Origin of the sequence: Terrisporobacter petrolearius, assembly GCF_020748185.1 — a bacterium.
Classification (GTDB): Bacteria; Bacillota; Clostridia; order Peptostreptococcales; family Peptostreptococcaceae; genus Terrisporobacter; species Terrisporobacter petrolearius.
On sequence record NZ_JAHZMO010000017.1, the window covers coordinates 1 to 57,671 of the forward strand.

General features: G+C 28.9%; 55 protein-coding genes and 1 other annotated feature (1 of these 56 running past the window's edge). Of the genes, 51 read left to right on the forward strand and 4 right to left on the reverse strand.

Going from position 1 to position 57,671, the window contains the following annotated elements:
* Window positions 1-142: 142 nt before the first annotated feature.
* On the reverse strand, window positions 143-1,411 hold the full coding sequence (locus K0040_RS11200; RefSeq protein ID WP_228108891.1) for a CapA family protein: 1,269 nt from the start codon (window positions 1,409-1,411) through the stop codon (window positions 143-145).
* Between the two features lie 148 nt (window positions 1,412-1,559).
* On the opposite strand from K0040_RS11200, the gene K0040_RS11205 reads away from it, so the two are divergent.
* The 6 genes from K0040_RS11205 (at window position 1,560) to K0040_RS11230 (ending at window position 8,927) form a co-directional block, all read left to right on the forward strand.
* Complete coding sequence (locus K0040_RS11205) at window positions 1,560-1,904, forward strand: YraN family protein (protein WP_228108892.1); 345 nt, start codon at window positions 1,560-1,562, stop codon at window positions 1,902-1,904.
* A 12-nt stretch (window positions 1,905-1,916) separates the two neighbouring features.
* Window positions 1,917-3,455, forward strand: a complete 1,539-nt coding sequence (locus K0040_RS11210) for a YifB family Mg chelatase-like AAA ATPase (RefSeq protein ID WP_228108893.1) — start codon at window positions 1,917-1,919, stop codon at window positions 3,453-3,455.
* Between the two features lie 3 nt (window positions 3,456-3,458).
* Window positions 3,459-4,556 (forward strand): DNA-processing protein DprA, encoded by a 1,098-nt coding sequence (gene dprA, locus K0040_RS11215; protein WP_228108894.1) that lies wholly within the window; start codon window positions 3,459-3,461, stop codon window positions 4,554-4,556.
* A gap of 26 nt (window positions 4,557-4,582) precedes the next feature.
* Window positions 4,583-6,658, forward strand: a complete 2,076-nt coding sequence (gene topA, locus K0040_RS11220) for a type I DNA topoisomerase (RefSeq protein ID WP_228108895.1) — start codon at window positions 4,583-4,585, stop codon at window positions 6,656-6,658.
* A gap of 150 nt (window positions 6,659-6,808) precedes the next feature.
* Window positions 6,809-7,594, forward strand: coding sequence for a GTP-sensing pleiotropic transcriptional regulator CodY (gene codY, locus K0040_RS11225; RefSeq protein WP_228108896.1), 786 nt, complete (start codon window positions 6,809-6,811; stop codon window positions 7,592-7,594).
* Window positions 7,595-7,649: 55 nt separating this feature from the next.
* Window positions 7,650-8,927 (forward strand): replication-associated recombination protein A, encoded by a 1,278-nt coding sequence (locus K0040_RS11230; RefSeq protein WP_228108897.1) that lies wholly within the window; start codon window positions 7,650-7,652, stop codon window positions 8,925-8,927.
* Window positions 8,928-8,980: 53 nt separating this feature from the next.
* Here K0040_RS11230 and K0040_RS11235 read toward each other — a convergent pair whose 3' ends face one another.
* A complete protein-coding gene (locus K0040_RS11235; RefSeq protein WP_228108898.1) occupies window positions 8,981-9,196 on the reverse strand; it encodes a hypothetical protein in 216 nt (71 codons plus the stop codon).
* Between the two features lie 215 nt (window positions 9,197-9,411).
* On the opposite strand from K0040_RS11235, the gene K0040_RS11240 reads away from it, so the two are divergent.
* The 24 genes from K0040_RS11240 (at window position 9,412) to K0040_RS11355 (ending at window position 31,989) form a co-directional block, all read left to right on the forward strand.
* Window positions 9,412-10,185 (forward strand): GNAT family N-acetyltransferase, encoded by a 774-nt coding sequence (locus K0040_RS11240; protein WP_228108899.1) that lies wholly within the window; start codon window positions 9,412-9,414, stop codon window positions 10,183-10,185.
* Window positions 10,186-10,393: 208 nt separating this feature from the next.
* Window positions 10,394-10,855 (forward strand): RrF2 family transcriptional regulator, encoded by a 462-nt coding sequence (locus K0040_RS11245; RefSeq protein WP_228108900.1) that lies wholly within the window; start codon window positions 10,394-10,396, stop codon window positions 10,853-10,855.
* A gap of 14 nt (window positions 10,856-10,869) precedes the next feature.
* Window positions 10,870-12,060: a cysteine desulfurase NifS gene (gene nifS, locus K0040_RS11250; RefSeq protein WP_228108940.1), complete on the forward strand. Its 1,191-nt coding sequence runs from the start codon at window positions 10,870-10,872 to the stop codon at window positions 12,058-12,060.
* 44 nt (window positions 12,061-12,104) lie between these two features.
* Window positions 12,105-12,548, forward strand: coding sequence for a Fe-S cluster assembly scaffold protein NifU (nifU, locus tag K0040_RS11255; protein ID WP_228108901.1), 444 nt, complete (start codon window positions 12,105-12,107; stop codon window positions 12,546-12,548).
* Window positions 12,549-12,689: 141 nt separating this feature from the next.
* Complete coding sequence (mnmA, locus tag K0040_RS11260) at window positions 12,690-13,778, forward strand: tRNA 2-thiouridine(34) synthase MnmA (protein WP_228108902.1); 1,089 nt, start codon at window positions 12,690-12,692, stop codon at window positions 13,776-13,778.
* Between the two features lie 65 nt (window positions 13,779-13,843).
* Window positions 13,844-14,061, forward strand: a binding site (T-box leader).
* Between the two features lie 161 nt (window positions 14,062-14,222).
* A complete protein-coding gene (gene alaS, locus K0040_RS11265; RefSeq protein ID WP_228108903.1) occupies window positions 14,223-16,862 on the forward strand; it encodes an alanine--tRNA ligase in 2,640 nt (879 codons plus the stop codon).
* A gap of 18 nt (window positions 16,863-16,880) precedes the next feature.
* Window positions 16,881-17,138 (forward strand): IreB family regulatory phosphoprotein, encoded by a 258-nt coding sequence (locus K0040_RS11270; protein WP_148556337.1) that lies wholly within the window; start codon window positions 16,881-16,883, stop codon window positions 17,136-17,138.
* A 17-nt stretch (window positions 17,139-17,155) separates the two neighbouring features.
* On the forward strand, window positions 17,156-19,330 hold the full coding sequence (locus K0040_RS11275) for a hypothetical protein (protein WP_228108904.1): 2,175 nt from the start codon (window positions 17,156-17,158) through the stop codon (window positions 19,328-19,330).
* 334 nt (window positions 19,331-19,664) lie between these two features.
* A complete protein-coding gene (locus K0040_RS11280; protein ID WP_228108905.1) occupies window positions 19,665-21,842 on the forward strand; it encodes a hypothetical protein in 2,178 nt (725 codons plus the stop codon).
* A gap of 161 nt (window positions 21,843-22,003) precedes the next feature.
* On the forward strand, window positions 22,004-22,429 hold the full coding sequence (gene ruvX / locus K0040_RS11285) for a Holliday junction resolvase RuvX (RefSeq protein WP_228108906.1): 426 nt from the start codon (window positions 22,004-22,006) through the stop codon (window positions 22,427-22,429).
* 80 nt (window positions 22,430-22,509) lie between these two features.
* Window positions 22,510-22,779, forward strand: coding sequence for a DUF1292 domain-containing protein (locus tag K0040_RS11290; protein WP_074915529.1), 270 nt, complete (start codon window positions 22,510-22,512; stop codon window positions 22,777-22,779).
* 124 nt (window positions 22,780-22,903) lie between these two features.
* A complete protein-coding gene (locus K0040_RS11295) occupies window positions 22,904-23,794 on the forward strand; it encodes an LCP family protein (RefSeq protein ID WP_228108907.1) in 891 nt (296 codons plus the stop codon).
* A gap of 118 nt (window positions 23,795-23,912) precedes the next feature.
* Window positions 23,913-24,368: a Fur family transcriptional regulator gene (locus tag K0040_RS11300; RefSeq protein ID WP_206923986.1), complete on the forward strand. Its 456-nt coding sequence runs from the start codon at window positions 23,913-23,915 to the stop codon at window positions 24,366-24,368.
* 196 nt (window positions 24,369-24,564) lie between these two features.
* Window positions 24,565-26,241, forward strand: coding sequence for a ribonuclease J (locus K0040_RS11305; RefSeq protein ID WP_228108908.1), 1,677 nt, complete (start codon window positions 24,565-24,567; stop codon window positions 26,239-26,241).
* Between the two features lie 127 nt (window positions 26,242-26,368).
* Entirely contained in the window at window positions 26,369-26,704 is a 336-nt protein-coding gene (locus K0040_RS11310) for a YlbF/YmcA family competence regulator (RefSeq protein WP_228108909.1), read from the forward strand.
* Window positions 26,705-26,719: 15 nt separating this feature from the next.
* Window positions 26,720-27,007, forward strand: coding sequence for a DUF503 domain-containing protein (locus K0040_RS11315; RefSeq protein ID WP_228108910.1), 288 nt, complete (start codon window positions 26,720-26,722; stop codon window positions 27,005-27,007).
* Window positions 27,008-27,125: 118 nt separating this feature from the next.
* A complete protein-coding gene (locus K0040_RS11320; protein ID WP_228108911.1) occupies window positions 27,126-28,277 on the forward strand; it encodes a D-alanyl-D-alanine carboxypeptidase family protein in 1,152 nt (383 codons plus the stop codon).
* Between the two features lie 134 nt (window positions 28,278-28,411).
* On the forward strand, window positions 28,412-29,002 hold the full coding sequence (locus K0040_RS11325) for a site-2 protease family protein (protein WP_228108912.1): 591 nt from the start codon (window positions 28,412-28,414) through the stop codon (window positions 29,000-29,002).
* An 11-nt stretch (window positions 29,003-29,013) separates the two neighbouring features.
* A complete protein-coding gene (locus K0040_RS11330; RefSeq protein ID WP_074915547.1) occupies window positions 29,014-29,742 on the forward strand; it encodes a segregation and condensation protein A in 729 nt (242 codons plus the stop codon).
* Window positions 29,735-30,271 carry an SMC-Scp complex subunit ScpB gene (gene scpB, locus K0040_RS11335; protein WP_228108913.1) on the forward strand — a complete coding sequence of 179 codons (537 nt, stop codon included), beginning with the start codon at window positions 29,735-29,737 and terminating at the stop codon, window positions 30,269-30,271. The genes K0040_RS11330 and scpB overlap by 8 nt, the downstream gene beginning before the upstream one ends.
* Before the next feature lie 71 nt (window positions 30,272-30,342).
* Window positions 30,343-30,588 (forward strand): hypothetical protein, encoded by a 246-nt coding sequence (locus K0040_RS11340; RefSeq protein ID WP_228108914.1) that lies wholly within the window; start codon window positions 30,343-30,345, stop codon window positions 30,586-30,588.
* A 129-nt stretch (window positions 30,589-30,717) separates the two neighbouring features.
* Entirely contained in the window at window positions 30,718-31,293 is a 576-nt protein-coding gene (locus K0040_RS11345; protein ID WP_228108915.1) for a DUF2953 domain-containing protein, read from the forward strand.
* On the forward strand, window positions 31,247-31,678 hold the full coding sequence (gene ytfJ / locus K0040_RS11350) for a GerW family sporulation protein (protein WP_228108916.1): 432 nt from the start codon (window positions 31,247-31,249) through the stop codon (window positions 31,676-31,678). Before K0040_RS11345 ends, ytfJ begins: the two co-directional genes overlap by 47 nt.
* A gap of 167 nt (window positions 31,679-31,845) precedes the next feature.
* A complete protein-coding gene (locus tag K0040_RS11355; RefSeq protein ID WP_175487613.1) occupies window positions 31,846-31,989 on the forward strand; it encodes a hypothetical protein in 144 nt (47 codons plus the stop codon).
* 48 nt (window positions 31,990-32,037) lie between these two features.
* Here the strand turns inward: K0040_RS11355 and K0040_RS11360 are convergent, their stop codons facing one another.
* Window positions 32,038-32,772, reverse strand: coding sequence for an NAD-dependent protein deacylase (locus K0040_RS11360; protein WP_228108917.1), 735 nt, complete (start codon window positions 32,770-32,772; stop codon window positions 32,038-32,040).
* A 199-nt stretch (window positions 32,773-32,971) separates the two neighbouring features.
* Complete coding sequence (locus K0040_RS11365; RefSeq protein ID WP_228108918.1) at window positions 32,972-33,652, reverse strand: hypothetical protein; 681 nt, start codon at window positions 33,650-33,652, stop codon at window positions 32,972-32,974.
* Between the two features lie 164 nt (window positions 33,653-33,816).
* Here K0040_RS11365 and K0040_RS11370 point away from each other — a divergent pair, with 164 nt between their 5' ends.
* The 21 genes from K0040_RS11370 to mnmH all read left to right on the forward strand — a co-directional run.
* Window positions 33,817-38,112 (forward strand): PolC-type DNA polymerase III, encoded by a 4,296-nt coding sequence (locus K0040_RS11370; protein ID WP_228108919.1) that lies wholly within the window; start codon window positions 33,817-33,819, stop codon window positions 38,110-38,112.
* 80 nt (window positions 38,113-38,192) lie between these two features.
* Window positions 38,193-38,438, forward strand: a complete 246-nt coding sequence (locus K0040_RS11375) for a YgjV family protein (protein WP_228108920.1) — start codon at window positions 38,193-38,195, stop codon at window positions 38,436-38,438.
* 181 nt (window positions 38,439-38,619) lie between these two features.
* Window positions 38,620-39,081: a ribosome maturation factor RimP gene (gene rimP, locus K0040_RS11380; RefSeq protein ID WP_228108921.1), complete on the forward strand. Its 462-nt coding sequence runs from the start codon at window positions 38,620-38,622 to the stop codon at window positions 39,079-39,081.
* Window positions 39,082-39,111: 30 nt separating this feature from the next.
* Complete coding sequence (nusA, locus tag K0040_RS11385) at window positions 39,112-40,167, forward strand: transcription termination factor NusA (RefSeq protein WP_228108922.1); 1,056 nt, start codon at window positions 39,112-39,114, stop codon at window positions 40,165-40,167.
* A 12-nt stretch (window positions 40,168-40,179) separates the two neighbouring features.
* Complete coding sequence (gene rnpM, locus K0040_RS11390) at window positions 40,180-40,455, forward strand: RNase P modulator RnpM (RefSeq protein ID WP_228108923.1); 276 nt, start codon at window positions 40,180-40,182, stop codon at window positions 40,453-40,455.
* Window positions 40,445-40,753, forward strand: coding sequence for a L7Ae/L30e/S12e/Gadd45 family ribosomal protein (locus K0040_RS11395; protein WP_228108924.1), 309 nt, complete (start codon window positions 40,445-40,447; stop codon window positions 40,751-40,753). Before rnpM ends, K0040_RS11395 begins: the two co-directional genes overlap by 11 nt.
* Before the next feature lie 24 nt (window positions 40,754-40,777).
* Window positions 40,778-42,706, forward strand: coding sequence for a translation initiation factor IF-2 (infB, locus tag K0040_RS11400; protein WP_228108925.1), 1,929 nt, complete (start codon window positions 40,778-40,780; stop codon window positions 42,704-42,706).
* Between the two features lie 32 nt (window positions 42,707-42,738).
* Window positions 42,739-43,128 (forward strand): 30S ribosome-binding factor RbfA, encoded by a 390-nt coding sequence (gene rbfA, locus K0040_RS11405; RefSeq protein ID WP_228108926.1) that lies wholly within the window; start codon window positions 42,739-42,741, stop codon window positions 43,126-43,128.
* Complete coding sequence (locus tag K0040_RS11410) at window positions 43,121-44,101, forward strand: DHH family phosphoesterase (RefSeq protein ID WP_228108927.1); 981 nt, start codon at window positions 43,121-43,123, stop codon at window positions 44,099-44,101. The genes rbfA and K0040_RS11410 overlap by 8 nt, the downstream gene beginning before the upstream one ends.
* Window positions 44,102-44,113: 12 nt before the next feature.
* A complete protein-coding gene (gene truB / locus K0040_RS11415; protein WP_228108928.1) occupies window positions 44,114-45,022 on the forward strand; it encodes a tRNA pseudouridine(55) synthase TruB in 909 nt (302 codons plus the stop codon).
* Between the two features lie 24 nt (window positions 45,023-45,046).
* Complete coding sequence (locus K0040_RS11420) at window positions 45,047-45,976, forward strand: bifunctional riboflavin kinase/FAD synthetase (RefSeq protein ID WP_228108929.1); 930 nt, start codon at window positions 45,047-45,049, stop codon at window positions 45,974-45,976.
* 101 nt (window positions 45,977-46,077) lie between these two features.
* Window positions 46,078-46,332 carry a 30S ribosomal protein S15 gene (rpsO, locus tag K0040_RS11425; RefSeq protein ID WP_018589639.1) on the forward strand — a complete coding sequence of 85 codons (255 nt, stop codon included), beginning with the start codon at window positions 46,078-46,080 and terminating at the stop codon, window positions 46,330-46,332.
* A 100-nt stretch (window positions 46,333-46,432) separates the two neighbouring features.
* Window positions 46,433-47,275 (forward strand): DegV family protein, encoded by an 843-nt coding sequence (locus K0040_RS11430; RefSeq protein ID WP_228108930.1) that lies wholly within the window; start codon window positions 46,433-46,435, stop codon window positions 47,273-47,275.
* A 129-nt stretch (window positions 47,276-47,404) separates the two neighbouring features.
* The gene (pnp, locus tag K0040_RS11435; RefSeq protein ID WP_228108931.1) at window positions 47,405-49,510 is read left to right on the forward strand and encodes a polyribonucleotide nucleotidyltransferase; all 2,106 of its coding nucleotides are present in this window, start codon (window positions 47,405-47,407) and stop codon (window positions 49,508-49,510) included.
* A gap of 251 nt (window positions 49,511-49,761) precedes the next feature.
* Window positions 49,762-50,511 (forward strand): polysaccharide deacetylase family protein, encoded by a 750-nt coding sequence (locus K0040_RS11440; RefSeq protein WP_228108932.1) that lies wholly within the window; start codon window positions 49,762-49,764, stop codon window positions 50,509-50,511.
* Window positions 50,512-50,604: 93 nt separating this feature from the next.
* Window positions 50,605-51,846, forward strand: coding sequence for a M16 family metallopeptidase (locus K0040_RS11445; RefSeq protein ID WP_228108933.1), 1,242 nt, complete (start codon window positions 50,605-50,607; stop codon window positions 51,844-51,846).
* Window positions 51,847-51,972: 126 nt separating this feature from the next.
* Window positions 51,973-52,218 carry a YlmC/YmxH family sporulation protein gene (locus K0040_RS11450; protein WP_074915591.1) on the forward strand — a complete coding sequence of 82 codons (246 nt, stop codon included), beginning with the start codon at window positions 51,973-51,975 and terminating at the stop codon, window positions 52,216-52,218.
* 9 nt (window positions 52,219-52,227) lie between these two features.
* A complete protein-coding gene (dapG, locus tag K0040_RS11455) occupies window positions 52,228-53,433 on the forward strand; it encodes an aspartate kinase (RefSeq protein ID WP_228108934.1) in 1,206 nt (401 codons plus the stop codon).
* 201 nt (window positions 53,434-53,634) lie between these two features.
* Window positions 53,635-54,408 carry a ClpP family protease gene (locus K0040_RS11460; protein ID WP_228108941.1) on the forward strand — a complete coding sequence of 258 codons (774 nt, stop codon included), beginning with the start codon at window positions 53,635-53,637 and terminating at the stop codon, window positions 54,406-54,408.
* A 163-nt stretch (window positions 54,409-54,571) separates the two neighbouring features.
* Complete coding sequence (locus tag K0040_RS11465) at window positions 54,572-57,004, forward strand: FtsK/SpoIIIE family DNA translocase (protein ID WP_228108935.1); 2,433 nt, start codon at window positions 54,572-54,574, stop codon at window positions 57,002-57,004.
* Window positions 57,005-57,007: 3 nt separating this feature from the next.
* Window positions 57,008-57,671, forward strand: partial view of a tRNA 2-selenouridine(34) synthase MnmH gene (gene mnmH, locus K0040_RS11470; RefSeq protein ID WP_228108936.1) — the 5' portion only. The gene runs 395 nt beyond the window's last position; only the first 664 of its 1,059 coding nucleotides appear in the window; the start codon lies at window positions 57,008-57,010; its stop codon lies off the right edge, out of view.

The following is a 57,671-nucleotide window of genomic DNA, read 5'->3' on the forward strand; positions in this document are numbered from 1 at the left end:
TCTAACCATAGTATCATACCTCATCTTTTTAAGTTCCTTTCCTTAATGGTATCACACTCTATAATCAAAAAAGTGCATAAGCTGACAACAATCTTGTCAACTTACACACTTTATTTTACATTCCCTATTTATAAGCAATAGTTTACTTAAAAGGACTGTCTACTACAGTAACTATATCAGAATCATCTATTAAAGAAGCTGTATTGTTATATGATTGTTTTACATTATGTTTATTTAAAGAGGTAATTGAATTCAAATCACTTTTATCTTCTATTGGAATAATTTCGTATACGTTTTTGTAACCCTTATTATACTTATTAACCCAAGTAGGTATACAAGTGACTTTATTTACTTTAGCTTCTTTTTCATTACTTTTTTTACTTATATCAATATTAACCATCAACCCATCTTCACTATATGAGCCTACAGTTTCTCTTCTTTGATTAGAGATATAATTTCCTAAGGAGTAAATTACAAGTGTTTCGTTTTTCCCATCTGTGGATGTAATTGTTTCTATTGGTTCTACTACATGAGGATGAGAACCTATTATAATATCAACTCCATCATCACAAAGCTTTTGAGCCAATTGTTTTTGGAAATCTGTTTCCTTTCTTGCATATTCTATACCCCAATGTATAATAACCACTTGTAAATCTGAATCTTTCATTTTGTCTGTTGTAGAAGAAATAGTTTTAAATGCCTTATTTACATCTGAGGAATCAAAAACATTCATTTTATCCTCACATTCTTCAGATATTTTGATACCATTTAAATACTTATTATTGTTTTTTACTTCTCCATAAGAATAGGATGTAATACCGACTTTAATATTATTTATATCTTTTATTATGTATTCATTGTCAGAAGACTTTTCTCTTGTACCAACCGTATCGAATCCTTTTTTTCTTAAGGTTGATAAAGTTCTTTTAACCCCTAAATCGCTTTTATCAAAACTATGATTATTTATTGTTGACAATAAATCAAAACCAGCATTTTTTAGTGCATCAGCTAACTCGTCAGGTGAGTTAAACGTAGGATAGGAGCTATATTGATATACATCATTACCAGCTAATGTTGTCTCCAAATTAGCTAAGCTATAATCAGCATCTTCGATATATTTTTTCACATACTTAAAGTTATTATCAAAGTTATAAACCCCAGTGGAATGATCATATTGTGCCTGAAGCTGAGGAGTATGGACCATAACATCTCCAGCAGCTAATATGGAAGCTTCATAAGTCTCAACGTTTTCGTTAAATATAGGAATAGTATTGCCTTTATTGCTCTCTTTTGTATCATTTTTTACGCCTTTATATATGAAAAAAGCTCCCATAATACAAATAACAATTATTATAATCCAAAATAATTTGTTATTACTTTTTCTTTTCTTTCTAGATTTTTTTCTAGACATTAATTATCCCCCTTTTTAATAATTAATTTCACCAACCCCTTCTTAATAATCATATATTTATTGGAATAATTTATCAATTATAAAAAAATTTGTATATATGACAATTACCTTGACAATAATCACATAATAAAAATAGTAAGGTGAAAATATGAATAATATTGAAAAAGGTAAACTAGGTGAAGAAATTGCATTTAAATACATTATTTCAAAAGGTGGAAAAATAATAGAAAAAAATTACAGAACGAAAATGGGCGAAGTTGATATAATAGCAAAATTAAATGGAGAGTTAGTTTTTGTTGAAGTAAAAAGTAGAAGTAACTTAAACTATGGATATCCATCAGAGTCAGTTAACTATAAGAAAAAAAGAAAAATAACTAATGTGGCTAAATATTATATTTTAGACAATTCTTTAGAAAATCTATCTATTAGGTTTGATGTAATTGAAATTTATTTTAATGAAAAGAAAATAAATCATATTGTAAATGCTTTTTAAGAAAGGGGAAATATGTTAAGTATAATAAATTCTAATAATTTGATAGGAATAGACAGCTTTTTAGTAAAGGTAGAGACGGATATAAGTAGAGGAATTCCATCATTTAATGTGGTAGGACTTCCTGGTACAGAAGTAAGGGAAGCAAGAGAAAGAGTAAAATCTGCCATAATCAATAGTGGTTATGATTTTCCAAACTCAAGAATAGTAGTTAATTTATCACCAGCAGATATTAAAAAAGAGGGTTCATTTTTAGATTTACCTATTTCAATTGGTATATTAAGAAAGTATTTAAATAAAGATGATTCTTACTTAAATGAGTGTGTTTTTGTAGGAGAGTTATCTTTAGACGGACACTTGAGAAAAGTAAAGGGAATTTTATCTTTAGTTATTGGGGCAAAAAAAGAAAATTTCAAAAGAATTTTCATCCCCTACGATAACTTAAGTGAAAGTAATTTTATTGATGGAATAGAAATTATACCTGTTAAAACATTAAAAGAGTGTATTAATTATTTTAATGAAAATAAAAGAAGACCTTTTATCTATAAAGACTTAGAAGTAGATAATGTAAAGTTTAATTATACAGAAGATTTTAAAGATGTTAAAGGTAACTATTTTACTAAAAGGGCCGCTGAAATATGTGCTGCAGGAAATCATAATCTTATGATGGTGGGTCCTCCTGGATCAGGCAAAACTATGATAGCAAAACGCATTAGGACCATACTACCTAAATTAGATAAAGAAGAAATGATTGAAATAAGCAAGATCTATAGCATTGCAGGATTAATTAATGAAGAATATGGAATTATTAGAGAGCGACCATTCAGATCTCCTCACCACAGCACAACAAAGCAATCTTTAGTAGGAGGAGGATTTAATTCAAAACCAGGAGAGATTACTTTATCTCATAGAGGAGTATTGTTTTTAGATGAAATAGCAGAATTTGATAGAAGAATACTAGAGTGTTTAAGGCAACCTATGGAAGATAAATATGTGAATATAGCTAGAGTAAGACAAAATGTGAAGTATCCTTGTAATATGCTAGTTATTGGAGCTATGAACCCTTGTCCATGTGGTTTGTATTTATCAAAAACACAATGCCGTTGTCAAAGTTTTGATATTATTCGATATAGAAATAAATTATCAGGACCACTCTTAGATAGATTTGATATATTTGTGGAAGTAACTCAAATACCTTTTAAAAAACTTAATGAACAATCTCATGAAGAAACATCTTCACAAATAAGGGCTAGAGTTGAAAAAGCAAGAGAAATACAAAGACAAAGATTTAAGAATGAATTAATAAGTACAAATAACGAGATGTCTACATCTATGATAGACAAATACTGTGAATTAGATAATAATACAAAAAATATTTTAAATGAAATTTATAATAAGCATGAGTTAAGTAATAGAAGTTATACAAAATTAATTAAGATTGCAAGAACAATAGCGGATTTAGAAGGAGAAGAGGATATAAACTCAAGCCATGTATTAGAGTCTTACTCGTTTAGAAAGGCTTATTATACATATTTTAATTCTAGATTGGAGTAAATTATGAATAAAAAAGATATTTACCTATATATAGAATCCATAAAAGGATTAAGTACTATAACACTTAGAAAAATAATTAGAGAAGTGGGAAGTGTAGAGGAAATTATAAGTCTTAGTGAAAAAGATATATATAATTTGAAAAATATAAGTTTAAATATTAAAGAAAATCTAGTAAAATATATTAGTCGTTTCAATTTAGATGAAATTAAAGAAAAACTATACAAAAACTCTATTCAGTATATTTGTATAGAAGATGATGAATATCCAGAAAAACTTAGAAATATTTATAGTCCACCTTTATTATTATTTTATAAAGGAGATTTGTCTATAATAAATAATAACTTAAATATAGCAATGGTTGGTTCTAGAAAACCTACTCCCTATGGAGTAAATTGTGCACACCGTATAAGTTATGAATTATCTCAAGTAGGTATTAATATAATAAGTGGACTTGCCTTAGGAATAGATTCTTGTTGTCATAGAGGATGTATAAAGGGAAAAAGCAAGACTATAGCAGTCCTAGCATCATCTTTAGATAATATTCGACCATCAACTAATGAAGCTCTTGCTAATGAAATTTTAGAAGACGGAGGATTAATTTTATCTGAATATAATGTAGGTCATATTACCACTAGAGGCAACTTTCCATGTAGAAATAGAATTATTAGTGGAATAAGTGATGGTGTTATTGTTGTAGAAGCAGGAGAAAAAAGTGGTGCTTTAATTACTGCTGATCTAGGGTTAGACCAAGGTAAAAATATATTTGCAGTTCCTGGTTATATAAATTCAGATTTAAGCAAAGGTTGTCACAAAATAATTAAAGAGGGTGCAAAACTAATAGAAAATATTGATGATATTTTAAATGAATATAATAATAGTGGTTTTAATAATAATAAAAATAGTATAGAATATGATATTAAGGATTTAAGTAATGAAGCATTAAAAATTATTCAGGTTATAAAAAGGCAAGGTATGTTGCAAATTAATGAAATTTGTGATACTACTGGTATTGATATAAAAAATGTTAATACTATAATAAATGAATTATTACTAAGAGACTTAGTTGTTGAAATGAATAATAAAATGTTTAGCATAAACTAAAATAATTTAAGGGTGGGGGTGCAAAAATGGCGAAAACATTGGTAATTGTGGAATCGCCTGCAAAAGCTAAAACAATAGAAAAATTCTTAGGAAAAAGCCATTATACTGTAAAGGCTTCAGTTGGTCATGTTAGAGATTTACCTAAAAGTACTTTAGGTGTTGATATAGATAATGATTTTGAACCAAGATATATTAATATCAGAGGTAAAGGTGATTTAATAAAAGAATTAAAAAAAGAAGCTAAAAAAGCTAAGAAAGTATATCTGGCAACTGACCCTGATAGAGAAGGAGAGGCAATCTCTTGGCATTTATCATATATACTTGGTATTGACGAAAATGATAAATGCAGAATAGAGTTTAATGAGATAACAAAAGATGCTATTAAAAAAGCTATAAAAAGTCCTAGGAATATTGATTTAAAACTTGTAGATGCCCAACAAGCGAGAAGAGTATTAGATAGACTTTTAGGATATCAAATAAGTCCTATCCTTTGGGCAAAAGTAAGAAAAGGACTTAGTGCAGGTAGGGTACAATCAGTAACAACAAAATTAATATGTGAAAGAGAAAGAGAAATTAACGAATTTGTACCTAGAGAATATTGGAATTTAGAAATTGAAGGAAAAACTCAAGATGGAGAAATTGTATTATTTAAATTCGTATCATTTAATAATGAAAAAATAGATTTAAATAATGAAGAAGAAGTAAATAAAATTTTAGATGATTTAAAAAATGGAAAATTAATAGTAGAAAAAATTGAATCAAAAACAAGAAGAAAATCTGCTCCAAAGCCATTTACAACTAGTATGCTTCAACAAGATGCAGCTAACAAGTTATCTTTTACAACTAAAAAGACAATGATAATAGCTCAAGAGTTATATGAAGGTGTGGATATTGAAGGAGAAGGAACAGTAGGTCTTATATCATACATAAGAACAGACTCAAAGAGAATATCCGAAGAAGCTAAGGAAAAGTCAAAATCATATATCTTAGAAGAATTAGGAGAAAACTACTATAAAGTTAATACAGATAAAAAAGAGACTAAAGATAAGAAAAAAGTACAAGATGCTCATGAAGCTATTAGGCCAACCTCAGTACTTAGAACACCAAATAGTGTGAAAAGTTCATTAAGTAAAGATCAATTTAAGCTTTATAACTTGATTTGGAGAAGATTTGTAGCTAGTCAGATGGAAGACTCTGTATTCGATGTTATAAATGTAGATTGTAAAATAGGTAATGCATTATTTAGAGCAACAGGATCAGTAATGAAATTTGATGGATATACTAAGATTTATAATTTTACAGAAAGAGAAGATAAAATTTTACCTCCAATAAAAGAAAGTGATGAGCTGGAAGTTAATCAATTTATGCCTTCTCAGCACTTTACTCAGCCACCGGCAAGATTCACTGAGGCTAGTTTAGTTAAAACTTTAGAAGAACTTGGTATAGGTAGACCAAGTACTTACGCTCCTACAATAACAACTGTACTAAATAGAGGTTATGTTGAAAAACAAGGAACTAGTTTACATCCAACAGAGTTAGGAATGATAGTAACTGATATTTTAAATATAAACTTCCAAAAATTCATAGATGTTGACTTTACTGTTCAGATGGAGAGTAAATTAGATGAAATAGAAGAAGGCGACATAAGATGGAAAAGTGTTGTTGGTGAGTTCTATGAGCCTTTAAAGGAAGCTATAGAAGAAGCTAACGAAAAAATAGAAAAAATTAATATGGATGAAGAAACCGACGAAATATGTGAACTATGTGGTTCAAATATGGTTATTAAATACGGTAGATTTGGCAAATTTATGGCATGTAAAAACTATCCGGATTGTAAAAATACAAAACCATTGGTTAATAAAGTAGGAGTAAAATGTCCTAAGTGTAAAGAAGGAGACATTATTCTTAGAAAATCTAAAAAAGGTAAAGCCTTTTATGGATGTTCCAATTATCCGGAATGTGATTTTATAAGTTGGTACAAACCTACAGGAGAAATTTGTAAAGAATGTGGTTCTTACATGATAGAAAAACAAACAAAAAGCGAAACAAAAGAGATATGTTCTAATAAAGAGTGTAAGGCTGAAGGAAGAATTTTGGAATAAAATCATTGAGATGACAGAATATTGGCAAAAATACAAACAATTTATTGTTTAGTGTACATTTTTGTGTTAGAATGAAATAGGTAAAATAAGTAAATGACTAGGGAACTAGAGAATATTAAATTCTTTAAACTTCGTTAAGGAGATGATTAAATGGCAAGTGAAGTATTACAAAAGACAAGAAGAATCAACAAAACTCTTCAAACAAACGGAGGCAGTAGTGTATCATTTGATATATTAGCAGAAACATTAGGGGAAGTATTAGATGCTAATATATATGTGATAAGTGCAAAAGGAAAAGTTATAGGTCTTCATTTAACAGATATTCAAGATAGTTCTGTTATAGAAGATGAAGAAACTAAGTTACAAATTTTCCCTAAAGCTTATACAGATAGAGTTTTAAGAATTGATGAAACACTGGAAAACCTAACAGGAGAGAAAGTATTAGAAGTATTTCCAGATGAACAAGGAAGATTAGAAAAATATCATACAATAGTTCCTATACTAGGAAGTGGACAAAGACTTGGTACACTAGTAATATCAAGATATAATGATATATTTACAGATGATGATTTAGTCATATCTGAGTATAGTGCTACAGTAATAGGTATGGAAATTCTAAGAGGTCTAAGTGAAGAAATGGAAGATGAAATGAGAAAAACTGCAGTAGTTCAAATGGCCATAGGAACATTGTCTTACTCAGAATTAGAAGCAGTAGAACATATCTTCAAAGAGTTAGAAGGAAGTGAAGGCTTACTTGTTGCAAGTAGAATAGCAGATAGAGTAGGAATAACAAGATCAGTAATTGTAAATGCTCTTAGAAAATTTGAAAGTGCAGGTGTAATTGAGTCTAGATCTCTAGGTATGAAGGGGACTCATATAAAAATTCTTAATGATAAGTTAATACCAGAACTTAAAAAAGTAAGAAGTAATTATTAATATAAAAAGGTATCTTTATAAGATACCTTTTTTACATATAAAAGGAGTGAAAGATGTGCAACCTTTGGCAGATAAATTACGTCCTAAAAGTTTAGATGATATGGTAGGACAATCTCATATAATTGGAAAAGGAAAAATTATAAATAAATTATTAGATAACAATACCATCCCTAATATGATATTGTATGGTCCGCCAGGCACAGGAAAAACAACACTTGCAAATATTATAGCAAACTGTACAAATAAAAAGTATGTAAAGTTAAATGCTGTAAATTGTGGAGTGAAAGAAATAAAAGAAGTAATTGATGCAAATAAACAAGATTTGTTTTCATACAATGGTATACTTTTAATGCTTGATGAGATACAAGCTCTTAACCGTAAACAGCAACAATCTTTATTAGAAGTAATAGAGGATGGATCAGTAACATTAATAGCTAGTACTGCTGATAATCCATATTTTGTAGTATATAAGGCTATTTTAAGTAGAAGTACAATATTTGAATTTAAGCCTATTGTAAAAAATGATATAGTAAAAGGACTAAATAGAGCTGTAAAAAAAATGAAAGGTTTGTATTCATATGAAAGAATTAACATAGAAGATAAGGCTTTGGAGTATATTGCAGATACTTGTAATGGTGATATGAGAAGTGCTTTGAATAAACTTGAATTAGCATTTAATGTGGGAATAGATATTCTAAATAATTCAGTAAAAGTAACCCTAGATGATGTTATAAATTGCTCTTCTATAAAGATGTTAAATTATGATAAAGGTGGAGATGATGGATATTCCATATTGTCAGCATTTCATAAATCATTAAGAGGTTCTGATGCTGATGGTGCAGTTCATTATTTGGCAAGATTAGTGAAAGCAGGAGATATTCAATCCATAACAAGAAGATTATTATGTGTTGCAAGTGAAGATGTGGGATTGGCAGTTCCTCAGGCTATAACTATAACGGAGGCTTGTGTTTCTGCTGCTCTTCAATTAGGTTTCCCCGAAGCACGTATACCTCTTGCACAAGCAACTATATATTTGGCCCAATGTCCAAAGTCAAATTCAGTCATAAATGCAATTGATATGGCTTTACATGATTTGGATAATATTGAAACAGGAGAAATTCCAAATCATTTAAAAGATGCTCATTACGCTGGAGCTAAAAAATTAGGTAGAGGTATTGAATACAAATATCCTCATAATTTTGAAAATCATTACGTAGAGCAGCAGTATTTACCAGATGCAATAAAGGATAAAAAATATTACGTTCATGGTAACAATAAAAATGAAAGTTCTTTCGAAAATTATTGGAAATTAATTAAAAATAAATCAAAATAAAAATCAAGTATACCAAGGGTATACTTGATTTTTATTTTGCAAGTAAGATTTAATTATACTTTTTCGTGAGGTGTAGTTTTCATTTGATTATTTAAATTATGTTGTTTTGTAGTAGTTTTACTGCTATATTTTGCTTCATTTTGTGCAGCTATTTTAACATTTACTTGTACGTCATTCATATTAATTGTTCCTAATTCGCTAGCTATTTCTAATTTTTCATTTTCGTAATCCTTCATTTTTTTTGTGCTAGGTCTTTTTTTGTCAGTCATTTTTACACATCCTTTTACATATTTATAAGATTATTATTTGTTTTAAATAATTTAAAATTCTTATAAAAGATTACCAATAAAAATCATAAAAAATTAATTATTTAATTATATATATTAGTAAGTATAATTTTTAATTGCAAGTGAGATTAAATAAACTTATGATTAATATTGAGGAGTTTTTAATAAATGATAATCATATATCAGGGGGAATGTTAATGATTCAAAGACTAAATAGTACTTATCATAAGAAAGTTATTGAATATTTGCATAAAGAAAAAGAAGTGAATATATTTTTATTAAGTGATATTGAAAGATATGGCTATGATAGTTATTTTTTTAGCATTTATGGTGGAATAAATGAAGAAGGAGAAATTGAAGGTATTTTACTAAAATGTTTTGAATTTATTATATTTTATGCTTATGATAAGTTTGATGTAGATGATTTCGCAGAATTTATAAACGACAGTAATTGTGAAGAGGTCTGTGGAAAATCACAAGGACTGGAAAAATTAGAAACAAAGATTTGCTTAGGAAAATATAGAAAAGTTAATATTTTTAAATTAATTAATAAAAACCTGCTACCTCCGTACATAGAAGATAATGTTAAGCTTAGAAAAATTAGATTTGGGAATTTAAGTAAAATAGTAAAATTATATGAAGAAATAGATGAATTTGAAGATACAACAGTAGACAATATTAAATCTAGTTTAAAAACTGGAAGAGGTTACTGTATAGAAAGAGAAGGAAAAGTAGTTTCAATGGCTAAAACAACTTCAGAAAATAGGCACAATGCTATGATTATAGGGGTAGGAACTCACCCTAAATATAGAAATAGAAGTTATGCAACCAGATGCCTAATAAAGATTTGTAATGAGTTGCTAGAAGAAAATAGAATACCTTGTTTATTTTGTGATAATGAAGCAGCAGGTGCTATTTATAAAATGCTGGGATTTGAACAAATTGGGTATTGGAGTATATATCGTAAATAGAAAAAATTGTTAAAGGATAATTTGAATTTTCAAGTTATCTTTTTATATTTGTGGGTATAAATAAATTATCATTAAATGTTAAGCAATTAATTCTGATAAAAATAGTCAGAAATAATCTTGACAAAAACAGTAGGAAATAATACAATGATATCAAAGTAATTCATACAAGTTTACTATGAATTGGAATAGACACAGAGGGTGATAAAAAATGAAATTATCAACTAAAGGTAAATATGGACTTAAGGCAATATTTGAATTATCTTTGCATGTAAATGAAGGGCCTATGCCTTTAAACATGATTGCAAGTAAACAAAAAATACCAGAGCAGTATTTAGAACAAATATTTTCTACATTGAAGAAGTCAAAATTAATAACTAGTGTAAGAGGAGCGCAAGGCGGATATCTTCTTAATAAAGCACCTGATGAAGTTACTGTAGGTGATGTACTTGCTATACTTGAGGGACCTGTAGCACTATCTCAATGCATTATTGATGAAGGAGTCTGTGAAAACTCAAATGATTGTTCTACCAAATTAGTATGGGAAAAGTTAAAAAAAGGAATTGAAGACGTATTAAATTCCATTACACTACAAGATATGGTTGATGACTACAATAAGAAAAATAACATAAAAGAATTTGATATAACAAAGTTAATGAATAATAAAAAATAGGAGATGAATTTATGATGGAAAAAAGAAGACTATACATGGATTATTCAGCTACTACTCCAGTAAAAAAAGAAGTATTAGACGAAATGATGCCATATTTAACTGATTACTTTGGGAATGCGTCAAGTTTCCACTTATTTGGAAGAGAAGCAAAAACGGCTTTAGATAAATCTAGAAAACAAGTAGCATCACTTATTAATGCAGATCCAAGTGAAATATATTTCACAAATGGTGGTAGTGAAAGTGACAACTGGGCTTTAGAGGGAACTGCTTTTGCAAGAAGAGATAAAGGAAATCATATAATAACAAGTAAAATAGAACATCATGCCATACTTCATACTTGTGAATATTTACAAAAAGTACATGGATTTGAAGTTACTTATCTAGATGTTGATGAAAATGGAAAAGTAGATTTAGAACAATTAAAAAGAGAAATAAAAGATACTACTATACTTGTAAGTATAATGTATGCAAATAATGAAATAGGAACTATACAACCTATAAAAGAAATAACTAAAATAGCTCATGAACATGGTGCTTTAATGCATACAGATGCAGTTCAAGCAGCTGGTAATATACCAGTAGATGTTAAAGATATAGATGTTGACTTAATGAGTATGTCTTCTCATAAAATATATGGACCAAAAGGTATTGGTTCTTTATATATGAAAAAAGGTGTAAGAATACACAATCTTATACATGGTGGAGCTCAAGAAAAAAGAAAAAGAGCTGGAACTGAAAATATACCTTCAATAGTAGGATATGGAAAAGCAGCAGAGATTGCTAAAGAAAATATGGAACACCATGTATCAGAATTAACAAGACTTAGAGAAAAACTTATAGAAGGTGTACTAGAAAGAATACCTCATACAAGATTAAATGGACACAGAACTGATAGATTACCGGGTAATGCAAACTTCTCGTTTGAATTTATAGAAGGTGAAGGGATATTGCTGTTATTAGATCAAGTAGGAATAGCAGGTTCAAGTGGTTCTGCTTGTACATCAGGATCTCTAGATCCATCTCACGTATTAATGGCAATAGGATTAACTCATGAATGGGCACATGGTTCTTTAAGACTTACTGTTGGAGATTTTACTACTGAAGACGATATAGATTATATATTAGAACACCTTCCAAAAGTAATAGAAAGACTTAGAGGATTATCGCCATTATATCAAACATATTTAAAAGAACAAAATAAATAATAAATTAGAATAGATATATAGGAAAATATTAGGAGGAAAAGATTATGCAATATAGTGATAAAGTAATGGATCATTTCTTAAACCCAAGAAATGTTGGACAAATAGAAGATGCAAGTGGAATAGGTGAAGTTGGAAATGCTAAATGCGGGGATATTATGAAAATATTCCTTGATATAGAAGATGAAATAATAAAGGATGTTAAATTCCAAACATTTGGATGTGGTTCAGCTATAGCTTCTTCATCAATGGCTACAGAAATGGTAAAAGGTAAAAATATACATGAAGCTTTAGAAATTACTAATAAGGCTGTTGCTGAAGCGCTAGATGGTTTACCACCAGTTAAAATGCACTGTTCAGTTTTAGCAGAACAAGCTATAAAAGCAGCATTAATAGATTACGCACAAAAAAATAATATAAACATACCAGAATTAGATGGTGTGGTTATAGACGATGACCATGATCATCACCATGATATAGAAGAAGACTAATATAAAATAAATAAAATCTTTGGGGTAACTTATCTCAAAGATTTTTTTTGTCAAAGAAGCAAGAAGTTTTGAGAATTTAAAAATATACTTTTAAAATTCTTTTAAAGTATATATAATATAGACAATGAGGTGATTTAGAAAATGAGCAAAAGAGTAATGATAGGTATGAGTGGTGGGGTAGATAGTTCTGTTGCTGCATACTTACTAAAAAAACAAGGATACGAAGTAATCGGCGTTACTATGAAATTATGGCAAGATGATGAAGAATATGATCTAATAGAAAATGATGGTGGATGTTGTTCATTGGCAGCAGTAGAAGATGCAAGGGCTGTTGCAGACAAAATAGGCATACCATTTTATGTATTGAATTTTAAAGATGTATTTAAAGAAAAAGTAATAGATTATTTTATTGATGAATATTTACAAGGAAGAACACCAAACCCTTGTATAGCATGTAATAAGCATATAAAATTTGATGATTTATACAGAAGAGCCATGGCACTAGGTTGTGATTATGTAGCAACTGGCCATTATGCTAAGATTGAAAAAGACGAAGAAACTGGTAGAAATTATTTGGTGAAATCAGTAACTGATAAAAAAGATCAAACTTATGCACTATATAATTTAACACAAGAACAACTAGAACATACATTGCTTCCAATTGGAGACTATGAAAAAGATAGAGTAAGAGAAATCGCGAAAGAAATGGGAATGGACGTTCACAATAAACCTGATAGCCAAGAAATTTGTTTTGTAAAAGACAATGATTATGCAAACTATGTAAAAAGACATTCAAATAAACGTATTAAAGAAGGAAACTTTGTAGATACTAAAGGTAATATTTTAGGAAGACATAAAGGAATAATTTATTACACAATAGGACAAAGAAAAGGGCTAGGAATTGCTTTTGGTAAACCTATGTTTGTTCTTGATATAAACCCACAAACTAATGAAGTAATCTTAGGGTCAAATGACGATTTATTTAATAATGAATTAATCGCGAAAGATGTTAACCTAATAGCGGTGGATGAGATTACAGAACCAATTAGAGTTGAAGCTAAAATTAGATACTCTGCAAAACCATCACCAGCTACAGTATATAATAATGGAAAAGACTCAATAAGAATAGTATTTGACCAGCCTCAAAGGGCTATTACCAAAGGTCAATCTGTTGTAATGTATCAAGGAGATAAAGTAGTTGGAGGAGGAATTATAGATAAAAGTTTATAATATACTTGATTATAAATTGAAAATTTAGTAGAATTACTATAAGAAAATATAATTTTACAAATAATTTAAATACAGTGAAAAGAAGTAGTAAAATATTTAAGGTCTTCACAGAGAAGGAGAAATGGTGAGAACTCCTAGAGTAGAATATTTGAAGCAGTCTTGGAGTATCAATCTGGAAATTAAGTATAGATTGACGGTAGTTACGTTATAGCTAAGGTTTTCCGAAGATATCATATTTATTATGATAATTAGGGTGGTACCGCGAATATACCTCGCCCCTATATAGTTTTATATAGGTGCGAGGTTTTTTAATTTATTTTAAGTAAAGTAAATTAAAAATATATTTATTAATTTTGAGTAAAATATTATATTACTTAAACAATAGAAAAAATAGGAAATTTTATTTGTAAAGTAAAAGATATAAATTTATAGGAGGTAAAGCTAATGCAAAACTTAGGAGCTAATGAAATTAGAAAAAGATTTTTAGAGTTCTTTGAATCAAAAGGACATTATGTAGGTAAAAGTGCATCTTTAATACCAAACAATGATAAAAGTTTATTACTTATAAACTCAGGTATGGCACCACTTAAAAATTATTTCTCAGGAGTGGAAGTACCACCAAGTAAAAGAATGTCTACTTGCCAAAAATGTATAAGAACAGGTGATATAGAAAATGTTGGTAAAACTGCTAGACATGGTACTTTTTTTGAAATGATGGGTAACTTTTCATTTGGAGATTACTTTAAAGCAGAAGCTATAACATGGGCATGGGAATTTATAACAAAGCAACTACAGATACCAGAAGATAAACTATGGGTAACTGTATATCTAAATGATGATGAAGCTTACGATTACTGGGTTAAAGAAATTGGTGTGCCAGGAGAAAGAATGGTTAGACTTGGAAAAGATGATAACTTCTGGGAGATAGGGCTTGGACCATGTGGACCTTGTTCAGAAATATACTTTGATAGAGGTGAAAAATTTGGATGTGAAAGTCCAGACTGTAAGCCAGGATGTGATTGTGATAGATATTTAGAATTTTGGAACTTAGTTTTCACTCAGTTTGATAGACAAGAAGATGGAACTTATCCAGAACTAGCTAACAAAAACATAGATACTGGTATGGGGCTTGAAAGAATGGCTTGTATAATGCAAGACGTAGACAACATATTTGAAATAGATACTATAAAATATATTATTGAAGGAATCGAAGAATTAGCTAATGTTAAATATGGACAAGACTCTAAAAATGATGTGTCTATAAGAATAATAACTGATCATATGAGAGCAATGAGTTTCTTAATAGCTGATGGTGTATTACCTTCTAATGAAGGAAGAGGATATGTTCTTAGAAGACTACTTAGAAGAGCAGCTCGTCACGGTAAATTATTAGGAATTAAAGAGGATTTCTTATATATATTATTTGACAGAGTTAAAAAAGTAAGTGGAGAAGCATATCCAGAAATAGTAGAAAAAGAAAGTTACGTTAAAAAAGTAATTAAAATAGAAGAAGAAAAATTCAACGAAACTTTAGACCAAGGTGTTGAGATATTAAATTCTTATATAGATGAATTAAAAGAAAGTAATGAAAAAGTTTTAAGTGGAGAAAAGGCATTTAAATTATACGATACTTATGGATTCCCTATGGACTTAACTCAGGAAATTCTTGAAGAGCAAGGATTTGAAATAGATCAAGACGGATTCCAAAAAGAAATGGAAGCACAAAGACAAAGAGCTAGAGCTGATAGAGGTGCTATGGAAGACGAAAGTTGGAAAGAAGATCCACTATCAACATTAGATGAAAGTATAGCTTCAACATTTGATGGATATGAAAACTTAAATGTATGTGGTAATGTTACTGCTATAGTTAAAGGCGATAAAGTTACAAATACTATATGTGAAGGTGAAAAAGCTATAGTAGTACTAAATGAAACTGCTTTTTATGCAGAAGGTGGAGGACAAGCTGGAGATATAGGTACATTAGAAAATAAAGATGCTATATTTGAAGTTGTTGATACTAAAAAGGGTGCAAATAACACGATAAAGCACATAGGATTTGTTAAAAAAGGTAAAATAAATGTAAATGATAAATTAGAATCAAAAGTTGACAAGGAAATAAGAATGGATTGTGCAAGAAACCATACTGCAACACATTTGTTACATGAAGCATTAAAAGAAGTTTTAGGTGATCATGTTAACCAAGCTGGTTCTTTAGTAACTCCAGAAAGATTAAGATTTGACGTGACTCATTTTGAACCAATATCAAAAGAAGAGTTAAAACTAGTAGAAGAAAAAGTAAATACTGCTATTTTAGACGCATTAGACATAAATTGCGAAATTATGAATATAAAAGATGCAAAAGAAAAAGGAGCTATGGCACTCTTTGGCGAAAAGTATGGTAATGAGGTAAGAGTTGTATCTATGGGCAATTATTCAGTAGAGCTTTGTGGAGGAACTCACCTTAACAATACTTCTCAAGTTGGATTATTCAAAATACTATCTGAAGGAGGAGTAGCAGCTGGTGTTAGAAGAATTGAAGCTATAACTGGTAAAGCTGTTTATGAATATTTAACAAACAGAGATACAGTAATAAATGACATATGTATAGCTTTAAAAACAAAAGAAGATAATTTAGTTCAAAGAGCACATACTTTAGTAGAAGAAAATAAATCTTTAACTAAAGAATTACAAGATGCAAAAACTAAATTAAATTTACAATCAGTTGATGCTTTATTAGACTCAAAAGTTGATGTATCTGGAGTAAGTTTACTGTGTGCTAAGTTTGAAGGAATAGACATGAACTCATTAAAAGAAACAGCAGACTCTCTAAGAGATAAAGTAGGAAGTGGTGTAGTAGTTCTTTCAAATGTAGTAGATAATAAAGTAAACTTTGTTGTTACTGCAACAAATGATGTAATAGAAAAAGGTATACACTCAGGAAATATTGTTAGAGAAGTTGCAAAAATAGCTAATGGTAAAGGTGGCGGAAGACCAAACATGGCACAAGCTGGAGCAACTGATATATCAAAAGTAGACGAAGCTTTAAGTTATGCAAGTGAGGTTATAAAAGGCCAAATTAAATAACTGAAAGGGGGAATTATTTTGGATAATAATTTCGATTATACAGTAAAATTCGAAGGAGTTACAGAAAATAAAAGTATGAGCGTAGGAGAAACAATAAATTATGTTTACCAAGCTTTACAAGAAAAGGGATATGATCCTATCAATCAAATGATAGGATATATCCTATCTGGTGACTCTAGTTATATAACAGGCCACAAAGACGCTAGAACAGCAATAAGAAAATACGAAAGAGATGAGTTACTAGAAGAAATTCTTAAGAGTTATCTATCAAAATAGAAAGTGGGTCAATTATAATGAGGAAAAAAATAATATCATTATTATTATTAATCATGATATGTATTGGAGTTATTCCAAATTATTCCTTTGCAGCAGAAGAAGGTAAAGTCATCTATATAAGCATGAATAGGGCTAATATAAAAGACTTACAAAGAATACCTATTCTAAAAGAAAAACTAAGCAAGAGTGGATATATTGGTTTAATGAATACTAGAGGTGATCAAGGAAATGACGATGCAAGATCATATGCTAGTATAGGTGCTGGGTGTAGAGCAAATGTAGTTAATAACGAAGCTATATCTTTTGAAAATCTAAATGATGAAAATAGTAAAATATACAAGGCATCTACAGGAGAAAATCCAAAAGGTATAAATAACCTAGCGATCAATAAGTCTATTAATAACAATATTGAAAGTGGAAGTTATGGTTCTACATTAGGACTACTTGGTCAAACATTATCTGATAATAACAAAAAGGTAGCACTATTAGGTAATAGTGATATTGTAGAAAATAATCAACTAAAAAAAATAAGAAATACAGGATTAATATGTATGGACACTTCAGGTCGTGTAGACTCTGGAAATGTGGATAATATTACTGTAAAAGATTTAAATATGCCCTATGGATTAAGAACAGACTATGACAAATTAACTGCTGACACTAAAACATATTATAAGAGCAGTGATGCTTTGTTTGTAGAACTTGGAGATACATATAGACTAGATGAGTACAAATTAAATTTAAATGAAAATACATATAACAAAACAAGAAAGCAAATTTACTTTTATATAAATACATATTTAAAAGAAGTATTTAATATGATAGGTGAAAATGATGTTGTGTATATTGTAAGTGAGTCTCCGAGTACTCTAGACTATAATAATAAAAGACGTCTAGCCCCTGTTATTAAATTTTCTGATAATAAAAAAGGATTATTAGAAAGTGCAACAACAAGAAGAGATGGAATAATAGCTAATTTAGATTTAGGTGTTGATATTTTAAGTGAGTTCGGCCTAAAAAATGAAGCTATGATAGGAAGAACATTAAACAATATTGAAAAAGATGATAATATAAATTACCTAACTTCACAATATGAAAAAATAGTCTCAATAAATAATATAAGAGCTACTGTTGTAAATACTTTTGTGGGAATTGTTTCTGCATCATGGGTAATAGCAATGTTAGCCTTACTATGCAAGGATAAATTACCTCACAAAGAAAAAATATTCGTAATATTAAAAGAGTTAATTAAGTTAGGATTGATAATGCCTTTAACCTTGTTACTATCACCCATATTTAATTTTAAGAGTCAATTAGGATTAGTAAGTGGTGTTGTAACAATGACAATTTTACTTTATTTATCAGGACGATTACTCTTTAAAGACAATGATATTAAACAAATGGGATATTATGCATTTCTTACAATAGCTTTAATAGTTCTTGATTCAATTATAGGAACACCTCTTATGAAAAATTGCATAATGAGTTATGACGCAATAGTCGGAGCTAGATATTATGGAGTTGGTAATGAGTATGAAGGAGTAACAATAGCAAGTGCAGTATTTGCCCTATCTGTACTTCTTAATTACAAAAAAATACCAAAGTGGTTTACCATAGTTTTATCAGTTGTAATACTGATTACAAGTGCATTTCCTTCAATGGGGGCAAATGTTGGAGGTGCCATATCTGAATGTATAGCATATCTATTATTTATTATGCTAATATTTGATGTTAAGTTAGACTTCAAAAAAATCATGATATTAGGACTATCAGCAATTGTATTGGTTTTAATATTTGCAGGATTAGATTTAATGTTAGGTATGGAGTCTCATTTAGGAGTATTTACTCAACAAATATTACAAGAGGGACCACAAGCTATATTTAATACATTTGGTAGAAAAATATCTATGAATTTAAAGCTAGCTAAATCATCTGTGTGGGTAAATATATTACTAGTAGGAATCGCTGTAATTGGTATATTCATATTTAGACCATCTAAACATATGAAAAATATATCCAATAAATATCCAATGATATTTAAAGGATTTATTGCATCTATGGTAGGATCCTTAATAACATTGTTAGTTAATGATTCTGGAATAGTAGCAGCTGCTACAGCATCCATATATATATTAATTCCAATATTAATCATAAGCATTAACATGATAATTTTTAATGATAAAATAGAATAGATATTTAAATTAGCCAGAATTTAATTCTGGCTAATTTTTAAAAAAATATAAGTATTTTAATAAGAATAAGTAAATAAAATTGTATTAAAATTATTAAATGATAATTTATAACTATAAAGAGAAGAGTTCAAAAATTTTGTTAATAATTAATGAACAAACATATTTATATACATAGTTTTTTATGAAATGAAAAGTAGTTGATTAAATATCTTTAGTTTAAGGGATTTCATAAAAAAGACACTACAACAGTAACAAGAAAATAAGAAAGAGATGAATTGTTAGAAGAAACTCTCAAGTGTAATTTATCAAAATAGAAAGTGGGTCAGTTATAATGATGAAAAAAATAATATCATTATTGTCAGTAGTTATGATATGTATAGGGTTTATTCCTAAATATTCCTTTGCAACAACAACAGGAGAAGGTAAAGTTATTTATATAAGTATGAATAGATCTAATATAAATGATTTACAAAGAATACCTGCTTTAAAAGAAAAGTTAAGCAAGAGTGGATACATTGGTTTGATGAATACTAGAGGTGATCAAGGAAATGACGATGCAAGGTCATATGCTAGTATAGGTGCAGGAGGCAGAGCTAATGTTATTAGCAATGGTCCTATTTCTTTTGAAAACTTAAATAAAGACAATGGATTAATGTACAAGTCTGCCATAGGAAAAAATCCCAAGGGTATAAATAATTTGGATATTAATGCATCTATTAACGTTAACATTGAAAAAGGTAGTTATGGTTCTACACTAGGGGCGCTAGGTCAAACACTATCAGATGCTGATAAGAAAATTGCGCTTTTAGGAAATAGTGACATAGTAAAAAATAATAATATAGTAAAAATAAGAAATGCTGGGTTAATATGTATGGATAATTTTGGTAGAGTTAATACAGGTAATGTAGATAATATAAATATAAAAGATTTATCTATGCCTTATGGAATAAAAACAGACTACGAAAAATTAATCAAAGAAACTAAATCATATTATAAGGATAATGATGCCTTATTTATAGAATTAGGTGATACATACAGATTAGATGAATATAAATCTAATCTAAATGAAAAAACTTATAAAGATACTAAAAAAAATGTATATGCCAATATAAATAATTACTTAAGCGAAGTATTCAATATGGTAGGTGAAAATGATGTAGTATATATTGTAAGTGAATTTCAAAGTAAGTTGGATTACAATAATAAAAGACGTTTATCTCCAGTAATTAAGTTTAGTGATTCTAAAAAAGGATTGCTATCAAGTGCTACTACAAGAAGGGATGGTATAATTGCAAATTTAGATTTAGGTGTGGATATACTAAAGGAATTTGGATTATCTAGTAATATTATGATAGGTAGAGCATTTGACCATATTGAAAAAAATGATAATGTAAATTATTTATCCAACCAATATGAAAAGATAGTTTCCATAAATAGTGTAAGATCTACTTTAGTTAATGTTTTTGTAGGGATTGTATCTGCATCAGGTGTAATAGCAATGCTAGCTTTACTATTTAAAAATAAATTATCTTATAAGGATAAAGTATTTACAGTTTTGAAAGAATTTATTAAATTAGGGCTAATAATGCCTCTAGCATTACTATCTGCACCAATATTTAATGCTAAAACTCAGACTGGTATAATAATAAGTGTTGTAGTAATTAGTATTTTAATATATTTGTCTGGGCGATTATTATTTAAAAATAGTGATATAAAACAAATGTCATATTATGCTTTACTAACAGTAGGACTAGTAGTATTTGACTCAATAATTGGAACATTCTTTATGAAATATAGTGTGATGAGTTATGATGCTATAGTAGGTGCTAGATACTATGGGGTAGGTAATGAATACCAAGGTGTTATTATAGGAAGCGCCATATTTGGTCTAGCAGTTTTATTAAATAAAGAAAGAATACACAAATGGTTAGTTGGAGTATTATTTATTGTACTATTAATAACAACGGCAGCACCATTTATGGGAGCCAATGTTGGGGCAGCTATATCTGAATGTGTTGCATTTTTAATATTTATGATGTTGATATATGGTGTTAAGTTAGACTTAAAGAAAATAATAATAGTAGGTTTTGCAGCGATTTTATTAGTGTTAGGATTTGCTGGGTTAGATATACTAATGGGAACAGAATCTCACTTAGGAGCATTTGTAATGGAAATACTTCAAAAGGGGCCAAGTGTCATAATATTAACCTTCTCTAGAAAAATTTCAATGAATTTAAAACTAGCAAGGTCTACTGTTTGGGTTAACATCTTATTAACTGGAATAGCAGTAGTTGGTATATTTATATTTAGACCTTCTAAACATATGAAAAATATATCTAATAAATATCCAATGATATTTAAAGGATTTATTGCATCTATGGTTGGATGCGTAGTAACATTACTAGTTAATGATTCTGGAATAGTAGCAGCTGCTACAGCTTCTATATATATATTAATACCAATATTAATTATAAGTATTAACATGATAATTTTTAATGATAAAATAGAATAGAAAATTAAATTAGCCAGGATTTAATTCTGGCTAATTTTTTAAATATAATATAAAATAAGGTATGAGAAAAATAAAATAAGATAAAATAATAGATGTCCATATTAATTATATTTATGTGAAAATTAAGACGGATGATGATGGCTACATAAAGGAGATAAAACATGCTTGATGGAAGAATAATGGGCCTTGATATAGGAGATAAAACTATAGGAGTTGCAGTAAGTGATTTAATGGGATTAACTGCTCAAGGTGTAACAACTATTAAAAGAGTTGGCAAGAAAAAAGACATAGAAGAAATTAAAAAGATAATTTCAGAAAAACAAGTAAATAAAATAGTATCAGGATTACCTAAGAACATGAATGGTACCGTAGGACAACAAGGAGAAAAAGTTCAAAAATTTTGTGAACTAATAAAGCAAGAAACAAATTTACCAATAGAATTTTGGGATGAAAGATTATCTACAGTGGCAGCAGAAAGATCTTTAATTGAAGGTAATGTTAGAAGAGAAAATAGAAAAAAAGTAATAGATATGCTGGCAGCGGTAATAATATTACAAGGTTACTTAGACTTACAAAGAAATTTCTAATAATATTTTAATAATATATTTGAAATTATCTTAGTATAATATATAATATAAAAAAGAAGAAAGAAATTGAGGTGATCTAGATGCAAGATAATATAATAAGCTTAATTGATGAAAATGGAGTAGAAAGTGAATTTGAAGTAATATTAACTTTAGAAGCTAATGATAAGGAATATGCTATATTAATGCCTGTTGATGACGAAGATAGTGATGAGGCCTTAGTATTTAGAATAGACCAAGATGAAGAAGGAGAAATGTTAGTTCCTTTAGAAGATGATAAAGAGTATGAGATAGTTGTTGATGTTTATAATACATTAATGGACGAAGAAGGACTTAACGACGATGAATTCTAATAAAAAAGACTACCTTTACAGGTAGTTTTTTTTTATTCAAAATTAAAAAATAATATATCTAATTATAGAGTTTAATTTTAAAATCACTGGGGAAAATATTGAAAAAAGCAAAGGAGATGACAAAATGAAAAAAAAGATTCTAATAAGCATAATACTTATAATAATTTTTCCAATAATATCAAATAACAGTGTTTTTGCTAAAGACATAGATTCTTACACAGAAAAAGAAATTTATAATATATTATTAATAGGAAAAGATGGTATAGGAGATAAAACTTCTAGAGCTGATACTATGATTATTCTAACTATAGATAATAAAAACAAAGCCTTAAAACTTACATCTATAGCTAGGGATACATTAGTATATATACCTGGAAAAGGATATGACAAAGTAAACCACTCTTTTGCATATGGAGGCTGCGACTTATTACTTAAAACAATAAATTATAATTTTAACCTTAATTTAAAAGACTATGCTGTTGTAGACTTTAAAAGTTTTGTAGATGTTATAAATGTACTAGGAGGAGTAGAAGTTAATATTGAGGACAGAGAAGTTGATGGACTAAATAAAGTAATAGATGCATGTTATGGATTAGAAATTGAAAATAAGGGTAATAATATAGAATATATAACTAGTAGTGGCAATCATTTACTAAATGGATATCAAGCATTAGCTTATTGTAGACTTAGAAAAATAGACAACTGTTTTTATAGGGATGCTAGACAACGAAGGGTGTTAGAAAGCTTAGCTTATAAACTATCAAAAGTATCAGTTTTTAAATATCCAGAATTGATAAAAATACTACTTAAATATGTAAATGTTAGCGTATCTCCAGATAAAATTTTAGACCTAGCAATAATATCAAGGGATTTAACTAATTATAAAATAAAACAATTGGAATTCCCTAGTAACGAATATAGAGAAGACGGAAGGTTAAAACACAATTCACAATATGTAATTAAATGGGGAAAAGACAGGAACTTAAAAATATTACATGAATTTATTTATAACTAAGCATAATAAATATGGTTATAAAAAAATAAATATATTAATAATTTTCTAAATATTGACATGAGTGAATTTATCATTTACAATAATTACAAAAGATTATCAATTGAAAACGGGTGGTATTATGTGTAATACAATGGAAAATTTAAAAATTAAATTAAAGGAATCAGGACTAAAAATAACTCCTCAAAGAAGAGCTATAATTAATATTCTTCTTGATAATGAAAATAGACATTTAAGCAGTGAAGAAATTTATGATTTAGTCAGGGAGAATTGTCCAGAAATAGGACTTGCAACAGTTTATAGAACAATGCAGTTATTAGATGAAATTGGAGTAATATCAAAACTAAACTTAGATGATGGATGTATTAGGTACGAAATTAATTTAAATAAATCAGAGACTCATAATCACCACCATTTAATTTGTAAAAAATGTGGAAAAATAATTGAAGTTGAAGATGATTTAATGGACAATGTAGAAAAAGAAATACAAAGTGCTTATAAGTTTAAAATATTAGACCATGATGTTAAATTTTATGGATTATGTCAAGACTGCAACAAAGATATAAGTTCTAAATAGAACTTATATCTTTTTACTTTTGTTGATTTTGTATATTAAAAAAGTATTTTATCTAGATAATGGATAAAAGTATTTTAAATATACTTAAAATATAAGGAAATTTATGATACAATAAACTTAGTTGGTAAAAAGTGCGTGATTTAATATTATTTTTATATGCAACATTAAATTGAAAATTGAATAGACAGAGGAGATGATGCAATTGTTTAAGAAAAACACCAACAAAGTTAAAGTAATGGCTTTAGGTGGTCTTAACGAGATAGGCAAAAACATGACCGTAATAGAGTATAAGGATGAGATTGTTGTAATAGATGCGGGGTTAAGTTTTCCAGAAGATGAAATGTTAGGTGTTGATATAGTTATACCTGATATAACTTATTTACTAAAAAATAAGGACAAGGTAAAAGGTATATTTATAACACATGGACATGAAGATCATATTGGAGCTCTTCCATATATACTTAAAAAAATCGATGTACCTGTGTACGGAACTAGACTTAGTATTGGACTAATCGAGGTTAAATTAAAAGAACATAAACTTAATAATGTAAAATTAAATGTTGTTACTCCTAAACAAATAATTAAGCTTAAAAATATTAGTGTAGAATTTATAAAAAATAACCATAGTATACCAGGGTCTTGTTCGCTGGCTGTACACACAGAGCAAGGGGTTATTTTCCATACAGGAGACTTTAAGATTGATCTTACACCGATAGATGGAGATGTTATGGATATTCACAGAATATGTGAGCTTGGAAGTGCGGGAGTTCTTTTAATGTTAGCGGATAGTACAAACGTGGAAAAACCAGGGTTTACTATGTCTGAAAGAACAGTAGGAGCAGGTCTTGATGATTTATTTAGAAAGGCGAATGGTAGTAGAATTATAGTATCTACTTTTGCGTCAAATATTCATAGATTACAACAAATAATAAATACGGCTGTTAAATTTAATAGAAAAGTTGCTGTCTCAGGAAGATCAATGGTTAATGTAATAGGTGTTGCTAAAGAACTTGGCTATTTAGAGATGGAAGACGATACATTAGTCGACTTAAATGACCTATCTAAATATGATGACAAAGAATTAGTAATTATAACTACAGGAACTCAGGGAGAACCAATGTCGGCTCTTGCTAGAATGTCAAGTAGCGAACACAAAAAAGTGGAAATTAAAAAAGGAGATTTAGTAATAATTTCAGCTCATCCAATACCAGGAAATGAAAAGCTAATCTCAAAAGTGATAAATCTTTTATTTGAAAGAGGAGCGAGGGTTGTTTACAACGATATAGCTGATATACATGTATCAGGTCATGCTGCTCAGGAAGATTTAAAGCTTATAAACAGAATGGTTAAGCCAAAATTCTTTATGCCAGTTCATGGAGAATATAGAATGTTAAAACGTCATGCAGAATTAGCTAATGAGCTTGGTATGCCAGACCAAAACGTATTTGTGATGCAAACTGGTCAAATTTTAGAATTAGATAGAAACTCTGCAAAAATTACTGCCACAGTACCGACAGGAAATGTACTTGTCGATGGACTTGGAGTAGGAGATGTAGGAAACATAGTTCTAAGAGATAGAAAACATTTATCTGAAGATGGACTTATGATAGTAGTTGTTACTATATCTAAAGAAGATGGTAAAGTGCTTGCTGGGCCAGACATTATATCTAGAGGATTTGTTTATGTTAGAGAATCAGAGGATCTAATGGATGGAGCTAAGAAAGTAATAAAAGATGTTTTAACTGAATGTGAAGAAAAGAATATAAAAGAATGGGCATATTTAAAAAATAATATTAAAGAAAACTTAAAGGAATATTTATATATAAAAACTAAGAGAAACCCAATGATATTACCAATAATCATGGAAGTATAATTAGAAATACCTCAGTATTTGAATAAAAAATACTGAGGTATTTTTTTATAACTATAAACAAAAACCCATTCATAATGCATATATAATTATAACACCTAAAAATTTTAATATGAATTAGGAGGGTAATATGAGTGTATATGATACAGCTACAAAGTTGGCTAGTGAAATAAAAGATAGTAAAGAGTATAAAGATTTTATATATAACATGAAAGTGATGAAAATGGATAAAGATAATGAAATATTATTAAGTGAATATAAAAAAACAGGATACAGTCTTCAATATGCCACTATGAATAATAAAAAAATAGATAAAAAATCCATGAGAAAAATGGAAGAAATTCAGAATAAAATAAGATATAATGAAAAAATATATAACTATATACTAGCTGAAGAAAAATTTAATAAAATGATGGATGATATAAATAAAGTAATAGCACAGGCAATAAAAGAAGATTATAAATAGAAAAGAGGAATTTAAATGAAAATACTAGTTATTAAAGTTGATTTAAGGGCACCATATGCACACTCTTTAAAAGAAAAAAGAATGATTGTTAAAAGTATAGTAGCTAAATTGCAAAACAAGTTTAATATTAGTATAAGAGAAGTTGAAAATCAAGATTTACATCAAAGAATAAGTATTGGTATGGTAAAGCTTGATTTAAACAGTAAAGATAGTGATCAATCAAAGGAAAAAATTATAAACTTTATTGAAGAAAATTGTGATGCTGAAATAATTGATATAGAAAGTGAAATTATCAATTATTAATATTAAGAAATATAATATGTAAAAGATACTAATTATAAATTAGAAGTATTGGTAAAAAATAATATAAGAGAAATAATATAAAGGTTAATAAAATTAAATACAATTAAGAGGTGACGATATGAAAAAGTTTATTAGCTTTCTACTTGCATTAGTTATTGTAATAAGTCAAGGAAATTTTATTTTTGCCAATACCAAAGAAGCTAAGTTAGATATAGCTTCTAAATCAGCAGTATTGATGGATGCATCTACAGGCAAAGTATTGTATGAGAAAAATCCTCATGAAAAATTACCACCTGCCAGCGTAACAAAAATAATGACATTACTTTTAATTTGTGAAGCTTTAGAAGATGGAAAAATCAAAGAAGAAGATGATGTTCAAATAAGTGAAAATGCTGCTAGTATGGGAGGTAGCCAGATTTTCCTAGAACCAGGAGAAATACAAAAGGTAGATACACTTGTAAAATCCATAGCAGTTGCATCTGCCAATGATGCCTGTGTTGCTATGGCAGAATATATAGGTGGAAGTATGGAAGAGTTTGTAGAACTTATGAATAAAAGAGCTAAAGAATTAGGAATGAATGATACAAACTTTGTAAATACAAATGGACTTCCTGTAGATAATCACTATACTTCAGCTTATGATATTGCACTAATGTCAAAAGAATTGCTTAGTCATAAGAAGATTTCTAAATATCTAACTACATGGATGGATGAAGTTGTAGTTGGAAAGAAACAAGCTAAAATAGGAATATCCAATACTAATAAATTAGTAAAACACTATTCAGGAGCAACGGGAGTAAAAACTGGCTTTACTCAGCAAGCAAAATATTGTTTATCAGCATCTGCTTTGAGAAATAACACACATTTAATAGCTGTTACATTATGTGCTGAAACTTCTCCAATAAGATTTAAAGATGCTGCAAATCTTTTGAATTATGGATTTGCAAACTATGAAAGTGTTAAAATTTGTGGAGCCAAAGACAAGGTAGCAACAGTTAAATTTGAAAAAGGTGAAAAAGAAAATGTTGGTTTAGTAGCAAAAGATGATTTAAGTGTTTTAATAAAAAAAGGTGATAAAAAAGATTTCCAAAAGAAAGTAGAAATAAAACAAGATCTAAAACTTCCAATAAAGAAAAATACAGACTTAGGAGTTGTAAAAGTTTACAGAGGAAAAGAACTTGTAGGAGAAACTAAAATAATAAATAATGAAGATATAAATAAGGCATCTTATTTACAAATGTTAAGAAGAGTAGTAGACAACTTATTATAATACTAAAAAGCTATGCAGTGCGTATTTATATGTGCTGCATAGCTTTTATCATTAATAAAAACATAAACCTTTTGATTATAGTTCTATTAATGATATAATAATATTATTACAAAAAACAGTAGGAGAGAATAAATATGTTTAACTTAAGTGATTTATTAGCATCGTTGGTGGGAATAGCCATAGCCATATCTATTCATGAGTTTGGTCATGCATATTCAGCACACTTACTTGGAGATGATACTGCTAAGTATAATGGGAGAATGACATTAAACCCTGCAAAACATGTGGATCCTTTAGGGCTAATAATGTTAATAGTATGCCATTTTGGATGGGCAAAACCAGTTCCAGTTAATCCAAATAATTTTAAAAACTATAGAATAGGCAATATAATAGTTTCCTTATCTGGAGCATTAGGAAATTTAGTTGGTGCAATTGCTTGTGCGTTAATAGTTAAATACTCTAATATGTATGCTATACAACTGATATTTGATAATGCTATGTGGATTAACATAGGTTTTGGAGCATTTAACTTACTTCCTATACCGCCACTTGATGGCTGGGGAGTTATATCATCATTACTTCCATATAAATATAATGAATTTATTTATAAATATGAAAATATAGGTTACGTTGTATTACTAATTGCCCTATTTACAAAAGTATATACAATAGTAACAACACCTATAATGATGGCATTTTATGCTACAGTAAGTATATTTATGTAAGAGGTAATTTAATGAAGTATAATATACATTTAAATGTTTATGATGGACCTTTAGATTTACTTTGTGATTTAATTTCAAAACAAAAAATAGATATAAAAGATATATCCATTTCAGAAATTACAAGTCAATATTTAGCTTATATTGATATGTTAAATGAGATGGATCTAGAAGTTGCCAGTGAATTTATAATAATGGCTTCTAAACTAGTTGAAATAAAGTCAAAGTATTTACTATATAAACAGCATCATGAAGAACATGAAGAAGATCCAAGATTAGAATTAGTGGAAAAATTAGAAGAATATAAGAAATTTAAAGAAGCATCTTTAAGTATTAAAGAAAATGTTCACTATACTTGTGATACTTTCTTTAGAGCAAAAGAAGAAGTAATTGTAGATAATAAAATAGATTTAGATGAAATATCTATAGAAGCTATCAGAACAATTCTGCCTATGATACTAAAAACAAAAGTTATAGAAGGTTTTGACAAAACAGAAGAATTAGACATGATAGTTAAAAAAAGAGTAGTATCTTCTGAAGAAAAAATGTCAGATTTAAGAGATTTAATGAAAAAAGAAGATAAGGTAAGCTTTGTTGAATTAGTAGGGCCTTATGATAAGGATGAAACTATAGCTACATTTTTAGCTATTCTTGAATTAATAAAAGAAAAGTTAATTGTTGTAGTTCAAAATGAATTTTTTGATGATATTCTTATAATAAAGCGTGGAGTGGAAAATGAATAGAGAAGAAATAAAATATATAATTGAATCAATTATGTTTGCTTATGGAGAACCTATAGGCATAAAAGAACTTAATAGTGTTATTAATGAAGAACTTTCACTAAAAGAAATAGAATTTATGATGAATTCTTTGATTGATGAATATAGTGAAAATAATAGAGGAATTCAAATAATAAAACTAGAAAATAAATATCAAATGTGTACTAATAAAGACTATGCAGACTATATAAAAAAGGTATTAGAGCCTAAAAAAAGAAAGTCTTTAAGTCAAGCTACACTAGAAACTTTAACTATTATTGCATATAAACAACCTATTACTAAAGTGGAAATTGAAAGTATTAGAGGTGTTAAATGTGATAAAGTTTTACAAACACTTTTAGAACATGAACTAATAAGAGAAGCAGGACGATTAAATAGAATAGGAAAACCCATTATATATAAGACAACCCAGGAATTTTTAAAATTATTGCAAATTGAAAGTTTAAAAGAATTACCACCAATAGATAGTTTCGAAAATGAAGAAGAAATTTAATAAAAAATTATTATTTATCATAAAATGTGATACTATTTCAGTAAGATAATAATAATTTAAGGGGGAAAAATATGAAAAGTAAACTAGCAATGGCCATATATGTATTATTTGCTATAGCAAGTTTTTTATTTGGAGTGTATATGTTTAGAAAGGGAGATACATTAAGGGGTATATTATTTATGGTTGCAGTTGCATGTTGGGGAATGTGTATTTACAATAATAGTGGGACAACTAGAAGACAAAAACAAAGAATGGCACCATCGTCACAAAGTGTCATTTCAAATAAAAAAAGTAAAAATAAATCAAAGTCAAAATAAATCAAAGTCAAAATAAATATAAATCATAGGTGTCTTGCCTATGATTTTTTTGCGCATGAGGCCTATCTCCTTTTAATTAGTATATATCCATAAGTTTTGCAAATAATATAGAATATGAGATATTTTAATTTGAAATATATATGTATAAGTATTTTTTTTATATTGATTTTATTATTAATATCCTATTCTCACTTTATATTTTCAATTGATTTTAATAATAAAAAAATAGTTGTAAAATTAAAAGTTAAATTATTATTCAAATTAATAAGATTTAATATTCAATTATATCCGTCAAAGAAAAATAAAAAGAAAAAAAGAGGTAGTTTAAAGGATTTAAAAATATTAGATAAAGAGTTTGGTAATATTTTAAACCTAGTAAAAAAAGTAAAAATAATAGAGTTATACTCAAATATATATTTTAGTAATGTTAATCCATATGTAACTATATATATTAATGCATTAATTAACGGGATTTATGGAAACATAACAAATATATGTAAATGTGAAAAAATATATTTAAACATAGTCCCTAAGTTTAATGAAAATAATATTAAAGGAAGTGTAAAAATACATATAAAATTTAGATTAAATACTATGTTTAAATCTATTCCAATTCTTATAAGAATAATAAAACTTAAGTCTAAGGAAGGTGGAAAAAATGACAGCTACAAATTCAATACAAAGCATTATGGAGACAACTCTTGAGACTATAAAAAATTCCATAGATTCTAATACCATAGTAGGAAACCCTATAAAAGCAGAGGCATCTGTTATTGTTCCTATATCCAAAGTAACTGTAGGATTTGGTATTGGCGGAGGTGAATATAATAAAAATTGTAAAACTGAGACAAAGTGTGATACTAATTTTGCAGGAGGAAGTGGTGGAGCAATTACTATATCTCCAGTAGCCTTCGTTGTAGTGGAAAATGGAGAAACACGTTTAATTTCTTTGGAGGATAATGTTAATTTAGTAGATAACATTTTAACAGTAACACCAAAGATAATAGACAAAGTTCAAAGAATCCTAAAACACGATAGTAATGTTAAGTTTCAAGAAGATATGCACAATAATGGGAAAATACATAAATAAGAATAATTAATAAAATAAGTTCTATTGACGTTTTATGTCAAAGAACTTATTTTTTTTATAAGCATTATAAATAAATGTAATTTTTAATAAAATAAGGTAATTTTACAGTTTTTTGGGGAATAATATATATTAAGAAGTAGTAGGATAATTAATGGGAAGGTGTTTCTATGAACATACTTGAAGCTGCATCGATTATAAAAGACTCAGCTGAGAAAATAGCACAAGAAAAAGGTATAAGCGAAGAAGAAGCATATTATGAAGCTGTTTTAATATATAAGGATGTATATGAAAATAAAAAAGAAAAAGAATAAGGTAAGATTATAATCTTACCTTATTCTATAATTTAAAATTTTAGTTTTCTATAATACTGCTTGTGAAAGCACTTCTCCTATGGAGTTATTAATGACTATAGAAGCTTTTGTATCATAACCTGTGCTACTTTTGTTTATTAAAACAATGCTATCGCCATTAAAGTAGTCAATGAAACTAGCTGCAGGATAAACAACTAATGAAGTGCCTCCAATGATTAATAAGTCGGCGTTACTTAGAGCGTTTACAGTTTCATTCACAACAGAATTATCTAATGGTTCTTCATATAAAACCACATCAGGCTTAACTATACCATTACATACATCACAGTAGGGAATATTACCACCTAAATTTAACATTTCATCCAAAGTATAAGCTTTTCCACATTTAGTGCAATGATTTCTATGTATAGATCCATGAAGTTCTAAAACATTTTTACTCCCAGCCATTTGGTGTAAGCCATCAATATTTTGAGTAATTACAGCATTTAATTTTCCCATATATTCTAATTTAGCAAGAGCTATATGAGCACTATTTGGTTTAGCATCTTCATAGATTAATTTATCTTTATAAAATTCAAAAAACTCTTCTGGATATTGCATAAAAAATGTATGAGATACTAATTGTTCAGGAGTAAAATTTCTATTTAGTTTTTTGTTAAATAAACCAGAGGCACTTCTAAAATCTGGAATGTTAGATTCTGTAGATACACCTGCCCCACCAAAAAACACAATATTATCATGACTATCTAGAAGTTCTTTTAACTTTTTAATACTATCATCCATATATAGATACCTCCTAAAATAATACTTATAATATTATAATACCAAATATTAACAAAAATAAGTATAAGTATGCAAAAAAATGTAATTATTTTAGGTTAAATTATATAATCTTAAGAAGAAATGTATTTTTATGAGAATGCTTTGTAGAAGTTAAAATATAATGTAAGAGCTTTCTTAAAATAAGAAAGCTCTTACATTATTAAACAAAATATCTTTTATACTTAAAAAAAACTTCTAAATTATTTTCTTTTACAATAGTTTTAAGATCACCATAATTATATGTTGCAAGGGCGTATTCTCTAATTTTTGAAAATAAAAATTTTTCTTTTTCGCTTTTAAAATTCATAATATTTTTTGCAATTTCCCAAGCAGTAGATTCTCTTTCTATTAAATTTTTCTTTAAACTTACTACACTTTCCTCTAAATCTTTAGGTAAATTATTTTTATAATAATCTTCTTTTGAGATATCAATATTGTAATTTATCATTTGTTCTATAATATCAGTAAGTATTTTAGAATGCTCCCATTTGTTGTTTGAAATGCTGTTATCTAGTATATGACCTACCTCATGAGAACAGACACATTTTGCTATTATTTTCAAGTTTTCTTCAGATATATCTATATTATAATAATTAAAGGTATTAACATAAAAATAGAAATTATAACAAAAGGATAGAAAACCAATTCTCGTTACAAATAACATTCTTAGTTTTGGCAGCGCGCATATGGGTGTGTCTTTTTTGTTAGAATAATAAAGATGTACCTTTTTATCTATTTTTGAATTGAAGTCTTTTACACAGTTTTTAAATAACTTTTTTCCTCCCAGGTTATCATAATATGTGGACATATAATTTATGTCAAAAATATTATTGCATGCCATATTAAAACACCGCCTTAGTTTGGATTGTGGTCATATAATATAATATTAATTAAGTTGTATTTTGAAGCTAATCCTAAAAATAAATTTTATTTTATAAAACATGGTAATGAATTTATTTTCAGATATGATATAATAATTTATCTAGGAAAGGAAGTGATAATCTCATGGATAATATTAAAGACTATTTAGAAAAGCTAGAAATTAAAAATAGTAGATTAGAAAAGCAATTAAAAGAAGTACAAGTATCCAAAGTGGTATATTTTAAAGAAGAAAAAATTTTTTATATGTATTTAGTGTCAAAGGATATTATATCTCATGAGATTTTAGATGAACTTAGAGAAGAGCTACTAGGTAAATTGAAATATTTTAAAAATATTAGAGTCAAAATTAAGTTCAATGGTTTTGGTAGAAAATCCGATAAAGATATAGTAAAAATCTATTGGCATAATATTTTATATATATTAAAAAAAATCTGTCCAGCTATTGAAGGATGGAAAAAACAAGTAGAGTACATGTGTTTAGATAATATGCTAAAGATAAAGATTCCTAAAGGTATTTTTTATGAAAAACTAAAAAATAATAATATAGAAGATGTTATAAGAAATGTATTATTAGAAGAATTGGGAATTGACTATCAGGTTAAAGTTGAAAAAGCAGTTAGTGATAAGGCAGATATAAAAAAATTAATAGAAAAAACAGATAAAGAAATTGAAGATTTAATAAAAGAAATGGAATTTGAAGTAGTAGATGAAGATAATGAAGAAGAAAGTTATGTAATTAAGGATGAATATGATGAACATTTGATTTATGGTGAAGATGTAAATAGTTTAGTACATCCAATAAAAGACCTTAATCAAAAATCTAAGACAGTAGCAATTATAGGTGAAATATTTAATATAGAAAACAAAGAATTGAGAAATGGTAAAATACTTTCAATTATGTCTATTACAGATAATACAAGCTCTATTAATTGTAAGTTGTTTTTAAATGACTTGAACAAGGATAAGGTGTTAGATAGTGTAAAAGAAGGATCTTATGTTAAAATTAAAGGTGATGTTTTATATGATACTTATCAAAGAGAAATCACTATGACTATAAGTGGTATTAGACAAGAAGAAAAACCGAAGAGAAAAGATACTTGTGAAAAAGGCAAAAGAGTTGAGTTGCATGCTCATACTCAAATGTCTTCTATGGATGCTTTATCTCCTACAAAAAAACTAGTTAAACAAGCAGCTGATTGGGGGCATAAGGCAATCGCCATAACAGATCACGGTGTTGTGCAAGCTTTCCCAGAAGCCATGGATGCAGGTAAAGCTAACAATATAAAAATACTCTATGGAGTAGAAGGTTATTTAGTAGAAGATAATTTACCTGTAATACAAAAGGCAAATGATAAAGACTTATCTCAAACGTTCATAGTATTTGACTTAGAGACTACAGGTTTTTCAAATAAAAATGATAAAATTACAGAAATAGGTGCAGTAAAAGTAGAAAACTTTAAGATTGTAGATAGATTTAGTCAATTGATAAATCCTGAGAAGGATATTTCTTATAAAGTTCAAGAACTTACTGGGATTACAAATGACTTAATAAAAGATAAACCTACTATTGAAGAAATATTACCAAAGTTTGTTGAATTTATAGGAGATAGTGTGTTAGTTGCTCATAATGCAGACTTCGATATGGGGTTTATGCAACAAAAATGTAGGGAACAAAATATTGAATTTAAAAATACATCAGTTGATACATTAACATTGGCAAGAACTTTACTTCCTCATATGAAAAGATTTAGATTAAACCTTATAGCTAAGGAATTAGGAATTCCATTGCTTAATCATCATAGAGCTGTAGATGATGCAGAAGCTACTGCACATATATTTATTAAATTTTTAGAAATGATAAAAAAGAAGGGTGCAGAAAAATTAAGCGATGTAAATATGATTTTAGGAGATATAGATTATACTAAATTAAGAACAAATCATGTAACATTAATTGCTAAAAATCAAATTGGGGTAAAAAATTTATATAAAATAGTATCTGATGCCCATGTAAATCACTTTTATAGAGCACCTAGAATATTAAAAAGTGTTTTAGAGGAATATAAAGAAGGAATAATAATTGGCTCAGCTTGTGAAGCTGGGGAGGTTTTCCAAGCTGTAAAACAAAATAAAAGTGATGAAGACTTAGAGCGAATAATATCTCTTTATGATTATATTGAAGTTATGCCAATTGATAATAATAGATTTATGATTGATAAAGGTGAAGTTAAAGATGAAGAAGAATTAAGAGATTTAAATAGAAGAATGATTGAAGTGGCAAAGAACTTTGGAAAAATTCCTGTGGCTACAGGAGATGTACACTTTATAGACAAACATGAAGCTATCTATAGAAAAGTACTTAAATACTCACAAGGCTTTAAGATGGATGAAGAGGAAACTTATCTTCATTTTAGAACAACAGACGAAATGCTAGATGAATTCAAATATCTAGGAGAAGATTTAGCGTATGAGGTTGTAGTAGAAAATACAAATAAGGTAGCAGATATGATTGAAGACATACTTCCAATACCTAATGCAACTTTTCCGCCAGTAATTGAAGGTTCTGATAAAGAACTTAGAGATATGTGTAATGCTAAGGCAGAGAGGATTTATGGATGCCCTCTTCCAGATGTTGTGAGAAAAAGACTTGATAGAGAGTTAAATTCGATTATAAGTAATGGTTATGCAGTGATGTATATTATAGCTCAAAAACTAGTTACAAAATCTCTTGCAGATGGATACCTAGTTGGTTCTAGGGGATCTGTTGGGTCTTCTCTTGCGGCTACAATGAGTGATATAACTGAAGTTAACCCACTGCCAGCACATTATATTTGTGAAAATTCACAGTGTAAGTATTCTTATTTCTATGAAATAGGTGAATGGGGTTCAGGAGTGGATTTACCGGCAAAAGATTGTCCTAAATGTGGAAGACCATTAAAAAAAGACGGGCACGATATACCTTTTGAGGTTTTCCTTGGATTTGAAGGAGATAAGGAGCCAGATATTGACCTTAACTTCTCAGGAAGTTATCAACCTGTAATTCATAAATATACAGAAGAACTTTTCGGAGAAGGTCATGTATATAGAGCAGGAACAATAGGTACTGTTGCAGAAAAAACTGCTTTTGGTTATGCTAAGAAATTCGTAGAAGAAAATGATTTAAATTCAACATCAGCAGAAGTCTTAAGACTTGCAAATGGATGTACAGGAGTAAAAAGAACTTCAGGACAACATCCTGGTGGAGTTATGGTTATACCAGACTACAAAGATGTTTATGATATAACACCTATACAATATCCAGCCAATGATACAAGTTGTGGAGTTATAACTACACACTTTGACTATCACTCTATAAGTGGTAGGATACTAAAGCTTGATATATTAGGACACGACGTTCCGACCATTATCAGAATGATAGAAGATATTACAGGTAGGATTGCTACAGAAATACCTCTAGATGATAAAGAAACAATGTCACTATTTACATCTACAGATGCTCTAGGTGTAACACCGGAGGAGATTAACTGTCCAATAGGTTGTCTTGCTATACCTGAATTTGGAACAAAATTCGTTAGACAAATGCTTCTTGATACAAAGCCAACAACATTTGCAGAGCTTGTACGTATATCAGGATTATCTCATGGTACTGATGTTTGGTTAAATAATGCACAAGACTTAGTTGTGGAAGGTACAGTTGAATTTAAAGAAGTTATATCAACACGTGATGATATAATGAACTACTTAATATTTAAAGGGCTTCAACCAAAGATGGCATTTACCATAATGGAAAGTGTTAGAAAAGGTAAAGGATTGAAGCCTGAATTTATTGAAGCAATGAAAAAAAATGATGTGCCAGATTGGTATATAGGTTCATGTAAAAAGATAAAATACATGTTCCCTAAAGCTCATGCTGTTGCTTATGTAATGATGAGTTTTAGGCTAGCTTATTATAAAGTGCATTATCCCGAAGCGTTTTATGCCACATATTTTACAACCAAAGCAGAAGATTTTGATGCTGACTTAATTGTAAAAGGACTAGATTCTATAAGAGACAAAATGGATGAAATTATTTCTTTAGGCAATGATGCAACAGCAAAAGAAAAAAATATGCTTACAGTTCTTGAAGTTGCTTATGAGATGTATGCAAGAAATATAAAAATTATTCCGGTAGATATTTACAAATCAGATGCAACGGAATTTAAAGTTATGGGCGAAAAGCAAATCTTACCTCCTATGATAGCTTTGCAGGGTGTAGGAGAGAATGCAGCTATACACATACAGCGAGAAAGAGAAAATGGGGAGTTTATATCCAAAGAAGATCTAAGAAAGAGAACTAAAATTTCAAAAACTGTTATTGAAACTCTAACTAATCATGGATCGTTAGACAATATGAGTGATAAAAATCAACTTTCATTATTTTAATAAATTATGAGTGAATTATAGTATAAAAAATGAACAAACTAAGTATATTAATGTACTTATAATTGTAAGGAGGAATTAATATGTTTAGTTTTGAGTATATAGAACTAGTGGGATATGTAGCTTCTGTTTTAATTGCTATATCTCTTACAATGACAGATATGTATAAATTAAGAATAATAAACTCCATAGGATGTTTAATGTTTGTTATATATGGCTTGAATGTTGGTGCTTATCCTGTAGCTTTAGCAAATGCTATAATAATTATTATAAATATTTATAACTTATATAAACTAAGATTATTAAATAATAATAGTCAAAATAAATAATTTATCATTAAGGGAAGGATGCTAAAACAAATATTAAATCAATACAAAAGCTTGTAAATATAACATTTTTATGATATAGTGATATATAAAATAGTATATTTGCAGAAACTAAGAGTGAGACATCTGTGCTCACTCTTTTATTTTAAATACTATAAATACAACTGAATAGGAGGTAAACAATATGAAAAAGAACATAGCTACTGAAATAGAACAAATAGTGTTGCCTATAACAGAAGCCAACGATTTAGAGTTAGTAGATGTTGAATACGTTAAAGAAGGTGGAGAATTCTTCCTTAGAGTTTACATCGATAAAGAAGACGGAGTTTCTTTAAATGAATGTGAATTAGTTACAAGAGCGCTAAATCCAATTCTAGATGAAAAAGATCCAATTAAAGATAACTATTATTTAGAAGTATCATCTCCTGGTCTTGATAGACCACTTAAAAAAGATAAGGACTTTGTGAAATACCAAGGTAGAGATGTGGAAATAAAGCTTTATAAATCAATTGACGGTTCTAAACTACATGAAGGAGAGCTTGTTGGTTTAACAGAAGATAAAAATATTAAAGTTATAATAGATAATAAAGAGGTTGAATTCAATAAAAAAGATGTTGCGCTTATTAGATTAGCTATTAAGTTTTAGTGGTAACATTAATATAGGGAGGATAAACAAATGAATCACGAATTCATGGAAGCGCTAGATGAATTAGAAAAGGATAGAGGTATCGATAAAGATATACTTATAGATACTATAGAACAAGCATTACTTACTGCATACAAAAAGAACTTTGGTTCAGCACAAAATGTTAGAATAGATTTTAACCCAGAAAAGGGAGAAGTAAGAGTTTACTCACAAAGAAGAGTTGTTGATGAGTCAGACTTATATGATAACTTTTTAGAAATAGAACTTGATGAAGCTAGACAAATAAATCCAAAGTATGAACTTGGAGATATATTAGAAAATGAAGTAACTCCAAAAGACTTTGGTAGAATAGCAGCACAGACAGCTAAACAAGTAGTAGTTCAAAGAATAAGAGAAGCTGAAAGAGAAATAATATACAATGAGTTTATAGAAAAAGAAGGAGAATTAGTAACTGGAGAAGTTGCTAGAGTATCTGATAATAAAAAGATTGTTTATGTGAGACTTGGAAAAATAGAAGGATCTATGCCTGAAACTGAACAAATTCCAGGAGAGCATTTTAAAGCCGGCGATAAAATAAAGGTATATATATTAGAAGTGAAGAAAACTAATAAGGGACCTCAAATAGTAGTTTCAAGAAGTCATCCAAATCTTGTTAAGAGACTATTTGAATCAGAAGTACCGGAAATATTCCAAGGTATAGTTCAAATAAAATCAGTATCTAGAGAAGCAGGATCAAGAACTAAAATGGCTGTTCATTCAATAGATGAGAAAATAGATCCAATTGGAGCTTGTGTAGGACCAAAAGGAACTAGAGTTAAATATGTAGTTGATGAATTAGGTGGAGAAAAAATAGATATAATAAACTACAGCGAAAATCCAGCTGAGTTTGTATGTGCATCACTTAGTCCATCAAAAGTAGTTAAAGTAGAAGTTAACGAAGAAGAAAAATCAGCATTAGTTGTAGTGCCAGATTATCAATTATCTTTAGCTATAGGTAAAGCAGGACAAAATGCTAGACTTGCTGCAAAACTTACGAATTGGAAGATAGACATTAAAAGTGAATCTCAATTAAATGACGAAGAATAAGGAGGGATTGCTTTGAACAAGATAAAAAAAGTGCCTCAAAGAAAATGTATTGCTTGTCAAGATAGAGATAACAAAAAAGAACTTATTAGAATAGTAAAAAATAAAGAAGGCGAAATTTTTATAGACTTAGCTGGAAAAGCAAATGGAAGAGGGGCATACATATGCAAGGATTCTGAATGTTTAAAAAAAGTTATAAAAAGCAAGGCTTTAAATAGAGCTTTTAAAATGGAAGTGCCAAATGAGGTATACGAAAAATTATTAGCGGAGTTAGAATCATATGAAAAATAATATGGATAAAATACACTCATTACTTGGCATTGCAATGAGAGCAGGTAAATTAGTATCTGGAGAAGATGCAACTATGTTAGATTTAAAAAAAGGAAAGTTAAATTTAGTAATAGTTGCAGGTGATGCATCGAATAATACGAAAAAATTATTCAACGATAAAACATCTTTTAGAAAAGTAAATTGTATAGAGATGTCTACAAAAAGTGATTTAGGAATGTCTATTGGTAAAAATTCTAGAGCAGTTATAGGAATTAAAGATATAGGATTCGCAAATAAAATCATACAGTTAATGGATTAACAAATAATAATAGGGGGTGATCTTGTGAATAAAACAAGAGTTTACCAAATAGCAGAAGAAGTAGGAATGTCAAATAAGGACATTTTAGCAAAAATAAAAGAATTAGGAATTGAAGTAGAAAACGAAAAATCTGAATTAGAAGAAGATGAAGTAGAATTACTTATGGATCTTTTAAAAGAATCTGATGAAAATGTAATAAAAGTTGATGGAACTTTAACAGTTCAACAATTGGCTGAAGCTTTAGAAAAACCAGCTACAGAAGTTATAATGAAGCTTATGAAAATGGGAACTATGGCTTCTTTAAATCAAGAAGTTAATTTTGAAATAGCTTCTCATTTAGCAAGTGAATATGGATTCACATTAGTTGCAGGTTCAAATGATGAAGAAGTCGAAGAAGAAATAGAAGAATTAATGCAAATAGAAGAAGATAAAGAAGAAGATTTAAAACCAAGACCACCGGTTGTAACAGTTATGGGACATGTTGACCATGGTAAAACATCTTTACTAGATGCTATAAGAAGTACACATGTTACTACTAGTGAAGCAGGAGGAATTACTCAGCATATAGGTGCATCTGAAGTATCGATAAATGGGCAAAAAATAGTATTTTTAGATACTCCAGGACATGAGGCTTTTACAGCAATGAGAGCTAGAGGTGCGCAAGTTACAGATATAGCAATATTAGTAGTTGCAGCAGATGATGGTATAATGCCTCAAACAATAGAGGCAATAAACCATGCTAAAGCAGCAGGTGTTCCACTAATCATAGCTATAAATAAAATAGATAAACCAGCAGCTAACCAAGATAGAGTTAAGCAAGAATTATCTGAACAAGGATTACTTGTTGAAGACTGGGGTGGAGATGTTATAGCAGTTCCAGTTTCAGCTAGACAAAGAACAGGAATAGATACATTATTAGAAATGATACTTTTAGTTTCTGAAATGGAAGAATTAAAAGCTAATCCAAATAAGAGAGCAGTTGGTACAGTTGTAGAAGCTGAACTTGACAAAGGTAGAGGACCAGTTGCTACAGTGCTTGTACAAGGTGGTACTCTAAAAGTTGGAGATCCAATAGTTTGTGGTGTTGCTTCAGGTAAAGTAAGAGCAATGATAAACTCAAAAGGAAAAAGAGTTAAAACTGCTGGACCATCAACAGCTGTTGAAATATTAGGTCTTTCAGAAGTTCCACAAGGAGGAGATCAGTTTGTAGCTGTACCTTCAGATAAAATAGCTAGAAATGTTGCAGAAAAAAGACAACACATAGCTAGAGAAGAAATGTTAAAATCTAACCAAAGAATGTCACTTGACCAATTCTTCGAGCAAATGAACGAAGGTCAAGTTAAAGAGCTTAATATAGTTATAAAAGCAGATGTTCAAGGTTCTGTTCAAGCAGTAAAACAATCACTTGAAAAATTATCTAACGACGAAGTTGCAGTGAGAGTAATACATGGTGGTGTTGGAGCTATAAATGAATCAGATGTTATGCTTGCAGCTGCATCAAATGCAATAATAATAGGATTTAATGTTAGACCAGTACCAAGTGCAGAATCTCTTGCAGAAAAAGAAAGTGTAGATGTAAGAAGTTACACTATAATATACAAAGCTATAGAGGATATACAAGCTGCCATGAGTGGTATGTTAGATCCAGAATATAGAGATGAAGACACAGGTAAAGCAGAAATAAGAGAAGTTTACAAAATATCTGGCGTTGGTACAGTTTCAGGATGCTACGTAACAAATGGCAAAATATTCAGAAACGGTAAAGTAAGAATAGTAAGAGATGGTATAATTATACACGAAGGTGAAATACAAGCTCTTAAGAGATTTAAAGATGATGTAAAAGAAGTAAACAATGGTTACGAATGTGGTATGAGTTTCGTAAACTACAACGATATAAAAGTTGGAGATATAGTAGAAGCTTATGTAACAAAAGAAATAGAAAGAAAATTATAAATAATTAACTACAGATAAAGAGGGTTGATATTATGGCATCATATAATAGAACACGTAGAATAGGCGAAGAAATTAGGAAAACAGTAAGTACTATGCTTATTAATGGAATAAAAGACCCTAGAATAAACTCTATGGTAAGTGTTACAGATGTGGAAGTTACTAACGATTTAAGTTATGCATATATATACGTAAGCATTTTAGGTGGAGATGAAGAATCCACTTTAGAAGGTTTAAGAAATGCAGAAAGCTACATCAGAAGAGAAATAGGTAGAAGTATAAAAATAAGACATATCCCACAAATCATATTCAAAGTAGATGATTCTTTGGTTAAAGGTATGTACATGGACAGCCTTATAAAAAAGGTATCGCAAAAAGAACAAGATAAGCCTCAAACACAAGTTGAGGAAAATGAAAATGAATAGTCTAGATAATATTATAAAGTATATACATGGAAGTAACGATTTTGTCGTTACTTCTCATGTTAATCCAGATGGAGACAATATAGGTTCAACTCTTTCAATTTATTATTTCTTAAAAAAAATCAATAAAAATGTTTATTATGTTATGAATGACGATATGCCTTTAAATATGCAGTTCCTTATTAAAGGTGTAAATATAATAAACTCTAGAGAATTTAAAGAGTTGAAAATAGACAACTATACTTTGATTACTTTAGATTGTGGAGATAAAAACAGAATTTGTGTAGATGATGACATTAAAGATAATTGTATAAACTTAATAAATATAGATCATCATGCAAGCAATGATTTTTATGGTGATTTAAATTATGTAATTGCTGAAGCCTCTTCAACTTGTGAATTAGTATATAATTTACTTGCAAGAAATGAAGAAATAAACGAATTTAAATCTATAGACGAAAATATAGCTACAGCTCTTTATACAGGTCTTATGACGGATACTGGAAAACTTACGTATTCAAATACTCATGCAAGTAGTTTTGATATGGCAAAGCAGTTATTAATCAATGGAGCCCAAACACAAAAAGTAGTCCAAAATGTTTTTGGTAGCAATCCTTTTAACTTTTATAAATTGTTGGGAGAGTCACTAAACACACTTGAAATTATTAATGAAAAAGTGGCTATAATGATGGTTACATTAGATATGCTTAAAAGATATAGTATTGATTTTAAGGATATCGATGGTATTGTACCATATGCTAGAGATATAGAAAATGTTGAAATAGGAATTTTGATTAAAGAAAAAAGTGATAATGAAATTAAAGTTAGCTTAAGATCTAAATCCTATGCAGATGTAAGTCGCTTAGCTAAGGTATTTGGTGGAGGCGGACATATAAGGGCGGCTGGATGCACCATAAATGATAGCATAGAAAATGCAAAAGAAAAAATATTAGAAGAAGCATTAAAAGAAATTTAAGGATGATTTTTAATGAATAAAATAGTAAATATATTAAAACCTACGGGAATGACATCTCATGATGTTGTAAGTAGAGTGAGAAGGATTTTAAGCATGAAAAAAGTTGGTCATACAGGAACATTAGATCCTGATGCGGCTGGAGTTCTTCCTATATGTTTAAATAAGGCTACAAAAGTAAGTGAGCTTATTTTAAATAAAGAAAAATCATACATATGTGAATTAACCTTAGGTGCTGCCACAGACACTTATGATTCCTCTGGAGCAATAACATTTGAAGGTAATACTTCAAATGTTACAAATGAGGATATATATAAAGCTTTTGAAACACAAACAGGAGAAATTAATCAATATCCTCCTGTTTATTCAGCTTTGAAAATTAATGGACAAAAAATGTGTGATTTAGCTAGAAAAGGAAAAGCTGACACTATTGAAATTAAGCCTAGAAAAGTTAACATAGAACAAATAAAAATTTTAAATATAATTGAAAATAAAGTATTATTTTTAGTTAAATGTTCAAAAGGGACTTATGTGAGAAGTATATGTCATGATATTGGACAGTACTTAAAATGTGGAGGACATATGTCCTTTTTACTTAGAACATCTTCTGGAAAATTTAACTTAGAAAATGCAATAACTCTAGAAGAATTAGAAAAATATTATGATGATAACATCTTAGAAAATTACTTATATGATATTGATTATGTTCTAGATAATTTTAAAAAAGTTGAATTAAAAGATACTGCTCTTAAATACTATAGAAATGGTGGAATAATAGATCCTAAAAGATTTACAAATGATAATTTATCACAAAATGATGAATATGTCAGAGTATATTGTAATGATGAATTTATAGGAACTGGAAAATTATTAAAAAATAATAACACTATTAGTCTAAAGAGTGATAAAATTTTTATAGAATAATTTTTATATCAGTGGGGAAAAGACATGATTATTATAAATTCTTTAAATGAAGTAAAAAGTTTTGATAAAAGTGTTGTTACTATAGGTAAATTTGATGGAATTCATAAAGGGCATGAGGTTCTTATAGAAAAAACTGTTGATTATTCAAAACAAGAACAGCTAACAAGTGTAGTTTTCACATTTAAAAACAGCCCTATTAGTTATTTTTCTAATATTATAACTAGAGAAATAATAACAGAAGTAGAAAAAATGAATAAGCTTAAGTTATTAGGTGTAGATGTAGTTATAGATATACCATTTAATAAGGATATGGCAGAGATATCAGCAGAAGATTTTGTAAAACAAGTATTAGTTGATAAATTAGGAGCAAAAAAACTGATTATAGGACATGATTTTGCTTTTGCAAGAAAAAGAGAAGGTACTCCGCCAATATTAAAAATATTAGGTAAAAAATATGGATTTGATGTGGAGGTAATTGAACCTGTAGTTATTAACAACATAAGAGTAAGTAGTACTCATGTAAAAGACTTAATATATGCAGGAAGAGTAGATGAAATAAAGAACTATTTAGGGAGAAACTATGCAATTGAAGGTACAGTAATTCATGCAAAGCAACTAGGTAGAACTTTAGGATTTCCAACGGCAAATCTTAGACTACAAGAAAATCTTATTATACCTAAAAGAGGTATATATGCTACAAAAGTATATATAGGCAATGAAGTATATGTTGGAGCTACAAATATCGGTTATAATCCTACAGTAAATGGAGAAAAAATGTCAGTAGAGACAAATATATTACAATTTGACAAAGATATTTATGGCAAAACTATAAAACTTGAGTTTTTGGAAAGAATAAGAGATGAGAAGAAGTTCAAAGATTTAAACGAACTAAAATTACAATTAAAGATGGATACTAATTATATATATAAAAAGTATATTTGCAAAAGTAGCTAAGTTATGATAAAATAATCAAAGTAACCATTACTCGGCATATGAATACTCCAATCAATGCTTAGTAAATGGCGATTATATCAAATTATTTGGAGGTACATCAAATGAATAAAACAGAAATAATAAAAGAATTCGGAAGAAAAGAAGGAGATACTGGTTCTCCAGAAGTTCAAATAGCTTTATTAACAGCTAGAATAAACGAATTAAATGAGCACTTAAAAGTTCACAAAAAAGACCACCATTCAAGAAGAGGATTATTAAAAATGGTTGGTAGAAGAAGAAACTTATTAGGTTACTTAAAAGAAAAAGACTTAGAAGGTTACAGAGCATTAATAGCTAAATTAGGATTAAGAAAATAATCTTATTACTTTATTTAAAAAGCAGGTATACTTATGGTATCTGCTTTTTTTGTATTGATAGAAAAAACGAAGAATTAATTTCTATAAGGAGGCAGTAGCCATGAAGATTAAAATACTGTGTGACAGCATGTGCGACATTCCTGAAGAAATAAAACAAAAAGATTTTTTAGATATGATTCCGCTTACTATCAGCATAAATGGGAAAGAATATAAAGATGGAATAGATTTTACTAAACAAGAATTTTATAATGTTTTAGATAGTAGTAAAATTTTACCTAAAACATCTCAGGTTACATACATTCAATTCAAAGAGGCTTTTGAAAAATATGTAAATGAAGGGTATGAGGTGATTTGTTTAACAGGATCATCAAAGACTTCAGGTACATATCAAAGTGCAATGATGGCCAAAAATGATGTTTCTGGAAATATATATGTTTTTGATACATTATTTTTATCTTTAGGAAGTGGACAATATGTAATAAAAGCCTGTGAATTAGTGGAAAATAGTGATTTACCTGCTAATGAAATATTTAATAAATTAGAAGACATTAGAGAAAGCGTAAATTTATTTTTCGTACCCTTTACACTAGATTATTTGAAAGAAAGCGGAAGATTACCAAGTGTGGTATCTTTTGTAGGAAATATGTTAAATATAAAACCTATATGCACCATGGAAGAGGGAAAAAATAAAATAGTAACAAAAGTTAGAGGAGCCAAACAGGTGGCTTCCAAATTAGTAGATATGATTTTAGAAGTTAATGACCATAATTTAGAATCTAAAGTTCTTACAATAGGATATGGCTCTAATGAATCAGATTTTGAAAAACTTAAAGAAGAAGTTGCTAAAAGAATAAAAGCAAAGGAAGTCTTTATTACTAGAGGTGGATCTTGTATATGTGCACATACAGGGCCTGAAATTTTAGCGATAAGTTCTTCCAATTAATAAATAAGAGGATATACTACAACACCAATTCTTTACATTGTATAATTATATTGTTAATTAGTAGTAATTTTGTTAATATAGTACATAGAAGAAATAGTGGTTTTAGTATAAGAGGAGGTACAAGCATTAATGTTTGAACATAAAATTTTTACAATGGATTTAGCAGGAAGAGAACTTTCTGTTGAAATAGGCAAAATATCACAACTTGCTAGTGGTAGTGCGATACTTAGATACGGTGAGACAATGGTTATGGTAAACTGCTCAAAATCAGCTCAACCAAGAGATGGCGTAGACTTTTTCCCACTAAGTGTTGATTATGAAGAAAAATTATACTCGGTTGGTAAGATACCAGGTGGTTTCTTAAAAAGAGAAGGAAAGCCATCAGAAAAAGCTATACTTACATCAAGACTTATAGATAGACCTATAAGACCTTTATTCCCAAAAACTTTTAGAAATGATGTACAAGTTGTTGCTACAGTTTTATCAGTGGACCAAGATTGTACTCCTGATATAGTTTCTATGATAGGTTCATCAGTGGCTTTATCAATATCAGAAATACCCTTTAATGGGCCAACAGGTTCTGTATGTATAGGTTTAGTTGATGGAGCTCTAGTTGTGAATCCTACAGCAGAAGAGAGAGAAAAAAGTGCACTACACTTAGTAGTATCAGGAACTAAAGAAGCGGTAATGATGGTTGAAGCTGGAGCTGATGAAGTACCAGAATCATTAATGCTTGAAGCAATATTAAAAGCACATGAAGAAATCAAAAAAATAGTTGAATTTATAGAACAAATTCAATCTGAAGTTGGAAAAGAAAAATTAGAGTTTATTGAAAATAAACCAAATGCAGAAATAGAGGCTAAAGTTAGAGAAATAGCTACTGAAGGAATGAAAGAAGCTGTTAGTGTTGTTGAAAAACTTGAAAGACAAGAAGCTATGGATGCTGTAAAAGAACAAACTATAAATAGTTTTGATGAAGAAACTTTAGAAGAGTTTGGAAATGATATAATAGCTACACTAGATTCTATAATAAAAGAAGAAGTTAGAAAAGCTATCGTTCATGAAGGTAGAAGACCAGATGCTAGAAAAACTGATGAAATAAGACCAATATGGTGTGATCATGGATTTATACCAAGAGCTCATGGTTCAGGATTATTTACAAGAGGACAAACTCAAGTAATGACTATCACAACTCTTGGAGCATTAGGTGATGTTCAAATACTTGACGGACTTGATGAAGAAGAGAACAAGAGATATATGCATCACTACAACTTCCCTGCATACTCTGTTGGAGAAGCTAGACCATCAAGAGGTCCAGGAAGAAGAGAAATAGGTCATGGAGCTTTAGCTGAAAGAGCTTTACTTCCAGTAATACCTTCAAAAGAAGAATTCCCTTATGCTATAAGACTTGTGTCTGAAGTATTAAGTTCAAATGGTTCTACATCTCAAGGTTCTGTTTGTGGTTCTACATTATCTTTATTAGATGCGGGTGTACCTTTAAAAGATATGGTTGCAGGTATTGCAATGGGACTTATAGAACATGATGGAAAAATGGCTATACTATCAGATATACAAGGTATGGAAGACCATTTAGGTGATATGGACTTCAAAGTTGCAGGTACTGAAAAAGGTATAACTGCTATACAAATGGATATAAAAATAGCTGGTATAGATGAAGAAGTATTAACAAGAGCATTAGCTCAAGCTAGAGTTGGTAGACTTCATATATTAAATGAAATGAGAAAATGCATAGATAAGCCAAATGAAGAATTATCTAAATATGCACCAAAAATAGTTACTATGAGAATTAAGCCAGATAAGATAAGAGATGTTATCGGTGCTGGTGGTAAAGTAATAACTAAGATAATAGACGAAACTGGTGTTAAAATAGATATAGAACAAGATGGTGAAGTATTCATCGCTGGTATAGATATAGATATGATTAGACTTGCTCAGCAAAAAATATCTGACATAGTTGCAGAAGTTGAGTTAAACGAAATCTACAAAGGTAAAGTAACAAGAGTAGTTAACTTCGGAGCTTTCGTTGAATTACTTCCAGGAAAAGAAGGATTACTTCGTATAGGCAATATAGCTCATGAAAGAATAGAAAAAGTTGAAGACGTATTAAACGTTGGAGATGAAGTAGAAGTTAAGGTTACTGAAATAGATGACAAAGGTAGAGTAAATGTATCTAGAAAAGTATTACTACCTAGACCAGAGAGAAAAAATAAATAATAATTCATTTATAAAATAAGGGAACGAGACATAGTCTCGTTTTTTTATTATAAAAAATTTGGATTATAGGTGGATTAAAGATACTAAATTTTAAATCAAGTATTTCGCTGAAGTATTAGCAAAGGCATATGGTTAGGCAGATGAACGAAGTGAATTTTTAGATAACAAGTCCTATTCCTAAGAATAAATTATAAGTTGTAATAATAAACTTAAAATAAGAAATAATTTGTACATATTAGGAGGAAACCAATATGATAATGATGGTGCTAAACAAAGGTAAACTAAAAAAATTAATAATTTTTATTCTAATCATTTTGCTTATATTATGTGGAATTGCTTTTACACTTAAGAAAAACCAAACAACTCCAAGTATTAATATTCTAGATTTGGCAAAAGCGCCCTATACCCAGGGTACTAAAAAAAATAGTGGCTATGTTGCATTAACTTGCAACGTAGACCTGGGGTGGGAGGATGAGTATGTAATATCTATTTTGGAAACTTTAAAAAGGGAGAAGGTACATATAACATTTAATGTAACAGGAAAGTGGGCTGAAAATAAAAAGAACTTGCTTTTACGAATTAAAAATGAAGGCCATGAGATAGGGAATCATGGGCATAAACACTCAGATTATGCTAACCTTTCATATGATGAAAATTACAATCAAATAAGCACTTCTAAGAAAATAATTGATAATGCTATTGGTGAGGAAACTAAATTTTTTCAAGCTCCAGCAGGTTCTTTTGGATCAAATACAGTTAAAGCAGCACAACGTTTAAATTACATATGTTTCAAATGGGATGTGGATACTATTGATTGGCAAGATAGAGATAATCCTGAAAAAATTATTGAAAGAGTAAAAAATAAAAACATAGTAGATGGAAGTATCGTATTAATGCATCCAACAGATGCCACAGCAAAATGTATAGATGATATTATTCAAATTATAAGACAAAAAAATTTAAAACCAGGAAGGCTTAGTGATGTGTTTGTTGTTGATTAAATTAAGTTCCTAAACTATAATTAATACTATAAATTTTTTTAACTTGTAAAAATTAAAGTATATAATGACGTAGTAAAGAATTTGGAGGACGATATGTATAAATGTCAAACCCTAAAAAATGGTCTTACCATTGTGGGAGAGGAAATACCTTACTTAAAATCCGTATCTCTTGGGATTTGGATAAATACAGGATCTAGGATAGAAACACCTAAGGAAAGTGGTGTGTCTCACTTTATTGAGCACATGTTGTTTAAAGGAACTGAAAATAGAAGTGCAAAAGATATAGCAAGAGACATAGATAATATTGGTGGACAAATAAATGCTTTTACAAATAAAGAATGTACGTGCTATTATGTTCATCTTTTAGATGAGCATATAAACATAGGTATAGATGTTTTAAGTGATATGATATTAAATTCAACCTTTAATAATAATGATATAGACAGAGAAAGAGCCGTAATATTAGAAGAACTTAAAATGTATGAAGATTCTTTAGATGATTTGTCTTATGATTTATTAGTAGAAAATATATATGCTGATGATGGATTAGGTATGAATATACTTGGAAATAGGAAGACCATTAAAAGTTTAAAAAGAAAAGATATTTTAAATCATTATAGTAAGTATTATGTTCCTAATAATGCAGTCATATCAATTTGTGGCAATTTTAATTTTGAGGAAGTAGTGAATCTTATTGAAGAAAAATTTGGTGAATGGGAAGAAAAGGAAGTAAATATAGAAGTAAAAGAACCTAAGTTTCACTCCTGTTTTATAACTAAAAATAAAGATAGTGAGCAAGTTAATATAGCAATTAGCTTAAAAGCTATACCAGAAGAGAATGAAAAGGAAACTTATGCGTTAGCAGTTGTAAACAATATATTTGGTGGAAGTACTAGCTCTAGGCTCTTCCAAAATATAAGAGAAGATAAAGGATTTGTCTACTCCATATACTCCTCTCAGACTTTATATAAAAAATGTGGAGAATTGGGTGTATTTGCTAGTACCAGTGAAGAATACTTAAAAGAAGTCTATGACCTAATAATAGAAGAAATAAAGAATATAAAAGAAAACTATATTACTGAAGAAGAACTTAAAGAAAGTAAGGAACAGTTAAAAGGTAATTATATATTAAGCTTGGAAAGTATTAGTTCAAAAATGCTATCTCATGGGGAGTCTATGCTGCTTAATAATAAGATTAAAAACGAAGATGAAATTATTGAACATATAAATAGCGTAAATATGGAACAAGTTGAAGCAATTATTAATAAAGTATTTAATATAGAGAATTTAGGAGTGTGTATAGTAGGAAAAAACGTAGAAGGTGTTCAGATATAATTGTAAAAAGCACTGTTTGAGTAAGGTGACCTAAATCAGTGGGGAAAGCATATTGTTGGAAATATGAACTGAAAACCTACACAGTGACTTAGGAAAATTAAAATTTTTATTTATCGGGGTGAAAATATGAATTTATCTGAATTAGCTGGAAAAGAAATAGTAAACTTAGTTAGTGGAGAAAGACTTGGAGTAATTGGTGAGTGCGATATTATAATAGATGAAACTACAGGGAAAATATTGGCGCTTTCCATACCAAGAGAAAGAGGATTTTTTGGTATAAAAAAGGATAGAGGAGATTTAGAAATTCCGTGGAGGAATGTAAAGAAAATTGGCAATGATATGATAATCATTGAATATGATGGAATATTTTAGGAGGCATTTATGGGGATTCTAGTACAAAAATTTGGTGGTACATCAGTAGCATCAGTTGAAAAAATGAATGAAGTATGCAATATAATAGAACAATATAAGAAAAAGGGCAATGACTTAGTAATAGTAGTTTCAGCCATGGGAAGAAAGGGAGAACCCTATGCGACTGATACACTAATAAATTTATGTACTAATGTTAACAAAAAATCTAAAAAACGAGAACTTGACTTAATAATGTCTTGCGGAGAAATAATATCAGGAACAATACTATCATCTATGTTAGAAGCTAGGGGAATACCATCAGTGTTTCTAACAGGAATGCAAGCTGGAATAATAACAACTAAGGTTTATTCAAATTCAAAAATAAAAGAAATAAATCCAACAAGAATTCACAGAGAGTTGGATGAAGGTAAAGTGGTTATTATAGCAGGATTCCAAGGAGGTACAGAAGACGGAGAGGTTACTACCTTAGGAAGAGGAGGCAGCGATACATCTGCAGTTGCTATAGGAAAAGCATTAGGAAGTGAAACTGTACAAATTTATACAGATGTAGATGGCATAATGACTGCTGATCCAAGAATAGAGCCATCAGCAAAAATACTTGATTATTGTGATTACGAAGAAGTGTTCCAAATGGCAGAAAAAGGTGCAAAAGTTATTCACCCAAGAGCAGTAGAACTTGCTAAAAATGGAGATATTGTTTTAGAAATAAAAAATACTTTAAACCCTACATGTAAAGGAACTAGAATTGGTTTAACTCGTGGTGTAACAAGTAATTATGAAGATTTCCAATCTAGATTTATGACATCAGTAGCTCATAAAGATAATATAGCTCAGATTAAAGTGAAATCATCTGAAGAGCTTTTCTCAAAAATATTGAATGAAATGGAAGAAAAACATATAAATTTAGATATGATAAACTTCTTTACAGAAGAAAAGGCCTTTGCATTAGAACAAAATTATATTTTTGCTGTAGAGGAAATTTTACAAAAATATGACGTAAAATATGATATTAGAAAACATTGTGCAAAGGTAACTTTAATCGGTTCAAAGGTTACTGAAACTCCTGGTGTTATAGCAAAAGTAGTTAGAGCTTTATCAAAGGCAGGTATTACTCTTTTACAATCATCAGATTCATATACATGTCTTACTTGTTTAGTAAAAGAGGAAGATATGATAGAAACTGTTCATGCTATTCATAATGAATTTGCAGATTAATAGTATATAAAAAAGCAAGATACGTTTTATCTTGCTTTTTTTGTGTCAAAACCTAGACTAAGAAACTTAAGAATTATTTCATAATCATTGGGAAAGATAAAATTAAATATATTATATGAGGTGAAATAAATGATAAAAAAAGAAAATAATATGAATGAATACATAAATGATAATAATTATAATAACTATGATTTGAATCAGATGGGACTTGAAGATAAAGAAGAAGATGAGGATAAAAATAAACCTGAAAATAATGAAAGTAATAATGTTGATAATAGTAACAATGAAGGTGAAGATGAAGACAGTGACAAAGTTCAAAATATAAAGCAAATGGGCGTTCCTAATATGCCTTCTAATGCACAAAAAGAAATTCAATGTATAACTATAATAGGAGAAATTGAGGGACATTTTGTAGGCAATCCACAAAAAAAATCTACAAAATACGAACATATAATACCTTTATTATATTCAGTAGAAGAAAGTAATGATATTAAAGGTATTTTGGTTATTTTAAATACAGTAGGTGGAGATGTAGAAGCTGGTCTTGCTATGGCGGAATTAATTAACAGCATATCTAAGAAAGTCGTGACCCTTGTACTTGGAGGAAGCCATTCTATAGGAGTTCCTCTTGCAACAGCAGGCGATTATTCTTATATTGCACCAACTGCAACGATGATAGTACACCCAATAAGAACAAATGGATTAGTGATAGGTGTTAATGAAACTTTTGAATATTTCAAGAAAATGCAAGAAAGAATAGTAGAATTTATAACAAGAACTTCCAATATAGAAAGAGAAGAGTTAAATAAGCTTATGCACGCAAAAGATGAGCTTGTAAGTGATGTAGGTAGTGTTTTGATAGGCAAAGAAGCTGTAGAATGTGGCCTTATAGATGAAGTTGGAGGATTAAAGGAAGCGTTAGTTAAATTAAGAGAACTAATAAGAGAAGACAACAAAAATGAAGGAAATAAATAAGATTTGTTTAAAATAAGTAATATGTGATATAATGATTTAATAATTAAAAGTGTTAATGTATACCATTAACACTTTTAAGTTTTTAAGAATTTATAATTGATTTAGTTTGTGGATAAATTATAAATTTTAATTGATAAGGTATAAGAAATAAGAGGTGAGATTGGTGGCTAAGAAAAAAAGTAAAGGCGCTAAGAATAAAAAGCATAACAAAGATAGAATAATAGTATCTGGAGAATATTATAATCTAGTGACTGTATTTATAGGAATATTTTTATTATATAGCTTAAACTCAAATTCCATGGGCCTTTTAGGACAATTCATACAAGACACTTTTAAAGGTTTGTTTGGAGCTCTTTCAGTAATTATTCCATTGCTTATAATAATTATAGGTATTCTTGGATTTTTTGAAAGAAATGAATATGTGTATAGAATGAAAAAAAGCAAAACAGTCTATATTTTTATAGTCTTTTTATTTATTTTTTATGGATTATTTAATGCAAGAAAAATTCCAGTAGATAATCCTCTAAAGGCTAATATGTATAGAGATGTTATGCAGATGGGAATTGATGGAAGTGGTTGCGGTCTAATCACATCAACAATAGCATACTTTATTAAAGCAGTATTTGGATTAACAGGTGGATGGTTAATTAGTATATTTGTTTTATTTATTACAGTAATGTACACATTTAATATATCTCTTAAAGACCTAATGGAAGGCATTTCTAATAAGTCTAGTAAAATAAAAAATGGAAATGGAAATGTAAAAGATAAGGTATCTAACTTAAAAGAATCTGCAATTAATTTAGTAACTGAAGAGGTTGATGAAACTACTCAAATTGGTAAAAATAAAAAAGGCTTCTTAAAAAATATTTTTAATAAAAATGATAAAAATGAGGAATTAGAAAATACTTTGGTTGAGCCTAGTTATGATGATGAAGACAAAACGATAAAAATAGTAGGATTTAACAAAAGTGATGACGATTATCTAGAAATTTTAGAAGGTACAAGTAGTATGCCAGAGTTAGATGTGCTTAAGGACCTTCAAAATACAAATCCTAATGTTAAAATGAGCGATACAATGAGTAATACCAAAACTAAGGCTAATACTAATATTGAAAAAACCGCTCCAATAAATTTAGGAGATACAAATGATTTGCACATTAATAGTCAATCAAATTATGAAAACTATACAAAGCCAAGTTTAGATTTAATAACTAAAATTGGACACAAAGGTAATGAAAATGATAAAAGAAAGGCATTAGAAAATGCATCTTTGTTAATCAAAACATTATCTAATTTTGGTGTTGACACAAAAATGGGTCAAGTAACTCTAGGACCTACTATAACAAGATACGAAGTACAACCTAATCCAGGCGTTAAAGTAAGTAGAATTGTAAACTTATCAGATGATATAGCTCTTTCTTTAGCTGCAAAAAGTATAAGAATAGAAGCCCCAATTCCAGGGAAGAGTGCCATAGGAATAGAAGTTCCAAATGACGAACCGCAGGTTGTAGGACTTAGAGATGTTATTGGAAGTAAGGAATTTAAAGAAGATTCATCTTCTCTTGCTATAGGACTTGGAAAAGATATAAGTGGTAATCCGGTTATTGCAGATATTGGTAAAATGCCACATTTACTTGTAGCAGGAGCTACAGGTTCAGGTAAGTCAGTTTGTATAAATACAATAATAAATTCTGTATTATACAAAGCAACACCTGACGAAGTAAAGTTATTACTTATAGATCCAAAAGTAGTTGAGCTTGCTCATTATAATGGTATACCTCATTTACTATCACCAGTTGTTACTGACCCTAAAAAGGCAGCAAATGCATTAAACTGGGCAGTAGTAGAAATGAATAAAAGATACAAATTGTTTGCTGATTTAGGAGTAAAAGATATAACTAGTTATAATGAAAAAAGTGAAACAAAACTTCCAAAAGTAGTAATAATAATAGATGAATTAGCAGACTTGATGATGGCATGTGCGAATGAAGTTGAAGACTATATATGTAGACTAGCACAAATGGCTAGGGCGGCTGGAATGCATTTGATTATAGCAACACAAAGACCTTCTGTTGATGTAATAACAGGAGTTATAAAAGCAAATGTTCCATCTAGAATTGCCTTTGCAGTTTCATCGCAAACAGATTCGAGAACTATATTAGATATGGGTGGAGCAGAAAAACTACTTGGAAAAGGTGATATGTTATTCTATCCTCTAGGAGCTGCAAAACCAGTAAGGTTGCAAGGCGCTTATATATCAGAAGATGACTCTGAAAAAGTAATAAACTTTGTAAAAGGTCAAGTAAAAGAAGAAGTTAAATATGAAGAAGAAATAATACAAACTATTTCAAAAACTGCCAACATCAAAAATAACGATGTAGATGAATTTTTAGAAGACGCTATTGCCTTTGTTGTACAAAGCGGGCAAGGATCATCTTCTATGTTACAAAGAAAGTATAAAATCGGATTTAACAGAGCAGCTAGACTGATTGACTCAATGGAAGAAAGAGGAATAGTTGGTCCTAGTGAAGGAAGTAAACCTAGAAAAGTACTAATAACAATGGAAGAATTAGCAAAATTAGAAGGTGAATAAAATTTGAAAACAATTAAAATAGAAGATGCTTTAAAATTAGAAAAAACAATTTTTATAGATGTTAGAACAGAAAAAGAATACTTAGATGATCATATATTAAATGCTTATAATATGCCATTATTTGATAATGATGAGTATTGTGAGGTGGGTACAATATACAAACAAGAGGGGAAACATGAAGCTATAGACAAAGGATTTGAATTTGTTTCTCCTAAGTTAAAAGATATGTACAAACTAGCAAAAGAATTGTCAAGTGAATATGAACATATAGTGATATATTGTTCAAGAGGTGGAATGAGAAGTGGCTCTGTAGCCAATTTACTTAGTTCTATTGGTATAGATTTATATAAATTAGAAGGAGGCTATAAATCTTATAGAAATTATGTGCAAAATTATTTAAGTAGCATAATGAATAAAAAGCAGTTTATAGTTCTTCATGGATTAACTGGAGTTGGGAAAACAGAATTATTAGTAGAATTAGAAAGAAATAATATAGATATAGTGGATTTGGAATATATGGCTAGAAATACTGGTTCTGTATTTGGATTTATAACTTATGATGAAAAGCCACCAACTCAAAAGACTTTCGAAACTAGGATATTTGAATCTTTATTTTTCTCAAAGAGTGATTATTTATTCGTAGAAAGTGAAAGTAAAAGAGTAGGTC

What these genes read in the sequence shown, in the direction of transcription:
- K0040_RS11200 (WP_228108891.1), bottom strand. Translation starts at nt 1,411, where the DNA reads ATGTCTAGAAAAAAATCTAGAAAGAAAAGAAAAAGTAATAACAAATTA.
- K0040_RS11205 (WP_228108892.1), top strand. Translation starts at nt 1,560, where the DNA reads ATGAATAATATTGAAAAAGGTAAACTAGGTGAAGAAATTGCATTTAAA.
- K0040_RS11210 (WP_228108893.1), top strand. Translation starts at nt 1,917, where the DNA reads ATGTTAAGTATAATAAATTCTAATAATTTGATAGGAATAGACAGCTTT.
- dprA (WP_228108894.1), top strand. Translation starts at nt 3,459, where the DNA reads ATGAATAAAAAAGATATTTACCTATATATAGAATCCATAAAAGGATTA.
- topA (WP_228108895.1), top strand. Translation starts at nt 4,583, where the DNA reads ATGGCGAAAACATTGGTAATTGTGGAATCGCCTGCAAAAGCTAAAACA.
- codY (WP_228108896.1), top strand. Translation starts at nt 6,809, where the DNA reads ATGGCAAGTGAAGTATTACAAAAGACAAGAAGAATCAACAAAACTCTT.
- K0040_RS11235 (WP_228108898.1), bottom strand. Translation starts at nt 9,196, where the DNA reads ATGACTGACAAAAAAAGACCTAGCACAAAAAAAATGAAGGATTACGAA.
- K0040_RS11240 (WP_228108899.1), top strand. Translation starts at nt 9,412, where the DNA reads ATGATTCAAAGACTAAATAGTACTTATCATAAGAAAGTTATTGAATAT.
- K0040_RS11245 (WP_228108900.1), top strand. Translation starts at nt 10,394, where the DNA reads ATGAAATTATCAACTAAAGGTAAATATGGACTTAAGGCAATATTTGAA.
- nifS (WP_228108940.1), top strand. Translation starts at nt 10,870, where the DNA reads ATGGAAAAAAGAAGACTATACATGGATTATTCAGCTACTACTCCAGTA.
- nifU (WP_228108901.1), top strand. Translation starts at nt 12,105, where the DNA reads ATGCAATATAGTGATAAAGTAATGGATCATTTCTTAAACCCAAGAAAT.
- mnmA (WP_228108902.1), top strand. Translation starts at nt 12,690, where the DNA reads ATGAGCAAAAGAGTAATGATAGGTATGAGTGGTGGGGTAGATAGTTCT.
- alaS (WP_228108903.1), top strand. Translation starts at nt 14,223, where the DNA reads ATGCAAAACTTAGGAGCTAATGAAATTAGAAAAAGATTTTTAGAGTTC.
- K0040_RS11275 (WP_228108904.1), top strand. Translation starts at nt 17,156, where the DNA reads ATGAGGAAAAAAATAATATCATTATTATTATTAATCATGATATGTATT.
- K0040_RS11280 (WP_228108905.1), top strand. Translation starts at nt 19,665, where the DNA reads ATGAAAAAAATAATATCATTATTGTCAGTAGTTATGATATGTATAGGG.
- ruvX (WP_228108906.1), top strand. Translation starts at nt 22,004, where the DNA reads ATGCTTGATGGAAGAATAATGGGCCTTGATATAGGAGATAAAACTATA.
- K0040_RS11290 (WP_074915529.1), top strand. Translation starts at nt 22,510, where the DNA reads ATGCAAGATAATATAATAAGCTTAATTGATGAAAATGGAGTAGAAAGT.
- K0040_RS11295 (WP_228108907.1), top strand. Translation starts at nt 22,904, where the DNA reads ATGAAAAAAAAGATTCTAATAAGCATAATACTTATAATAATTTTTCCA.
- K0040_RS11300 (WP_206923986.1), top strand. Translation starts at nt 23,913, where the DNA reads ATGTGTAATACAATGGAAAATTTAAAAATTAAATTAAAGGAATCAGGA.
- K0040_RS11305 (WP_228108908.1), top strand. Translation starts at nt 24,565, where the DNA reads ATGCAATTGTTTAAGAAAAACACCAACAAAGTTAAAGTAATGGCTTTA.
- K0040_RS11310 (WP_228108909.1), top strand. Translation starts at nt 26,369, where the DNA reads ATGAGTGTATATGATACAGCTACAAAGTTGGCTAGTGAAATAAAAGAT.
- K0040_RS11315 (WP_228108910.1), top strand. Translation starts at nt 26,720, where the DNA reads ATGAAAATACTAGTTATTAAAGTTGATTTAAGGGCACCATATGCACAC.
- K0040_RS11320 (WP_228108911.1), top strand. Translation starts at nt 27,126, where the DNA reads ATGAAAAAGTTTATTAGCTTTCTACTTGCATTAGTTATTGTAATAAGT.
- K0040_RS11325 (WP_228108912.1), top strand. Translation starts at nt 28,412, where the DNA reads ATGTTTAACTTAAGTGATTTATTAGCATCGTTGGTGGGAATAGCCATA.
- K0040_RS11330 (WP_074915547.1), top strand. Translation starts at nt 29,014, where the DNA reads ATGAAGTATAATATACATTTAAATGTTTATGATGGACCTTTAGATTTA.
- scpB (WP_228108913.1), top strand. Translation starts at nt 29,735, where the DNA reads ATGAATAGAGAAGAAATAAAATATATAATTGAATCAATTATGTTTGCT.
- K0040_RS11340 (WP_228108914.1), top strand. Translation starts at nt 30,343, where the DNA reads ATGAAAAGTAAACTAGCAATGGCCATATATGTATTATTTGCTATAGCA.
- ytfJ (WP_228108916.1), top strand. Translation starts at nt 31,247, where the DNA reads ATGACAGCTACAAATTCAATACAAAGCATTATGGAGACAACTCTTGAG.
- K0040_RS11355 (WP_175487613.1), top strand. Translation starts at nt 31,846, where the DNA reads ATGAACATACTTGAAGCTGCATCGATTATAAAAGACTCAGCTGAGAAA.
- K0040_RS11360 (WP_228108917.1), bottom strand. Translation starts at nt 32,772, where the DNA reads ATGGATGATAGTATTAAAAAGTTAAAAGAACTTCTAGATAGTCATGAT.
- K0040_RS11365 (WP_228108918.1), bottom strand. Translation starts at nt 33,652, where the DNA reads ATGGCATGCAATAATATTTTTGACATAAATTATATGTCCACATATTAT.
- K0040_RS11370 (WP_228108919.1), top strand. Translation starts at nt 33,817, where the DNA reads ATGGATAATATTAAAGACTATTTAGAAAAGCTAGAAATTAAAAATAGT.
- K0040_RS11375 (WP_228108920.1), top strand. Translation starts at nt 38,193, where the DNA reads ATGTTTAGTTTTGAGTATATAGAACTAGTGGGATATGTAGCTTCTGTT.
- rimP (WP_228108921.1), top strand. Translation starts at nt 38,620, where the DNA reads ATGAAAAAGAACATAGCTACTGAAATAGAACAAATAGTGTTGCCTATA.
- nusA (WP_228108922.1), top strand. Translation starts at nt 39,112, where the DNA reads ATGAATCACGAATTCATGGAAGCGCTAGATGAATTAGAAAAGGATAGA.
- K0040_RS11395 (WP_228108924.1), top strand. Translation starts at nt 40,445, where the DNA reads ATGAAAAATAATATGGATAAAATACACTCATTACTTGGCATTGCAATG.
- rbfA (WP_228108926.1), top strand. Translation starts at nt 42,739, where the DNA reads ATGGCATCATATAATAGAACACGTAGAATAGGCGAAGAAATTAGGAAA.
- K0040_RS11410 (WP_228108927.1), top strand. Translation starts at nt 43,121, where the DNA reads ATGAATAGTCTAGATAATATTATAAAGTATATACATGGAAGTAACGAT.
- truB (WP_228108928.1), top strand. Translation starts at nt 44,114, where the DNA reads ATGAATAAAATAGTAAATATATTAAAACCTACGGGAATGACATCTCAT.
- K0040_RS11420 (WP_228108929.1), top strand. Translation starts at nt 45,047, where the DNA reads ATGATTATTATAAATTCTTTAAATGAAGTAAAAAGTTTTGATAAAAGT.
- rpsO (WP_018589639.1), top strand. Translation starts at nt 46,078, where the DNA reads ATGAATAAAACAGAAATAATAAAAGAATTCGGAAGAAAAGAAGGAGAT.
- K0040_RS11430 (WP_228108930.1), top strand. Translation starts at nt 46,433, where the DNA reads ATGAAGATTAAAATACTGTGTGACAGCATGTGCGACATTCCTGAAGAA.
- pnp (WP_228108931.1), top strand. Translation starts at nt 47,405, where the DNA reads ATGTTTGAACATAAAATTTTTACAATGGATTTAGCAGGAAGAGAACTT.
- K0040_RS11440 (WP_228108932.1), top strand. Translation starts at nt 49,762, where the DNA reads ATGATAATGATGGTGCTAAACAAAGGTAAACTAAAAAAATTAATAATT.
- K0040_RS11445 (WP_228108933.1), top strand. Translation starts at nt 50,605, where the DNA reads ATGTATAAATGTCAAACCCTAAAAAATGGTCTTACCATTGTGGGAGAG.
- K0040_RS11450 (WP_074915591.1), top strand. Translation starts at nt 51,973, where the DNA reads ATGAATTTATCTGAATTAGCTGGAAAAGAAATAGTAAACTTAGTTAGT.
- dapG (WP_228108934.1), top strand. Translation starts at nt 52,228, where the DNA reads ATGGGGATTCTAGTACAAAAATTTGGTGGTACATCAGTAGCATCAGTT.
- K0040_RS11460 (WP_228108941.1), top strand. Translation starts at nt 53,635, where the DNA reads ATGGGACTTGAAGATAAAGAAGAAGATGAGGATAAAAATAAACCTGAA.